Source organism: Actinoallomurus oryzae (genome assembly GCF_039541955.1).
Taxonomy (GTDB): Bacteria; Actinomycetota; Actinomycetes; order Streptosporangiales; family Streptosporangiaceae; genus Actinoallomurus; species Actinoallomurus oryzae.
The window spans coordinates 71,234-125,271 of sequence record NZ_BAABHF010000006.1 but is presented as its reverse complement, the minus strand read 5'-3'; the positions used below and the strand labels follow the sequence as shown (position 1 = coordinate 125,271).

46 protein-coding genes, 1 other RNA gene and 2 pseudogenes (1 of these 49 cut by a window edge) are annotated in these 54,038 nt (G+C 71.6%); 21 read left to right on the top strand and 28 right to left on the bottom strand.

Features of this window, described 5'->3' with window-relative positions:
• The 4 genes and pseudogenes from ABEA10_RS01075 to ABEA10_RS01060 all read left to right on the top strand — a co-directional run.
• A pseudogene (locus ABEA10_RS01075) lies at positions 1-402 on the top strand (septation protein SepH); the annotation flags it as partial.
• 235 nt (positions 403-637) lie between these two features.
• Positions 638-1,609: an ATP-binding cassette domain-containing protein gene (locus ABEA10_RS01070; RefSeq protein WP_345456045.1), complete on the top strand. Its 972-nt coding sequence runs from the start codon at positions 638-640 to the stop codon at positions 1,607-1,609.
• The gene (locus tag ABEA10_RS01065; protein WP_345456043.1) at positions 1,606-1,746 is read left to right on the top strand and encodes a hypothetical protein; all 141 of its coding nucleotides are present in this window, start codon (positions 1,606-1,608) and stop codon (positions 1,744-1,746) included. Before ABEA10_RS01070 ends, ABEA10_RS01065 begins: the two co-directional genes overlap by 4 nt.
• On the top strand, positions 1,743-2,555 hold the full coding sequence (locus ABEA10_RS01060) for an ABC transporter permease (RefSeq protein ID WP_345456041.1): 813 nt from the start codon (positions 1,743-1,745) through the stop codon (positions 2,553-2,555). The genes ABEA10_RS01065 and ABEA10_RS01060 overlap by 4 nt, the downstream gene beginning before the upstream one ends.
• A 155-nt stretch (positions 2,556-2,710) precedes the next feature.
• On the opposite strand, the gene ABEA10_RS01055 is transcribed toward ABEA10_RS01060, so the two are convergent.
• Entirely contained in the window at positions 2,711-5,941 is a 3,231-nt protein-coding gene (locus ABEA10_RS01055; RefSeq protein WP_345456039.1) for an AfsR/SARP family transcriptional regulator, read from the bottom strand.
• Between the two features lie 166 nt (positions 5,942-6,107).
• Between ABEA10_RS01055 and ABEA10_RS01050 the strand changes: the two genes are divergently transcribed.
• The 5 genes from ABEA10_RS01050 (at position 6,108) to ABEA10_RS01030 (ending at position 10,509) form a co-directional block, all read left to right on the top strand.
• On the top strand, positions 6,108-6,524 hold the full coding sequence (locus tag ABEA10_RS01050; protein WP_329240046.1) for a MarR family winged helix-turn-helix transcriptional regulator: 417 nt from the start codon (positions 6,108-6,110) through the stop codon (positions 6,522-6,524).
• A 119-nt stretch (positions 6,525-6,643) separates the two neighbouring features.
• Positions 6,644-7,063: a hypothetical protein gene (locus tag ABEA10_RS01045; protein WP_345456037.1), complete on the top strand. Its 420-nt coding sequence runs from the start codon at positions 6,644-6,646 to the stop codon at positions 7,061-7,063.
• Positions 7,064-7,274: 211 nt separating this feature from the next.
• Positions 7,275-7,841, top strand: coding sequence for a YbhB/YbcL family Raf kinase inhibitor-like protein (locus ABEA10_RS01040; protein WP_345456035.1), 567 nt, complete (start codon positions 7,275-7,277; stop codon positions 7,839-7,841).
• Positions 7,842-8,082: 241 nt separating this feature from the next.
• Positions 8,083-9,798, top strand: a complete 1,716-nt coding sequence (locus ABEA10_RS01035; protein ID WP_345456033.1) for a hypothetical protein — start codon at positions 8,083-8,085, stop codon at positions 9,796-9,798.
• 117 nt (positions 9,799-9,915) lie between these two features.
• On the top strand, positions 9,916-10,509 hold the full coding sequence (locus ABEA10_RS01030) for a hypothetical protein (RefSeq protein ID WP_345456031.1): 594 nt from the start codon (positions 9,916-9,918) through the stop codon (positions 10,507-10,509).
• Positions 10,510-10,545: 36 nt separating this feature from the next.
• On the opposite strand, the gene ABEA10_RS01025 is transcribed toward ABEA10_RS01030, so the two are convergent.
• The 4 genes and pseudogenes from ABEA10_RS01025 to ABEA10_RS01015 all read right to left on the bottom strand — a co-directional run bounded on the left by ABEA10_RS01025 (position 10,546) and on the right by ABEA10_RS01015 (position 12,691).
• Entirely contained in the window at positions 10,546-11,292 is a 747-nt protein-coding gene (locus ABEA10_RS01025) for a hypothetical protein (protein ID WP_345456029.1), read from the bottom strand.
• A gap of 162 nt (positions 11,293-11,454) precedes the next feature.
• Positions 11,455-11,580 (bottom strand): annotated as a pseudogene (locus tag ABEA10_RS50965) (DUF3885 domain-containing protein); the annotation flags it as partial.
• 34 nt (positions 11,581-11,614) lie between these two features.
• Complete coding sequence (locus ABEA10_RS01020; protein ID WP_345456027.1) at positions 11,615-12,157, bottom strand: hypothetical protein; 543 nt, start codon at positions 12,155-12,157, stop codon at positions 11,615-11,617.
• A 129-nt stretch (positions 12,158-12,286) separates the two neighbouring features.
• Positions 12,287-12,691, bottom strand: coding sequence for a hypothetical protein (locus ABEA10_RS01015; RefSeq protein WP_345456024.1), 405 nt, complete (start codon positions 12,689-12,691; stop codon positions 12,287-12,289).
• Between the two features lie 1,126 nt (positions 12,692-13,817).
• On the opposite strand from ABEA10_RS01015, the gene ABEA10_RS01010 reads away from it, so the two are divergent.
• Positions 13,818-14,897 (top strand): GAF domain-containing sensor histidine kinase, encoded by a 1,080-nt coding sequence (locus tag ABEA10_RS01010; protein ID WP_345456021.1) that lies wholly within the window; start codon positions 13,818-13,820, stop codon positions 14,895-14,897.
• A 639-nt stretch (positions 14,898-15,536) separates the two neighbouring features.
• On the opposite strand, the gene rnpB is transcribed toward ABEA10_RS01010, so the two are convergent.
• The 4 genes from rnpB to ABEA10_RS00990 all read right to left on the bottom strand — a co-directional run bounded on the left by rnpB (position 15,537) and on the right by ABEA10_RS00990 (position 18,647).
• Positions 15,537-15,931, bottom strand: an RNA gene (rnpB, locus tag ABEA10_RS01005) — RNase P RNA component class A.
• Between the two features lie 39 nt (positions 15,932-15,970).
• The gene (locus ABEA10_RS01000; RefSeq protein WP_425550847.1) at positions 15,971-17,077 is read right to left on the bottom strand and encodes a bifunctional RNase H/acid phosphatase; all 1,107 of its coding nucleotides are present in this window, start codon (positions 17,075-17,077) and stop codon (positions 15,971-15,973) included.
• 5 nt (positions 17,078-17,082) lie between these two features.
• On the bottom strand, positions 17,083-17,826 hold the full coding sequence (locus ABEA10_RS00995; RefSeq protein ID WP_345456018.1) for a zinc ribbon domain-containing protein: 744 nt from the start codon (positions 17,824-17,826) through the stop codon (positions 17,083-17,085).
• Entirely contained in the window at positions 17,823-18,647 is an 825-nt protein-coding gene (locus tag ABEA10_RS00990; RefSeq protein ID WP_425550846.1) for a Nif3-like dinuclear metal center hexameric protein, read from the bottom strand. The genes ABEA10_RS00995 and ABEA10_RS00990 overlap by 4 nt, the downstream gene beginning before the upstream one ends.
• A 145-nt stretch (positions 18,648-18,792) precedes the next feature.
• On the opposite strand from ABEA10_RS00990, the gene ABEA10_RS00985 reads away from it, so the two are divergent.
• Together ABEA10_RS00985 and ABEA10_RS00980 are read left to right on the top strand one after the other, a co-directional pair.
• Positions 18,793-19,161: a DUF6191 domain-containing protein gene (locus ABEA10_RS00985; protein WP_345456013.1), complete on the top strand. Its 369-nt coding sequence runs from the start codon at positions 18,793-18,795 to the stop codon at positions 19,159-19,161.
• 67 nt (positions 19,162-19,228) lie between these two features.
• The gene (locus tag ABEA10_RS00980; RefSeq protein ID WP_345456010.1) at positions 19,229-19,597 is read left to right on the top strand and encodes a hypothetical protein; all 369 of its coding nucleotides are present in this window, start codon (positions 19,229-19,231) and stop codon (positions 19,595-19,597) included.
• Here the strand turns inward: ABEA10_RS00980 and ABEA10_RS00975 are convergent.
• Positions 19,581-22,430, bottom strand: coding sequence for a helix-turn-helix transcriptional regulator (locus tag ABEA10_RS00975; protein WP_345456007.1), 2,850 nt, complete (start codon positions 22,428-22,430; stop codon positions 19,581-19,583). The genes ABEA10_RS00980 and ABEA10_RS00975 overlap by 17 nt on opposite strands.
• Before the next feature lie 131 nt (positions 22,431-22,561).
• Here ABEA10_RS00975 and ABEA10_RS00970 point away from each other — a divergent pair, with 131 nt between their 5' ends.
• Together ABEA10_RS00970 and ABEA10_RS00965 are read left to right on the top strand one after the other, a co-directional pair.
• Positions 22,562-23,329 carry a class I SAM-dependent methyltransferase gene (locus ABEA10_RS00970; RefSeq protein ID WP_345456004.1) on the top strand — a complete coding sequence of 256 codons (768 nt, stop codon included), beginning with the start codon at positions 22,562-22,564 and terminating at the stop codon, positions 23,327-23,329.
• 97 nt (positions 23,330-23,426) lie between these two features.
• On the top strand, positions 23,427-25,493 hold the full coding sequence (locus ABEA10_RS00965) for a serine/threonine-protein kinase (RefSeq protein WP_345456001.1): 2,067 nt from the start codon (positions 23,427-23,429) through the stop codon (positions 25,491-25,493).
• Between the two features lie 19 nt (positions 25,494-25,512).
• Here ABEA10_RS00965 and ABEA10_RS00960 read toward each other — a convergent pair whose 3' ends face one another.
• The 5 genes from ABEA10_RS00960 to ABEA10_RS00940 all read right to left on the bottom strand — a co-directional run bounded on the left by ABEA10_RS00960 (position 25,513) and on the right by ABEA10_RS00940 (position 29,979).
• On the bottom strand, positions 25,513-26,265 hold the full coding sequence (locus ABEA10_RS00960) for a class I SAM-dependent methyltransferase (protein ID WP_345455998.1): 753 nt from the start codon (positions 26,263-26,265) through the stop codon (positions 25,513-25,515).
• Between the two features lie 9 nt (positions 26,266-26,274).
• A complete protein-coding gene (locus ABEA10_RS00955) occupies positions 26,275-27,489 on the bottom strand; it encodes a CaiB/BaiF CoA transferase family protein (protein ID WP_345455995.1) in 1,215 nt (404 codons plus the stop codon).
• Between the two features lie 76 nt (positions 27,490-27,565).
• Positions 27,566-28,759 carry an acyl-CoA dehydrogenase family protein gene (locus ABEA10_RS00950; protein WP_345455992.1) on the bottom strand — a complete coding sequence of 398 codons (1,194 nt, stop codon included), beginning with the start codon at positions 28,757-28,759 and terminating at the stop codon, positions 27,566-27,568.
• Positions 28,756-29,400, bottom strand: a complete 645-nt coding sequence (locus tag ABEA10_RS00945; RefSeq protein ID WP_345455989.1) for a carboxymuconolactone decarboxylase family protein — start codon at positions 29,398-29,400, stop codon at positions 28,756-28,758. Before ABEA10_RS00945 ends, ABEA10_RS00950 begins: the two co-directional genes overlap by 4 nt.
• A gap of 12 nt (positions 29,401-29,412) precedes the next feature.
• Positions 29,413-29,979, bottom strand: a complete 567-nt coding sequence (locus ABEA10_RS00940; protein WP_345455986.1) for a VOC family protein — start codon at positions 29,977-29,979, stop codon at positions 29,413-29,415.
• A 149-nt stretch (positions 29,980-30,128) separates the two neighbouring features.
• On the opposite strand from ABEA10_RS00940, the gene ABEA10_RS00935 reads away from it, so the two are divergent.
• From ABEA10_RS00935 to ABEA10_RS00925, 3 genes are all read left to right on the top strand, one after another.
• The gene (locus tag ABEA10_RS00935) at positions 30,129-30,746 is read left to right on the top strand and encodes a TetR/AcrR family transcriptional regulator (protein ID WP_345455983.1); all 618 of its coding nucleotides are present in this window, start codon (positions 30,129-30,131) and stop codon (positions 30,744-30,746) included.
• A gap of 10 nt (positions 30,747-30,756) precedes the next feature.
• Positions 30,757-31,170 (top strand): nuclear transport factor 2 family protein, encoded by a 414-nt coding sequence (locus tag ABEA10_RS00930; RefSeq protein ID WP_345455980.1) that lies wholly within the window; start codon positions 30,757-30,759, stop codon positions 31,168-31,170.
• A 65-nt stretch (positions 31,171-31,235) separates the two neighbouring features.
• Positions 31,236-32,591, top strand: a complete 1,356-nt coding sequence (locus ABEA10_RS00925) for a phosphotransferase family protein (protein ID WP_345455977.1) — start codon at positions 31,236-31,238, stop codon at positions 32,589-32,591.
• A gap of 27 nt (positions 32,592-32,618) precedes the next feature.
• Here ABEA10_RS00925 and ABEA10_RS00920 read toward each other — a convergent pair whose 3' ends face one another.
• The gene (locus tag ABEA10_RS00920) at positions 32,619-33,110 is read right to left on the bottom strand and encodes a hypothetical protein (RefSeq protein ID WP_345455974.1); all 492 of its coding nucleotides are present in this window, start codon (positions 33,108-33,110) and stop codon (positions 32,619-32,621) included.
• 200 nt (positions 33,111-33,310) lie between these two features.
• On the bottom strand, positions 33,311-34,741 hold the full coding sequence (locus tag ABEA10_RS00915; RefSeq protein ID WP_345455971.1) for a DHA2 family efflux MFS transporter permease subunit: 1,431 nt from the start codon (positions 34,739-34,741) through the stop codon (positions 33,311-33,313).
• 121 nt (positions 34,742-34,862) lie between these two features.
• On the opposite strand from ABEA10_RS00915, the gene ABEA10_RS00910 reads away from it, so the two are divergent.
• Entirely contained in the window at positions 34,863-35,876 is a 1,014-nt protein-coding gene (locus tag ABEA10_RS00910) for a sigma-70 family RNA polymerase sigma factor (protein ID WP_345455968.1), read from the top strand.
• Positions 35,877-35,921: 45 nt separating this feature from the next.
• Here ABEA10_RS00910 and ABEA10_RS00905 read toward each other — a convergent pair whose 3' ends face one another.
• From ABEA10_RS00905 to ABEA10_RS00880, 6 genes are all read right to left on the bottom strand, one after another.
• Positions 35,922-37,559, bottom strand: coding sequence for a glycoside hydrolase family 13 protein (locus ABEA10_RS00905; protein ID WP_345455965.1), 1,638 nt, complete (start codon positions 37,557-37,559; stop codon positions 35,922-35,924).
• An 84-nt stretch (positions 37,560-37,643) separates the two neighbouring features.
• Positions 37,644-38,603, bottom strand: coding sequence for a carbohydrate ABC transporter permease (locus ABEA10_RS00900; protein WP_345455962.1), 960 nt, complete (start codon positions 38,601-38,603; stop codon positions 37,644-37,646).
• Between the two features lie 14 nt (positions 38,604-38,617).
• Positions 38,618-39,553 (bottom strand): carbohydrate ABC transporter permease, encoded by a 936-nt coding sequence (locus ABEA10_RS00895; protein WP_329240102.1) that lies wholly within the window; start codon positions 39,551-39,553, stop codon positions 38,618-38,620.
• A 125-nt stretch (positions 39,554-39,678) separates the two neighbouring features.
• On the bottom strand, positions 39,679-41,061 hold the full coding sequence (locus tag ABEA10_RS00890) for an ABC transporter substrate-binding protein (RefSeq protein WP_345455956.1): 1,383 nt from the start codon (positions 41,059-41,061) through the stop codon (positions 39,679-39,681).
• Between the two features lie 552 nt (positions 41,062-41,613).
• Positions 41,614-42,675, bottom strand: coding sequence for a LacI family DNA-binding transcriptional regulator (locus ABEA10_RS00885; protein ID WP_345455953.1), 1,062 nt, complete (start codon positions 42,673-42,675; stop codon positions 41,614-41,616).
• 147 nt (positions 42,676-42,822) lie between these two features.
• Positions 42,823-45,120, bottom strand: coding sequence for a discoidin domain-containing protein (locus ABEA10_RS00880; RefSeq protein ID WP_345455949.1), 2,298 nt, complete (start codon positions 45,118-45,120; stop codon positions 42,823-42,825).
• 324 nt (positions 45,121-45,444) lie between these two features.
• Between ABEA10_RS00880 and ABEA10_RS00875 the strand changes: the two genes are divergently transcribed.
• Positions 45,445-47,022, top strand: coding sequence for an alkaline phosphatase D family protein (locus ABEA10_RS00875; protein ID WP_345455946.1), 1,578 nt, complete (start codon positions 45,445-45,447; stop codon positions 47,020-47,022).
• 43 nt (positions 47,023-47,065) lie between these two features.
• On the opposite strand, the gene ABEA10_RS00870 is transcribed toward ABEA10_RS00875, so the two are convergent.
• Positions 47,066-47,674, bottom strand: a complete 609-nt coding sequence (locus ABEA10_RS00870; RefSeq protein WP_345455943.1) for a TetR/AcrR family transcriptional regulator — start codon at positions 47,672-47,674, stop codon at positions 47,066-47,068.
• Between the two features lie 92 nt (positions 47,675-47,766).
• Between ABEA10_RS00870 and ABEA10_RS00865 the strand changes: the two genes are divergently transcribed.
• Positions 47,767-48,516, top strand: a complete 750-nt coding sequence (locus ABEA10_RS00865; RefSeq protein ID WP_345455940.1) for an SDR family NAD(P)-dependent oxidoreductase — start codon at positions 47,767-47,769, stop codon at positions 48,514-48,516.
• Positions 48,517-48,573: 57 nt separating this feature from the next.
• Here ABEA10_RS00865 and ABEA10_RS00860 read toward each other — a convergent pair whose 3' ends face one another.
• The 3 genes from ABEA10_RS00860 to ABEA10_RS00850 all read right to left on the bottom strand — a co-directional run bounded on the left by ABEA10_RS00860 (position 48,574) and on the right by ABEA10_RS00850 (position 52,206).
• Complete coding sequence (locus tag ABEA10_RS00860; RefSeq protein ID WP_345455937.1) at positions 48,574-49,938, bottom strand: FG-GAP repeat protein; 1,365 nt, start codon at positions 49,936-49,938, stop codon at positions 48,574-48,576.
• Positions 49,939-50,018: 80 nt separating this feature from the next.
• The gene (locus tag ABEA10_RS00855) at positions 50,019-51,113 is read right to left on the bottom strand and encodes a L,D-transpeptidase (RefSeq protein WP_345455934.1); all 1,095 of its coding nucleotides are present in this window, start codon (positions 51,111-51,113) and stop codon (positions 50,019-50,021) included.
• Between the two features lie 328 nt (positions 51,114-51,441).
• Positions 51,442-52,206 carry an iron-containing redox enzyme family protein gene (locus tag ABEA10_RS00850; RefSeq protein ID WP_345455932.1) on the bottom strand — a complete coding sequence of 255 codons (765 nt, stop codon included), beginning with the start codon at positions 52,204-52,206 and terminating at the stop codon, positions 51,442-51,444.
• 126 nt (positions 52,207-52,332) lie between these two features.
• Here ABEA10_RS00850 and ABEA10_RS00845 point away from each other — a divergent pair, with 126 nt between their 5' ends.
• Positions 52,333-53,667 carry an FAD-dependent oxidoreductase gene (locus ABEA10_RS00845; protein ID WP_345455929.1) on the top strand — a complete coding sequence of 445 codons (1,335 nt, stop codon included), beginning with the start codon at positions 52,333-52,335 and terminating at the stop codon, positions 53,665-53,667.
• A 24-nt stretch (positions 53,668-53,691) separates the two neighbouring features.
• On the opposite strand, the gene ABEA10_RS00840 is transcribed toward ABEA10_RS00845, so the two are convergent.
• A protein-coding gene (locus ABEA10_RS00840) for a coiled-coil domain-containing protein (protein WP_345455926.1) crosses the window boundary here: on the bottom strand, positions 53,692-54,038 show its end. Its footprint extends 1,363 nt past the window's final position; 347 of the gene's 1,710 nt are visible here — the last part of the coding sequence; its start codon lies beyond the right edge, outside the window; it ends in the stop codon at positions 53,692-53,694.

Below are 54,038 nucleotides of genomic sequence, written 5' to 3'. Positions count from 1 at the left end.
GCGCCCGCGCCGCAGGCGCAGCCCGCCGTGGTCACGCCGGCCCCGCGCCCGTCGCGAGGCGCACCCGCGCGCCCGGCCGCCAAGCGCGAGCCGGCCGTCCGCAAGCCCGCGTCCAAGCCGGCCGAGCCGAAGGCCGTGCCGCAGAAGCCCGCCGCGCGGGGACCGGCCCAGCCGAAGCCCACCGCGCCGAAGCCCGCCCCGCCGAAGCAGCCGAAGCCCGCCGAGGCCCCGGCGGCGGAGACCACGACCGAGCAGCCGGCCGCCGCGGCGGCCGCGGGCGGCGGCAAGGCCACGCCTCCGCCCGCCCAGGAAAAGCGTCCGGCGCGCAAGAAGTCGCGGAGCAAGCGGGCCTCGGTCCCGTCCTGGGACGAGATCATGTTCGGCGCCCGCCGCCCCGAGTAACCGGGCCCCGCTCTTCACGGCCCCCTGACGCGAACGGTCGCGCCCCGGTCACCCGGGACCCGCCGCCCGCCGCCGTACGGGAACCGGAGGAGCGGCGTGGTGCCCGTACCCGCCCACCGGCGGGCATGAGCCGTCTCAGGCACGTATCAGCGGATGTCAGGCGAATGTGCGTGAGATGCCAGCTTCCCCGTGGACAGTGATGTCGAGAACACATCACAGTTCACGGGGAGAGCCCATGACTTATGCGATCCAGGCCGAGGGCCTGGTGAAGCGCTTCGGCGATACGGTCGCTCTCGACGGGGTGGACCTCGCGGCACGTAGCGGCAGCGTCCTGGGCGTGCTCGGCCCGAACGGGGCCGGCAAGACCACCGCGGTGCGGGTCCTGGCGACTCTGCTCCGGCCCGACGCGGGGCGGGCGACGGTCGGCGGGTACGACGTCGTGCGCGACGCGCACCGGGTCCGTCAGCTCATCGGGCTGACCGGCCAGTACGCGTCGGTCGACGAGATGCTCACCGGCACCGAGAACCTCGTCATGATCGGGCGGTTGCTGGAGATCCCGCGCCGGGAGGCCAAGGCGCGCGCCGCCGAGTTGCTCGAGCGGTTCGAGCTGTGGGACGCACGCGACCGCGCGGCCAAGACGTACTCCGGTGGCATGCGCCGCCGCCTCGACCTGGCCGCCAGCCTCGTCGGGCGGCCGTCGGTGCTGTTCCTGGACGAACCCACCACCGGCCTGGACCCGCACGCCCGCAGCGGGCTGTGGGACACCGTGCGCGGGCTCGTGGACGACGGCGTGACCGTGCTGCTCACCACGCAGTACCTGGAGGAGGCCGACCAGCTCGCCGACGACATCGCCGTCATCGACCACGGCAAGGTCATCGCCCAGGGCACACCGGACGAGCTGAAGAACCAGGTCGGCGGCCAGGTCCTCCAGGTGCGGCCGATCGACACGCGCGACCGCGAGACCGTCGCCGGGCTGGTCAGCATGGTCGTCGGCCAGGGCATCCAGATGGACGGCGACCTGATCACGGCGCCGGTCACCGACCCCGGCGTGCTGCCGAAGGTCGTCCGTCACCTCGACGACGCAGGCGTGCTCGTGGGCGAGCTGGCACTGCGCCGGTCCAGCCTCGACGAGGTCTTCCTCGTCCTGACCGGCCACCGCGCCGAGGAACCCGCACCCGAACTCGTCACCGAAGGGAGCCCCTCATGACCGAGCGAAGCGAGGGAATCAGAAAACGCGCCCCTGTGGTCACCCTCTCCGACGAAGGAGGACTCATGACCGAGCGAAGCGAGGGAATTGACAAGCACAGCACCCTGGTCATGAGGCCGACGAAGGAGGTCTCATGACCTCGGCGACCGTGACCGCCCCGCGGGCGCTGTCCTCGCGCGTCAGCCCGCTCGGCACCGTACGGCACTCGCTGACGCTCGCCTGGCGCACGCTCGTGCAGATCAAGCACAACCCGATGGAACTGATCGACCTCAGCATCCAGCCGATCATGTTCGTGCTGCTGTTCACGTACGTGTTCGGCGGACAGATGGCCGGCGGGCACCCGACCGCCTACCTGCAGTACGCGCTGCCCGGCATCATCGCCCAGAACGCGCTGTTCGCCACCCTGAACACCGGCGTCGGCCTGAACACCGACATCACCAAGGGCGTCTTCGACCGGCTGCGCGCCCTGCCGATCTCGCGCATGGCGCCGCTGGCGGGCCGGATCGCGGCGGACACGGTCAAGCAGGTGTGGTCGATGGGCATGCTGCTGCTGGTCGGCATCGTCATCGGCTTCCGGGTCAAGACCGACCTGGCCGGGGTGGCCGGCGCCCTGCTGCTGTTGGTCGTGATGTCCTTCGCGGTCTCCTGGGTGTCGGTGCTGATCGGCGTCCTGGTGAGCGCGCCGGAGAAGGTGCAGATCTTCGGCTTCGCCACGATCTTTCCGATGAGCTTCTCCAGCAGCGCGTTCGTGGACGTGCACACCATGCCGGGCTGGATGCAGGCCTGGGCCAAGATCAACCCGGTGTCCTTCCTCGCGGACGCCACCCGCGGGCTGATCAACGGCGGCGCGGTCGCGACTCCGGTGACCCAGAGCATCGTCTCGGCCCTCGTCGTCGCCGTCATCTTCGCCCCGCTCGCGGTGCGCGCCCTGCGCCGCCGCATCTGAAAGAGGCGGCGGTCCCGGGGTCTGCAAAGCCTCGTTGTGGGACGGACCCTCGGGCCCGCCCACAACGAGGTGTGGGGCAGAAGGGCTTCTCCGCCGTCGTCAGGCGGTGCCTCGCCGCGTCGTCCTCGGCCGGGAGCCGAACCGGCCGGGACGCGTCACGCCCGCGAGCCGGCCGCCTCCTCGTCCGCGTACGCGCACGCGGACGCGCGGTCCATCGCCCGGCCCCGGGCGTACGCCGCGGCGAACCGCGTGTCGCCGATCGCCTCGCGTACGGCCCGCTCGATGCGCGGCGGGTCGGCGAGCGACCGGTCCTCGATGCCGCGTACGGCGACGGCGGCGCCGAGCAACGTCGCCGCGCGCTCCGGCTCGCCCGTACGGGCGGCCAGGTCCGCGAAGCCGACGAGGGCCTGCCCGATGATCGGCGCGTCGTACGCCGCCGCGGCCAGCCGGAGCGCCTCGGCGTGCCGGGCGAGCGCGGCGTCCGTGTCGCCCTCCCGCGCGTGCAGGAGCCCGAGCTGGGAGTTGATCATGGCGCCGAACTGCGGTGGTCCGCCCTCCCGGTGGTGGTCGACGGCGGTCTTGAGGTGGTCGCGCGCGGTCGGCAGGTCGCCCTCGCGCAGCGCGAACTCGCCGAGCGTGAAGCGGACGAAGGCGAGATCCTCGGGCGTGCTGCGTCCCCGGGCGCCACGGATGGCCGCGTCCAGCTCGGCCCGCGCCCTGTCGTCATCGCCGGCCGCGCTGTAGGCCTGGGCGAGCCGGATCCGCAGGAAGCTCGCGCCGTCGTGGCTGCCGAGTTCGATGGTGTGGCGGAGGGCCTCCTCGACGTGATTCTTGGCCGCCACCGTCTCGCCCTTCCAGAGCGCGACCTCGGCGAGCCCGGTCAGCGCCATCGACAGGCCCCAGCGCTCGCCGAGGGCGCGGAACCCCTCCAGCGCGGTGAGGAACGTCGCCTCGACGTCGTCCACCTCACCCAGGTTGATCAGCCCGTGCCCGCGCATCATGTGGCCCGCCGCCCGCAGCCACGGGTCACGCGCCGTCAGCAGCACCTCCATCTCGGCCGTCGCGTCCTCTGAGCGGTCTTCGGCGAACCGCAGGATCGCCGGCGCGGCGCGCAGCACGGGGTGCAGACGGCCCGGGTCGAGGCGGCGGCTCGCCTCCACGACCGCCCTGAGCCGGTCGCGGAGGGCGGCCCGGTCGGACGCGTCGAGCTCGGTGTTGCCGAAGGCGCCGAGCAGCCAGTACACGGAGGCCAGCGCCCGCGCGTGGCTCGGCCCCTCACCGGGCAGGGCGACCGCCTCGGCGGCGAGTTCTTCTCCGTCGGTCCGCTGGCCGCGCAGGAACCAGTACCAGCCGAGCGCGGCGACATAGCGGACCGCGAGCGCCGTGTCGTGGACGTCGATGGCCCAGCGCAGCGCCGACTGCAGGTTGTCGTACTCGGCGTCGAGCCTCCGCAGCCACTCCAGCTGGTCGCGCGTGCGCAGGAAGGGCTCGGCGGTCTCGGCGAGTTCGAGGAAGTGGTGCGCGTGAGCCCGCCGTACGCGCCGGGCCTCACCCGCCTGGGACAGGCGGCCCGCGCTGTACGCGCGGATGGTCTCCAGCATGCGGTAGCGGCCGGCGCCGTCCACGATGACGAGCGACTTCTCCACCAGCCCGATGAGGGCGTCGAGGACGTCGTCGCCGCAGACCTCCTCGACGCTCTCCAAGGGGGCACCGCCGGCGAAGACCGACATCCGGCGCAGGAGCACCTGCTCGGGCTCGTCCAGCAGGTCCCAGCTCCAGTCGACCACCGCGCGCAGGGTCTGGTGGCGCGGCAGCGCCGTACGGCTGCCGCCGGTGAGCAGCCGGAACCGGTCGTCGAGGCGGCCGGCGATCTGCGTGAGGGTCATCGTGCGCAGGCGCGCGGCCGCCAGCTCGATCGCCAGCGGCATGCCGTCGAGGCGGCGGCAGACGGCGAGGGCCGCGTCGAGGTCGGCGTCGACGGTGAAGCCGGGGCGTACGGCGGCGCCGCGCTCGGCCAGCAGGCGTACGGCCGGGTAGTCGAGCACGTCGCCGGCGGCGGTGTCCGGGAAGGCCAGCGGCGGCACCGGGCACAGCGTCTCACCGGTGATGCCGAGCGCCTCGCGGCTGGTGGCGAGGACGCGCACCCCGGGGCAGTCGGCCAGGATGCGGTCGGCGAGCCGGGCGCACGCGTCGATGAGGTGCTCGCAGTTGTCCAGCACGATCAGCAACCGCTCGCCGGACAGCGCGGCGACGAGCCGCTCCACCGGGTCGGCCGGGGCCGGGGCCGTACCCCGCATGGTGCCGATCAGCGCGCGCTCGCGCACGCCCAGCGCGCCGAGCAGGGCGTGCGGCACCTCGGCCGCGTCGCCGACGGGGGCCAGCTCGACCAGCCAGACGCCGCCCGGCACGCGCTCGGCCAGGCGTTCGGCGGACTCGACCGCGAGCCGGGTCTTGCCGGCCCCGCCGGGCCCGGTCAGCGTGACGAGGCGGTTGTCCCCAAGGAGCGCCGCGACCCGGCCGATCTCCTTCTCACGGCCGATGAAGCTCGTGAGCCGGGCGCGCAGGTTGGTGCGGGCGGCCGGGCGCGGTCCGGCGGGCGCGCCGCGCAGCACGTCGAGATGTGCCTCCCGCAGCTCCTCCGACGGGTCGACGCCGAGCTCCTCGGCGAGCGTACGGCGCGCGTCCTCGAAGGTGGCCAGCGCGTCGGCCTGCCGCCCCGCGGCGCTCAGGGCGCGCATGTACCGCGCCCGCAGCCGCTCGCGGAGCGGATGAGCGGCGACCAGGGCCTCCAGTTCGGCGACGTCGGCGCGTCCGAGCCGGAGCCGCGCCTCGATGTGGTCCTCGACGACGCCCAGGTGCCGCTCGGTGAGACGGGAGACGTGCCCGCGGGCGAAGTCGGCGTCGGCGACGTCGGCGAGGGCAGGGCCGCGCCAGAGCCGTAGCGCCTCGGCGAACGCGTCGGCGGCGCCGGCCGGATCGTCGGCCAGCAACGCCTGGCCGCGGGCGGCGAGCCGGTCGAACTCGACGACGTCGACGGCGCCGTCCGCGACATCGGCGCCGTCCAGGACGAGCCGGTAGCCCGACGGATGCGACTCGATCACCAGCTCGGGCACCGTGCGCCGCAGGCGGGAGATCAGTGACTGCAGGGCGTTGGCCGCTCCGGAGGGAGGCGTGTCGCCCCAGATCCCGTCGACGAGCCGCTCCGCGGTCACCACCCGGCCGGCGTCGAGGGCCAGCAGGATGAGCAGGGTGCGCAGACGGGCTCCCCCGACCTCGACCGGCCGGCCGGCGGCGTCGGCCACCTCGAGGGGGCCCAGCAGCCCGATCCGCACGAGCCGTCCTCCCTTTGCCTGGCCCTCCGGGGCGTCACCTGTGGGCGAAACCACGATATATCTCGTTAAGCGCGGTGTCTCGCGTTCATGGTCAGGTCGGCCCACCCTCGTCCGGCAGGAGGCCCCGGGCCATCTTGCAGGAGGTTCCGAGCGGCCGTCACGCCGATATCCCGCCCCCGCCTCGCCGGTCGCGGCCGAGGCCGACGGTTACGCTGATCAGGTGGAACGTTCGCTGCTCGACAGCCCGTCCTACCGGCTGATCCGGGTGCTCGGGCGGTACAAGACCGTCCTCGCCGGGGGGCTGGAACGGCACGGGCTGCACCTGGGGCAGGAGTTCTACCTCGCCCAGCTCTGGCGGGAGGACGGCGTCACCTCCGCCGACCTCGCGACGCGCACGGGCGTGTCGGCCCCCGCGGTGACCAAGGTCGTGAGCGGTCTGGAGCGCTCCGGGCTCGTACGCCGCGAGCGCGACCCCTCCGACGCCCGTCTCGTCCGCGTGTGGCTGACCGACGCCGGACGCGCCCTGCGCGAGCCGGTGACCCGCATCTGGTACGACTCCGAGCGGGAGTTCTGGAGCGGCCTGGACGAGGACGAACGCGCGCGGGTCCGCGCGATCATCGGCGACCTGCTCGGCTGAACGCCGCGAAGTTCGAAGCCGGCGGGAGACCGTCGCGAGACCACGGCTCTCCGCCGCGAGTGGCGGCACCCGCGAAAACCGCGTTGTGGGCGCGGAGGCGCCATGGCAGCGTTCACATGATGGTGCGCCCGGCGCGAAGGAGCATCGATGCCCTCACGCGCCTCCCCGCAGCCGCTCACCGGGGGCCGACGTGCGGCCCGACCGACCGCCTCGATGAGATCGCCGTCACCGCCTGGCTGAACGCCCAGCTCCATGACGACGACGTCGCCGAGCGCCAGGGACTCCCCGACGCCACCGCCCGCGCCGGCCAGCTGCGCCTCTTCCTGGACGGCTACGGCCTGGCCGCCGGCGAGCGGCGCGGGCTCGTGACCACGATGATCGAGTACGCCATCCGCGACTGCGCCGCCGAGGCCGTCACGACGCGGATCACCCCCGGCACCACCGACGCGGCGCCGCTCTGGGCCCTGGCCTGGCGGGCTCGGTCGGCGGCGTGGATGCTCCGTCATCGCCCGCTCCTCGAACGCGCCGTCAGCGCCTGACCTCCCGGCCGCGCGACGGCGGGCCCGCTCCGGCGAAGTCCCGTACGCCCTGAAACGGCGGGCTCGCGCGAGAGGCCCTAAGGTGGGCCGGACGCCCCGCCGCCGCCTCGTGTGAGCGAGTCCGCATCCGGCACCGGCTCCGCGGATACCGCCGAATGCGAGGCCACCGGCCGGGCGCGGCGTACGATCGTCCCCCGGGAGCTATTGATCGATGATGACCACGTTTTGGCGGCCGGTCTGCCTGGCCGCCGTCGGACTGCTGTCGCTCAGTGGATGCGGCCTGGTCGGGCAGACCAAGATCGTACGCGGCAGCGTGCCGGACTCGATCACCGTGTCCAGCCCGGCGTTCCGCGAGGGCGCGTCCATTCCCGTCCGGTTCGCCTGCAAGGCGGCGGGCGGGCAGGGAAAGACGCCTCCGCTGCGGTGGTCGGTCGCCTCGACCGGCGTGGGCGCGCAGGCACTGGTGCTCGACGACCCGGACGCGCCCAGCGGCGCGTACGTCCACTGGGTGCTGTTCAACATGGACGCGACAGCGAACGACCTGCTCGAGGGCGTGGTGCCGCGCCATGCCGAGCAGGCGCTGAACACCGCGGGCGAGACGGGGTACTCCCCGCCGTGCCCGCCAAAGGGCGAGCAGCACCGCTACCGGTTCACCGTGTACGCCCTGAGCGCCAAGGTGCCGCTGTCGAACGGCGCGAAGCTCAACCAGGTGCTGTCGGAGATCGCCCAACGCACGGTCGCCCGCGGCCGGATGACGGTGCGCTTCGGTGGGGGGTGAGTCTGGTGTTCGCCCACGTGAACGGGGGAGGTCCGCGTGACGAAGGCCATGAGTTGACGGCCACTGACCCGAGTGGCCATTTGCGGCAAGTAGTGTGAGAGTAGATGTCCGCGAACCGTGTGACAAGGGTCATAGCGGTCGGCAACAATCGGTCTAGGTCCCTGGGGGCCCGGACGCCGGTGATCACAGAAACGGTCTCCGCGTCGGCGTCGACCGCTAGACCATGGCGTTGGGTGGTGCTATGTGGAGCCTGATCGTTGTCCTCGGACTCGTCGCGGTGGTCGTTCTCGTCGGGGTGCTCGTCGCGCTCGGCATGAGGGCGAGCCGGGCGGGTGACGACGACGACTGGATGGCCGAGGACGAGCAGCCCCGCGGCCGCCGTGGAAGACGATCCCGCGGCCGTCGCGGTGAGCCTGAGGAGTACGACGAGTACGAGTACGAGGAGGAGCCGTACGGCGACATGCGTGTCGCGGGCACGCCCCTCGGCGGTCCTCAGCAGCTCCCGGCCGGTCCCATGGCGGGGCCTCCCGGCCCCGGCGGCGGCCCGGTCGCGGGCCCGCCACCCGGTTCGCACGCCCCGCTGCCCGCGGCCCCGGGCCCGGCGCCCGCGCCGTCCGGCCGGTCGAACGAGGAGATGGACGACGACGAGTACTGGTCGACCATCACCTTCGACAAGCCCAAGTTCCCCTGGCGGCAGAACGGCGACCAGCCGGCCGAGCCGCGCGGCAACGACCCGCTCGGCCCCCCGCCCGGTGGCCCTGGCGGCGCCGGTGGCCCCGGCGGCCCGGCCGGACCACCGCCGCACGGCCCCGGACCGCTGCCGCAGGGCCCCGGCCAGCCGCCGATGGAGTCGCACCCGGTGGGCCCGATCGACACGCCGGCACCGCCGACCGCACCCCAGCCGGCCGTTCCGGCGGACCCGCTCGACGTCCCGGTCGGCCGCGCCGGCGAGACCGACCCGAACGCTCCCGTCCCGTCGTTCGGCTCGGCCGAGCAGAGCGGTGGCTTCGGCACGTACGGGTCCGAGCCGCAGAACAACGGCTTCGGCGACGACCCGCTGAACACCGGCGAGCGGCCGACGTACGGCGCCCGCGGCACCCGTCCCCCGGCGCCGCAGCCGCCGCCCGCGCCTCCGACGCCGTCGTCGGCACCGGCCACGGCCGTACAGCCGGCGGCGTCCGCCTCCGGCCCCGTCCCGTCGTCCGGCGGCGAGGACGAACACCGGTTGCCGAGCGTGGACGAGCTGCTGGCCAAGATCCAGTCGGACCGCAAGCGCAACGCGACCTCCACCCCGGAGAGCGACCCGGCACCGGCCGCGGGCTACGACCCGCTGAACGATCCCCTGAGCGACCCCCTGGGCACCGGTGAGCGCCCGACGTCCTACGGGTCCGGGCCGTCGTCCTCCTCGTCCTCGTACGGGTCGTCGTACGGCTCATCGCCGTCGACCGGGGGCGTGCCCTCGGCGGGCAGCGGCTGGTCGTCGTCGGACTACGGCTCCGACCCGCTCGGCACGGGCTACTCCGGGTCGTCCTCGTCGAGCGGCACGACGGGCGGGTACGGCTCGTCGTCCTCCTACGACAGCTCGTCCTCCTCGTACGACAGCGGGTACGGCTCGTCGTCGAACTACTCGTCGAGCGGCGACTCGTCACCGTACGGCTCGTCGGACGATCCGCTGGGCACCGGTTACTCGGGCTCGTCCTCCGACTCGTACGGGTCCTCGTCCACGGGGGGCTACTCCTCGTACGGCGGCTCGTCCTCGTCGTCCTCGTACGGGAACTACGGGTCGGGCTCCTCCGGCTACGACCCGGGCTCGTCGTCGACCCCGGGCCAGCCGACGGACGACCCCAACGCCACGCAGGCGTACCCGAGCAGCCCCTACGGCAACTCGTACGGCAGCAACAACGACAAGGACAAGCGCCCGGAGGACTGGAACTCCTACGGCGACTACCGCCGCTGACGGTCAACGCGCAAGGCCCCGCTCCCGCTTTCCGGGCAGGCGGGGCCTTGCGCGTTTTCTCTGTCGGTCCCCTGCCGTAGGTTCGCTCCGTCGATGGTGGTGACAGAGGGAGTTCTCGTGGGGGACTGGTTCCAGACGATCGTCGACGTGCAGGTGACATCGGAGGATGCGGGTGCCTTGGCGACGGAGGTACGAGACTGGCTGAGCTCCGCCGGGGTCGTGTCCTCCGAGCGCACCGACTGCGTCCTGGGAAGCGACCTCGGACATCCGCCCGGCCCGCGCGCCGACGAGGTGGTGGACGCATCCGGCTGGAGTGACCCCTGGCAAACCCTGTGGACCAACGGCATGGACATCACCACGGGCCGCACCGTCTTCGACGGAGGGCAAGGCGAACCCACGGCCGTCGCCTGCCCACATTGCGCGGCCGAGATCGAGCTGGTCGACGAAGCCTTCGAACTCGACGACAAGGCGTGGGCGCCCTTCCAGGACGTCGTACACGGATGGAGCGAAGGACGCGACGTCATCCTTCCCTGCCCGACCTGCTCACATCCGGTCGAACCCACCGCCTGGAAGTGGGCCGATGGCTACTTCGCCTTCGGCCGCCTGGGCTTCACCTTCTGGAACTGGCCCCCGCTTCGACCCGGATTCGTCGACGAATTCACCCGGCGTCTGAGGGGCCACCGCACTGTGCTGATCGCCGGCAAGCTGTGAGCCCGGCCCTCGCCGGATGGGGCCGGTGACGTACTCTCATCGCTCTACGACAGTGGGCGCAGAACCGTCCTGGAACGTCCATACCGGTCCCTCCCCCACCGTCAGTACCCGGCCGGAAGGCGTCCAAAGGAGCCAGTCGCCAAAACCGGCGTCGGCGGCCGCGTACATCGGGAACAGGCGCAGGCGGAGGTCTTCGAAGAGGAAGGTCGTCTCCAGGCTCGGAGCCTGCACACTGACTCCGACAAGTCTGAGACCGTTGAGAACCTGGATCGCCCGGCGGATGAACAGCCGTGGATACTCCGATGCGACGATCACATCGGTGTCGCTCTCCAACCGCCAGGCCGCCATCGCCACCCAAAGATGCCACTCACCGTGAGTGGTGCCCTCGGGCGTCGCCGGAGGTACCGCGTCCCCGAACTCCAGGGTGAGGAAACTGCCGATCCCCAGTGCGACTCCCCAAGCCGGGCTCCCCAAGAGCGGCTGCGCAATCGCCTGGATCCGCTCGGAGTCCAGATGCGTGATCTTCCGGCGGTCGTCCCGCCAGTGGTCATAGAAAACCCTCAGGGCAAGCCACGAGCGGTGAGAATCGCCGGCCCCTTGCCTCATCAGTTCGTCCAACCGGCTCACCGCTTCGGGATCACGGCGTCCGCTGTTCAGCACCTCCATCCATGCCTCGGCGCTTCGCCGTCCCGCAGTCCACGTGGGCTCGGAGGTGTCGGCCTCTCGCCGCCTGAAGTACTCGATCGCCTCGCCCGCGAACCGTACGTAATCATCGGCATCCACTCGTTCATGATCGAGGCAGAGCCGCCTGGACGGCCAACGTATTTGCGGATGCCGGCGGCCTGGCACGCCTGTGCCCGTCGTCTCGCAACCACCTCCGGACTTACTCGTCATAGCCGGTCGCGTGATCAGCGGAGCGGTTGGGTCCCCCTCGCCGGCGATCAAATAGGGGCCATCGTCCGCGCCGAGTTCGGTGAGCACGCAGTGATGCCGCGCCAGGATGATGCCGTACTCCTCCTCGGTCTCCGCATACCGCTCGGACCTCGGAAGGCTGTGAAACCGCACCCAGCGATCAGCATGCGCGGACGGGCCGACTCATCCGGCGTTAGGGCTCGATGTCGACGACCACGAGCATCTCCTCTTGATAGCGGTCAAGGTCGTCGACGAGCCAGGATTCCCCCTCCCTGAGCTGGTGGAGGCGGAAGGTCCCGTTGGTTGATCCCGCCCCGATGATGCACCGGACTGGAACGGGGTTGGGCAGCGAGCGAACGAGCCGATCAACGCCGTGGGCCATCCTCAGGCCGAGTTCGAGCATCAGCACCTGGTCTTCCCGGCTGATGTGGGGCTCGTCGTCGACGACGTCGACGGTGACCGGAGCGTGGTCTTCCAGATGGAAGCTGCTGGCCCGGCATTCGTACTGCGTCGTGTTCCAGCCCATGCGGGCCATGGCATCGCGTGAGCCGGCCGTGAGTTCGGTTCCACCCCGATCATTGATCACGAAGACGAGGGCGTCGTCGTTGCGGGTAAGCCCCCGGCTGAGCATCTCGCGAAGTTGGTCATCCAACTCCGGGTACACGTCCGAGGTCGCGGTGCCGACGAGAAGCCCAAGGGCGTCGGCCGCATCGTCGTTCATGCGGATTGTGATCACCGGCGGATCGTCCTCGACTCGGCGTCACGCCGTCAACCGACATCTGTACCGCCGTCCGGTCGTAGCCACGAACTCGCCCGACGCCGCAGTGTGCCGATAGCCGGCAAGCCGTAGCCGGTCGCCCACTTGTCAGCGGTCGCGGCATTCGTATGAGCCATCTACTTGCCGTGCGACAGCGTTGTGGCCGCACTTCAGCATCGGGATCAGCGTGTACGACCGATAGGCCGCCACCGCGAGCAGCAGCCCGCAAACAGTCGTTCCGGCAACGGTACGAGCGATATGCGACCTTCGAAAGGCCACCACGAGAATTCCGAGAGCCACGGTGACCAGGACGGCAAGGACGAGGAAGATCAAGGCGATGTCGCTGTTGTTGTCCCGCAGTCCAGGAAAGTCCTCCGGCGACTCAGCCTCGACGGTGACCAGCGAACTGAACAAGAGCATCAGCCCGGCGAACAGCGCGGAAGATAGGAACAGACCAACGATCAAACATCCCATCAACGGCCGTTTTCGCTCCGCTGCCGCTCCGCTGTCCACGCCGATCCCTCAATGAACCATGTCCCCGTGACCGGCTCCATCCAACCACGGGGGTGGTGGCAGGCGGGGCCTTGTGTGTTTTCTCTGTCGGTCCCCTGCCGTAGGTTCGCTCCGTTGATGGTGGTGACAGAGGGAGTTCTCGTGGAGGACTGGTTCCAGACGATCGTCGACGTGCGGGTGAGTTCGCAGGATGCGGGTCCCTTGGCGACGGAGGTGGTTCGACTCGGAGGCGGCTACCTCATCTGGCAGTAGACGTTCAGGGTGGGTGTGCCGCCGTTACTGACCTGGGCTGGGTTCGGCGCTGAGCACGGCACCGCTCCGTCGTTGAAATCAGGGCTGTGCCCGGTCGCTACGTAGCGGCCAGGGGGAATCGTCATGGAATAGCCGCCATCGGAGTCGACCTTGGCCTCCCGTTTGGTCCCGTTCCCGCTGACGGTGATGCTTCCGGGAAGGGCCCATCGGTGGCCGGGCGCGGGTCCGCCGACCGCATACAGGTGACCGCGCAGGGTGCCGGAGCGCGGGCGTGTACCACCCGCCGTACTCGCAGGAGAACTACGCGCGCTGACGCCGGACCCGGAGCACGCGGCGGTCAAGGCCAGCGAGAGCAGGGCCACGTACAGGAAACGGCTGATATAGCGTTCGGGACGTAAAAGTCCCGTCCGCTCTTCGGTCCGGTCGGCCGTCATTAAGTGCCGCATTTCGACTCACAGGTGTCACTAGTATCGATTGTAACCCAGGCCACGTCAGTAGAGGCGGCCCTGCACGCCCCCGCCACCCATCGATCATCTTGACAAGCCCAGATAGGCGAGGCAACGTGGACCAAATCATCCATTTGACGCTTGTCCGAACGGGCGTCCGGGTGTCACGCGCCAGGCATGAGCTGGAGACGGTGGCACGGTGTCAGAGAACGACTTGCACGTGTGTGCACCTGGGGGCTCTGACGCGAGTTCATCAACATCGGAGGGATCAGACCTCGCAGCCTCACTGCGAGATCGTCCCGGCTAACGCAGGAAGCATCGGCACCACAAGCCTCGCCGATCACGCATTCACCGCCCAGGCGTTAATGGTCCGGACTGCGAGCTGTGATTCCTCAGAGAAAGGGGGAACTGTCGTGTCCGATCTACGCTTGGCGACACTCGTCGCACACCGTGCTCCCCCGGACGAGATCTTCGCCGCAGTAGCACGCGAGGTGGGGCAGACCCTGGAAATACGAAACACGGTGGTGATGCGCTACGAGCCCGATGCCACCGCGACCACGGTCGGCGTCTGGAACAGCGAGACAATGCCCGTCGGCTCGCGCTGGCCGCTCGAGAAGGGGACAGTCACGGAGCTGGTGGCACGGACGAAGGCAGCGGGGCGCATTGACGACGCCTACGCCATGGGCGCCGGTGAGCTCGGCACCGCGCTGCGCGACATGGGTCTCAACTCTGCCGTCGGCTGCCCCGTCACGGTCGGCGGGCACCTGTGGGGGACGGTGGCCGCCGGGTCGACGGCCGAGCCGCTGCCCGATGACACCGAGAAGCGCATGCTCGACTTCACCGACCTGGTGGCCGCCGCCATTGCGAACGCCGACTGCCACGCGAAGCTGCAAGCCTCCCGGGCCCGGGTCCTCGCCGCCGCCGACGCGACCCGCCGTCTCATCGAACGCGATCTGCACGACGGGACTCAGCAGCGTCTGGTCGCGGTGATGCTCGAATTGCGTGCCATGGAGACCATGCCGCCGACCGATCCCGAAGAATTCAAAAGACTGCTGTCCGGCACGACGCATGCTCTGGATGAGGCACTCGAAGACCTGCGGGGAATTGCGCGGGGCCTCCACCCGGCGCTCCTGTCTCGGCGGGGCCTCGTGCCCGCGATCAAGGCGCTCGCACGCTGCTCTGCCGTCCCGGTCGAGCTCAACATGTGCGCCGACCGGCAACTGGCGGAGCGGAGCGAAGTAACCGCATACCACGCCGTGTCGGAGGCGCTGACCAACGCGGCCAAACACGCCGACGCGTCTGTCGTGCACGTCGACCTCAGCGTCAAAGACGCCACCATCTGGCTCTCGATCCGCGACGACGGGAAGGGAGGCGCCGACCCCGGCCACGGATCAGGACTCCTCAGCATCACAGACCGTGTCGAGGCACTCGGCGGCAGCCTCCAGATCACGAGCCCGATCGGAGGCGGCACCTCACTACTCGCCGAAATCCCCATCACCGACATGTGATGACACCAGCGGCTCGGCGCCCTGACGTTGCACCGGCATCCGTGGGATGCAGACATCGGAACAGCGGTACGAGGCTCGCATGGCGCTTCGTGACGGGACCCGCTCCCCCCGGAGGGCATGCCTGCACGGTCAGCGGGCCGTCCACTGGTTCAGTCGGCGACTGTCTTGCTTGTACCCCCAGTTCGGAAGACTTCGGGCCGCGTCTGCACAAAGTCGGATGGGTGCTGGTGAGATCCCTCCAGGACTCGGACGCCGCCGTGCTGGCGCACCGCTGTGCGGCCGTAGTGCAGTGCACCGAGCACGCGGACGGCGAAGGCTTCGTCGGCCATCGAGATGACCTCTTCCGGGCTCGCCCCGGTTAACTTTGAACCCAGGAGCCGGCAGAGTGGTTCCAGCAAGCTCATGGCGAAGGCCGGGTCCGACCCGGCCGTCGGCGCTGCTCTCGCCGGCCGCCTCGCCGATCTCACCAGTCTGGTGCCGGCTCCGCCACCGCCTGATCACAACGATCTCAAAGGCCACTTCAAACCTCAGGCGAGCGGTCACCGTCAAAGCCTCTCCCGGCCCTCAGCCCGCGGGGGGTGTGGGGGGCGGAGCCCCTCACAGCGGGGGTTCCGGGGGTCGCCCCCCGGGCCGGCACAGTGGACGAGTCGGCCTGTAGGCCGGGTTCTGTCGCTCCGCTTCGGCGGAGCGGGCGGCCATCCATCTAGGGCCGTCGTTGCCGGCGGCCTCAAGCGGTCTACCCGCAGGCTCGGGCCGGCTGCCCTCGAACGCCTGCGCGGGTCCGCCGTGGCGGGCCCTTCTTGACCTTGCTCCGGGTGGGGTTTACCGAGCCGCCCCAGTCGCCTGGGGCGCTGGTGGTCTCTTACACCACCGTTTCACCCTTACCTCCGCTGACGCGGAGGCGGTCTGTTTTCTGTGGCACTGTCCCGCGGATCACTCCGGGTCGGTGTTACCGACCACCCTGCCTTGTGGAGCCCGGACCTTCCTCGTCGGAGCCCCCTGCGGGGCCCCGCCGCGGCCGCCCGGCCGACTCGTCCACCAGCCCGACATTTTACCGTGTGACCGTCCCGCCCCTAGCCGAGATGGTGAGTGTCGTTGAAGCGTTTGAGCACCGCGGGGCCGTCGGCGTACCAGTCGATCTCTGAGAGGGACGACACGTCCAGGAACATGCGGTACAGGGACGACGGCGGCGCCTCCAGCGCGGAGCGTACGAGGAGCTTGATCGGGGTCACGTGCGAAACGATCAGGACGGTCTGCTGCCGGAAGCGTACGAGGAGCTTGTCGCGGGCGGTGTTCACGCGGCGGGCGACGTCGGTGAAGCTCTCGCCGTGCGGCGGGGCCACCGACGGGTCGGCCAGCCAGGTGTCGAGTTCGGCCGGCCAGCGTTCGCGGACCTCGGCGAACGTGTAGCCCTCCCAGTCGCCGAAGTCGGTCTCCCGGAAGCCGTCCTCGGTGCGGACCGGCAGGTCGAGCACGTCGGCGACCTCCTGCGCGGTCTGGCGTGCCCGGCCCAGCGGTGAGGAGACGATCGCGTCGATGGAGCGGCCGGCCAGGGCCTTCGCCGCGGCCTTCGCCTGCAGCACGCCCGTCTCGGTCAGCGGGATCTCGCCGACGCCCGCGAAGCGCTTCTCCGCCGACAGGGACGTCTCGCCGTGCCGGAGCAGCAGCGTACGGGTCGGTGCGCCGGTCGGGGCGGCCCAGCCCGCGGTGGTCGGTCGGTGAGGTTCCTCATCGTCGGACGCGGCAGGGGCGGAGGACGACGAGGCGGACCACTCCCGCCCCTGGGCGGCGGCGTCCATCGCCTCGTTCGCGAGCCGGTCGGCGTGCTTGTTGCGCTCGCGCGGTATCCAGGTGAAGCGGACCGAGGAGAAGCCGGAGGCGAGCTTGCGCGCCTCCATGGCCAGCGGCTTCATGTCGGGGTGCTTGATGCGCCAGCGGCCGGACATCTGCTCGACGACGAGCTTGGAGTCCATGCGGGCCTCGACGTCGGCGTCCGGGGCGAGCTCGGCGGCCTTCGTCAGCGCGGCGATCAGGCCGCGGTACTCCGCGACGTTGTTGGTGGTCACCCCGAGCGACTCGGCGGCCTCGGCGAGCACCTCACCGGAGACGGCGTCGCGTACGACCGCGCCGTAGCCGGCCGGCCCGGGGTTGCCCCGGGAGCCGCCGTCCGCCTCGATGATCAGTCTCACAGGCCGGATTCCTTGGTGCGGACGAGGATCCGGCGGCACTCCTCGCAGCGGATGACGTCGTCCGGGGCGGCGGCGCGGATGTCGTTCAGCTCGACGGTGTTGAGCTGCAGGTGACAGCCCTGGCACTGGCCGCGCAGCAGGGCCGCGGCGGCGACGCCCCGCTGCTGGTCGCGCAGCTTGTCGTACAGCTTGAGCAGGTCGCCCGGGATGTCGGTGACCACGCCCGCGCGGGCCTGCTTGGTCAGCTCGGCCTCGCCGTCGATCTCGCGGTACGCGGCGTCGCGCCGGGCGGTCAGCTCGGCCAGGGCCTTCTCCCCCGTCTCCCGGTCGGCCTCGATCTCGCGGAGGCGGTTCTCGGCCTCCTCGCGGCGTTCCATGACCTCCAGGACGATCTCCTCGAGGTCGGACTGACGGCGCTGCAGCGAGGTGATCTCGGACTGGAGGTTCTCCAGGTCGCGGGCGGAGGAGACCTGGCCGGAGTCGAGGCGCTTCTGGTCGCGCTCGGCGCGGGCGCGGACCTGGTCGACGTCCTGTTCGGCCTTCTTCTGCTCCCGGTCGATGTCGCTGATCTCGGTCTGCGCGGCGACGAGCGCGTCGCCGAACTCGCGCAGGCGCTGTTCGGCGTGCTCGATCTCCGCCAGCTCGGGCAGCGTGCGCCGGCGATGGTCGAGCCGGTCGAGCGCGGTGTCGAGCTCCTGCAGGTCGAGGAGCCGCAACTGGGCTTCAGGTGCTGCTTTCACGTACTTCCTTCACAGGATCGAAAGGTCCAGGCGTCGGTGACGGCCGCGGAGATCCGGGTCTCAACGTTAGTCTCCCCCAACAGCCCGGCCGCGTCGCGAAGCCATGGCCATTCGGTGGCCCAGTGCGCGGCGTCGACCAGCGCCGTCGTGCCCGCCTCGCGGAACTCCGAGGCCGGATGGTGGCGCAGGTCGGCGGTGAGGTAGACGTCCGCGCCCGCCGCGCGCGCGGCGCCCAGCAGCGAGTCGCCGGCCCCGCCGCAGACCGCCACCGTACGGATGAGGGCGTCCGGGTCGCCGGCGACGCGCAGGCCGCCCGCGGTGACCGGCAGCCCCTCGGCCGCGCCGGCCGCGAACTCCCGCAGGGTCAGGGGCTCCGGCAGCTCGCCGACCCGGCCGAGGCCGCGCCGGGGATCGTCCGGCGACGGGCTGAGCGGCCGCAGGTCGCCGGTCAGGCCCACGGCGCGCGCCAGGGCGTCGGAGACCCCCGGGTCGGCGACGTCGGCGTTGGTGTGCGCGGTGAACAGCGCCGTACCGCCCCGGATCAGCCGGTGGACGAGGCGTCCCTTGGGGGTGGTGGCGGGGACGCCGTGTACGGGGCGCAGCAGTAGGGGGTGATGGGTGACGATCAGGTCGGCGCCCCAGCCGAGCGCCTCGTCCGCGACCTCGGCGACCGGGTCGACCGCGAACAGCACCCGGCGGACCTGCGCGCCCGGGTCGCCGCAGACCAGGCCGACGGCGTCCCAGGACTCCGCCCAGGCCGGATCGTAACGGTCTTCGAAGATCCCGACGATGTCGGCCAGAGTGAGGGACACGCTCCGCAGGTTACCGTCCGAGATCACCGCGAGGGCGCATACCATTCGGGCGGGTCCCTCATAAGAGACCGCGCGAGGCTTCGCGGGCGGTCTCTTCGAGTCTGCCCTCGCAGTCTCAAGGAATCCTGGGGATCGGCCGAACGTTGGAGGATGCGTGAGATCACCGTTCCGGCGGCGCCGTAGGCGCCCGCGCAAACGTACGGCCTCGCCACCGACGCCGGAGGTCATCGACTGGCCGAAGGACGGCACGGGCGGCGGCGGGCTGATGTCGGCGATCCGCGGTGACTCCGAGTCAGGGGCCGGCTTCGGTCCGGGAATGTTCGCCGACCTCCAGGCCGCGTTCGGCGGCTCGGGAAAGCAGATCCAGCTCGAGGAGCAGGAGAAGGAGAAGACCCGCCGCCACGAGCTGCACACCGAGGCCGGCGGCCACAGCCGTGACGACCTCGACTCGGGCACCATCCGGATCACCCGGCGGCGCGAGTCCGACGAGCCGGACGCACCGGACGAGCCGGAGACAGACTGAGTCCGCTCCGGCGCATTCAGGCCACCTTCATCGAACGAACGTTCGAATTCATCGTAGTCTGATCCCTGTGAACGCGTACGTTCCGCCCGGCTGGCCTGCCGGCGTGCACCCGCCGGGCACCGAGAGGTTCGAGGAGACCGCGATGGCGTGGCTCCTGGAGTTCGTGCCGCCCGAATACCGCCGCTACGGCGTGCTGCGCCGCTACCCGGTGGCGCTCGCCCGGATGGCGCGCCAGCACGTGTCCGCCGGTGTCGAGGCGGCCCGGCTGGGGTTCCGCACGGCCCGTACGGAGCTGTCCGGCGTCATCCCGCCACACGGCGTCGAGGCCGTGCTCGACATCTACCGGCGTGAGGGCGCCCGGCTCGTGGCGATCGCCGAGGGCGTCGACCTCGTCGACCGCGCCCTGCGTGGCGAGACGTTCACTCGGCCGCTCTGAACAGGTGCGCGGCGGCACCGCGGTTGGGCACGCCGAGCTTGTGCAGGATGCGCGAGACGTGGACGCCGACCGTGCGCTCGCTGATGAACAGCGCCTCGGCGATCTGCCGGTTGGTCCGGCCGTCGCTCAGCAGGGCGAGGATCTCGCCCTCGCGGGCGGTCAGCCCGGGCACCGTCTCCCCCGCGCGCACCAGCTCCAGGCGTCCCCGCCGGGACAGGTCCTCGATCTTCCTCCGCAGGCTGTCCGCGCCCAGCGCCACGACCGTCTCGTGGGCCGCGCGCAGCAGTGTCGCGGCCTCCTCGCGCGAGCCCTTGGTCGCGAGGAGCGCCTCCGCTCCACGGAACCGGCAGTACGCCGCGTTGTACGGCTCGCCGAGGTCGTCCCACGCGGCCTGCGCGTCCGCCCACGCGACCGGATCGGGCTTCGTGAGACGCGTCGACTCCGCCTCGGCGGTGCGCCCGTACGCCTCCGGCTCCGGGCACGCGGTCATGCCGCTGAGGAACTCCCGGCACTCCTTGAGGAACTCACCGGCCTCTCCGCCGATCGCCGCCTCGGCGGCCAGGCCGATGGAGCAGAGCTCGGGCCCGAACCGCAGATACTCCGAGCCGCGGATCAGGTCCAGGCCGATCCGTACGCGCTCGCGGCAGGCCTCGTGGTCGTCCTCGGCGATCGCCAGCCAGGCGGCGCACACGTGGAACGAGGTGACCATCTCCCGGTTCTGGGACCGCTCGGCGGTCTCCTCGACCGACGACAGCAGCACGCGGGCACCCTTGACGTCGCCGCGCCGCAGCGCCAGCTCGGTCATGGCCAGGGTGACGCCCCACCGTTGCCCGGGCGGCGCGTCGATGTCATCGACCTCGTCGGCCAGCCGGTCCGCGTCCGGCCAGCGGCCGAGCCGCACCATCGCGGCCAGCGTGTTGCCCGCCGCGCACATGCAGGTCGTACGGCCGTAGCCGAGGCCGCGGCAGACGTGCACACCCTCCATGCCGACCTCGGCGGCCTCCGCCCAGCGGCCCGCCCACAGCAGCGCGTCGGAGAAGTTGACGTAGGTGCGGCCCAGCTCCCAGGTGTCGCCGCGCGACTTGGCGAGCCGCAGCGCGGCGGCGAGCTCGTCCAAGCCTCGTGACGCATCGCCGAGCATGGCGAGCGCGACGCCCAGGGTGTTGCGCGCGTGCACCTCCAGGTCGGGGGCGCCCACGGCGACGGCCACGGCGATGGCCTCCCGGCAGCAGGCGGCGGCGTCCGTGTAGCGGTTCTGGAGCATGAAGGCGTGCCCCTGGAGGGCACGCACCTGGGCGCGCTCGCGCGTGGAGGCCTCGGCGGGCAGCAGCGCGACCGCCTCGTCGTAGGAGCGGCAGGCGGCGGCGACGTCGCCGGCCACCCAGTGGATCCGGCCGGCGAGGATGCGCAGGGCGGACGCGCGCAGCGGTTCGGCTCCCGCGTCGAGGCCGGCGATCGACGCCTCGGTGAGCTGGAGGGCGCGGTCGGTCTCGCCCTCGGCCATCGCGACCTCGGCGGCGCGCCGCCGCAGTTCGGCGTGATCGAGTCCGCAGCGGCTCTCCGCGTCGGCCACTTCCGGCCACAGCCGCAGCGCCCGCTCGTAGTGCGCGAGCGCGACGGCCCAGGCGTTCGCCGCCTGGGCGGCGGCCGCCGCGGCGACGAAGCCGGCGAGGGCCTCGGGGTGGTGTCCCGCCGCGTACCAGTGGCGCGCCGACTCGGCCGGGACGTTCTTGTCCTCCAGGGCCTCGGCGACCGCCAGGTGCAGCCGGTTGCGCCGGCCGGGCAGCAGGTCGGCGTGGAGCGCCTCGCGCAGCAGCGCGTGGCGGACGTCGTAGCCGTCGCCCGTGACGATCAGCAGCCGGTGTGAGACGGCTTCGTGCAGCGCGGCCTCCAGCTCGCCCGCGGACAGCCCGGTGACGGTGCCGATCAGCTCTTCGTCCCCGCCCCGGCCGATGATCGCGACGGCGCGCAGGACCCGTCCCGTCGCCGGTGCGAGGCGTTCGACGCGGGTCAGCAGGACGTCGCGCAGGCTGGCGGTCAGCTCCGTACCGGTCGGCCCGGCGGCCAGCAGTTCCTCGACGAAGAAGGGGTTGCCCTCCGACCGGTCGAACAGCGACCTGGTCTGCCGCGTCGCCGGTTCGGTGCCGAGGATGCCGGTGACCTGGGCGGTCACCTCCTCGACGGACAGGCCGGTCAGCTCGATGCGCTCGGCACGGCCGGAGCGTTCCAGCTCCAGCACGATGTTGTGCAGCGGGTGGTCACGCGGCACCTCGTCGCTCCGGTAGGTGCCGACGATCACCAGTCCCGCGTGCCGGAGGTTACCGCCGATCATCGCCAGCAGGTCGGCCGAGGCCGGGTCGATCCAGTGCAGATCCTCCAGGACGAGGACGGCCGGGCGCAGCGCGGCCATGCGCCGGAACAGCCCGAGCGCCAGCTCGTACAGGCGTCCGCGCTCGGTCTGGTCGTGCCGGCTCGTCGGGCTTCCGCACAGCCCGGGCAGCAGCGCGCCGAGCTCCTGGCGCGCCTCGCCGAGGACGTGGGCGAGTTCGTCGCCGCTCAGCTCGTCGGCCAGCGGCCGGAGGGCGGCGACGAAGGGGGCGTACGGCGCGGCGCCCTCGGCCAGGTCGAGACAGGCGCCGGAGAAGACGAGCGCGTCGTTCTCCCTGGCCCGCGCGGTGAACGTCTCCACCAGCCGCGACTTGCCGATGCCGGCGTCGCCGGAGACGAAGAGCAGCACGGAAGAGCCGCCCCGCGCCTGAGCCAGGGCGGCGTCCAGCCGCGCCAGCTCCGCGGTGCGGCCGATGAGAGTAGGGCACGAGACTCGCCGGGCCACACCAAGGAGTATGGATCACGTACGACGAGTACGGCGAACAAAGTCAGCAAATAGGTAAATATGCGGATGCAAGTCTCCCGAGCGCGAAGTGATCATGTAATCGATCAGTCGACTACCCGGAGGACGCGACGGTGGGTCCGACCCAGGTTCATCCGCAGAACGGTATGGCCTTCACCAACGTGTGCGAGGAACAGCTCCGCCCGCTCTATATCGCCGCGCTCGGTGCACTTGACCCGCGTCCGGGGACACGCCTGCTGCACGTCGGCTGCGGTACCGGGACGGCCCTGCGTCTCGCGGCGCGAAGCGGCGCCGAGGTGGCCGGTCTGGACGCCTCGGTCGACCTGCTCAAGGTCGCGCGGGAACGCCTGCCCGACGCCGACCTGCGCGTGGCCGACGCCGCCGAACTGCCCTACGACCGCGGCTGCTTCGACCAGGTCATGGCCTTCGACGCGATCCAGTACACCGAGCCCCCGGCGGTCGCCGTGGCCGAGCTGGCGCGCGTCACCCGGCCCGGCGGCTCGGTCGTGATCGGGCTGTGGCACAACTGGTCCGGACGCGAGGCGAGCGCGTTCCTCAACGCCGTACGCGGGCTCGTACCGGCCGGCGCCCCCGGCTCCCAGCCGGTCCGCGACCTGTACCACCTGCGCGAGGTCATGGTGGAGGCCGGTCTGGACGTGTACGCCTACGCCGAGGTGACCCGCAGGTACGACTTCCCCTCGCTCGACGCCGCGTGGGAGTCGATGCGGTTCTCGCCCAACGTGGCCCGCGCGATCGAGGTCATCGGCATGGACGCCGCGCACGAGGTCTTCCTGGCCAACTTCGGCAACCAGCGGCGCGCCGACGGGACCATCCAGCAGGACAACCTGTTCCAGTACGCCGTGGGCCGCGCCACCAGCTGAACTCCGGCGAGGCCGGACGATGCCGGTATCGGCGCTCCGATCCGGCGCTATCGTTTGACGCGCTGTGGACGATGGCTTGACCGGAAGGACACCTCCCATGGCCGACGGCCTTCCGCTGCGCCCGGGCGACCCGCCCGAGCTCGGCGGCCACCGGCTTGTGCGCCGGCTCGGCGAGGGCAACCAGGGGGTCGTCTTCCTGGGGCGGAGCCCCTCGGGCGAGCAGGTGGCGATCAAACTGCTGCACGCCCGGATGGCGGCGGACCCGAACGCCCGCGACCGCTTCGTACGCGAGCTGTCCGCGGCCAAGAAGGTCGCGCGCTTCTGCACCGCGCAGGTGCTCGACGCCGACCTCGCGGGCGACCACCCGTACATCGTCAGCGAGTACGTCGAAGGACGCTCGCTGCGGTCCCACATCCTCGCCGACGGTCCCCGCACCGGCGGCGCGCTCGAACGCCTGGCCATCGGCACGCTGACCGCGCTCGCCGCGATCCACAAGGCCGGCATCGTCCACCGCGACTTCACGCCGCACAACGTCCTGCTGGGCCCGGACGGCCCGCGGGTCATCGACTTCGGCATCGCCCGCGCGCTCGGCGCGACGGGCAACAACGAGTCCGCCCGCGCCGGCACGCCCTCGTACATGGCGCCCGAGCAGGTCACCGGCGACGAGATCGGCCCGCCCGCGGACATGTTCGCGTGGGGCTCGACGATCCTGTTCGCCGCGACCGGGCACCCGCCGTTCGGCAACGAGTCCGTGCACGCCGTGATGGAACGCATCGTGCACGACGAGCCGGACGTCTCCGCCCTGCCGGAGCCGCTGCGGTCGGTCGTGGCCGCCTGCCTCTCCAAGGACCCGGCGCGCCGGCCGACCGCGCAGCAGGCCCAGGCCGGCCTGCTCGGCCACGAGGCCCCCGTCGACGAGCCGCTGATGCCGCCGCCGGCCTTCGGCGCCACCGCGCCGCCGGAGCAGCAGCCGGACGCACCGGCCCCCGAAACCCGGCCTCCCACCGCCGAACCGGCCGCGCCCGCCGCCACCGAGGCCGCCGTTCCCGCTGACACCGCCCCCCGGCCCGCCGTCGCGGCGGCATCACCGCCCCCGGCGTTCCCCGCGTTCCCCCCACCGGCCGCCGCCGACGAGACGGCCGCCGAGACCTCCGGCCCGACACCGCCCATCACCGGAACCCCGAACACGACCGGGCCCTCCGGCACGACACCACCGGCCACCGGGACGTCCGACGTGGCACCGGCGCCACCGGCGCCGGTGCAGGTGCCGAGCCCGTGGGCGGCGGCCGTACAGCTGCCGGCAGCACCCGCACCCGCGCCACCGGCCTCCACGGCGGCACCGGCGTCGGCCGTACCGCCGTCTCCCTCCGCGCCGCCGTCCAGCCCGCGCGAGCTGCCGCGCTCCCCCGCGCCGCCGACGGCTCCGGTGGCCGTGTCCCCGGTCTCCGGCCCGGCCCGTACGTCGCCGGTCTCCGGCGCTTTCGCACCGTCCGGACCCTCGCCGGCGCGGTCGGCGCTGACCCCCGCCTCCACGCCCACCACGGCGCCCGCGTCCGGCCGGCGGCGGACGGTCGGCTGGGCGCTCCTGGCCGGGGCGGCCGTGGTCGTGGCCGGCGCCGCCGTGGCGGTGCCGCTGTGGCCGGGCGGCGGCGACGCCGCCACCGCTCCCCCGGTCCGTACGGCTGTCACCGCGCCGAGCACGCCCACACCGACACCGGCGCCGACCACGCACCGGCCCCAGCTCAACGGCGTCCGGTCCGGTGCCCCCATCGCCAAGCCGAAGAAGAAACCGGCCAAGGGCTGCCACGACTACCAGCGGGCGTACACCGTGACCCACGCCGGGTCCGTGCTGCTCAAGGTGTCGGTCTGCCGCGGCGCGTACACCGGTACCGCCGTCCTGGCCGACACCGCCGCCAAGGACGGCTGGAACATCTGCGTCCAGCTCCGCGGCCACGTCACCGGCTCCCCGGAGACCTACGTCAGCACGGTCCTGTCCTCCCGCGACGGCCGCGTACGCGCCTTCGACAACGGCCCCAAGGCGCGTTTCGGCGCGAAGACCACCCGTACGGAGGACTCCGTCGCCGTGAACGTCGGCCGGTGCCGGGGATCCGGGGCGGCGCTCCAGACCTCCTGGCAGACGCAGGACAAGCTCGCCGCCGGTTGACGGTGCCGGTGGGCCGGGGTCAAACCTTGGTGAGCCGGAGGAGGCGGTAGACGGGGTCCGGACGTGGCCGGTCCTGGTCCGGAAGCGCCTGGAGCCGCTCGCACAGGGCGGTCAGGTCGTCACCGGCGGCCTTGGCCCAGGTGAAGGCTCCGGCCAGGAGATGTTCGCGCCACCGGCGCGGGGATCGGCCCTGTCCGGTTCCGGGGAACGCGTTCTCCCCGGTCACGGTCAGCCCGAGTGGAGCGCCCAGGTCGGTCACGCGGCCGGTGGCGTCCGTCTGGGGTGCCGCGTACGCCGCGCGGACGGGCTTGATCAGCGCGGTGGTGTCGTCGTCCGTGGCGAAGACCGCGTCGTTCTTGTCCACCGTGGTGAGCAGTGTCCCGCCGGGCCGCAGGACGCGTGCGACCTCGGTCAGGGCCGCCGCGCCGGCCGGCGCGTTCATCAGGTGGAGAAGCCAGATCATCACCACGGCGTCCATCGACGCGTCGGCCAGCGGGAGCCTGGTCACATCGCCGATCGTGATCCGGCCGGGCAGTCGTGTCGCGGCGATGCGGGTCATCCCGGAGGAGAGGTCGATGCCGATGACCTGCCGGCCCGGTCGCGTGAGGCGGACGGTGACGATCCCGGTGCCGCAGGCGAGGTCGGCCAGTCTCGTGGTGTCCGGGGGCAACAGGGCGCGTACCGCGGCGGCCGCCGATGCGGCTCTGGCGTCGCCGCCACGGGTCACGTCGTAGTGGTCGGCCTCGCGGTCGTAATCCAGCATGCCGGTCATCCAACACCGTTAGATCACGCCGCGTGCGGCCAGGGCGGCGCGCTCCTCCTCGCCGATGCCCAGCAGGTCGCCGTAGACCTCGGCGTTGTGCTCGCCGAGCGCCGGGCCGAGCCGGCGTACGGAGCCGGGCGTCTCGCCGAGCCGGGGGAAGACGCCCTGCATCGGGAGCTCACCCAGCTCCGGGTGGACGAGACGGACGATGGCCTCACGGGCGGCGAAGTGCGGGTCGGCGAACATGTCACGCGCGGTGTAGATGCGGCCCGTCGGCACTCCTCCGTCGTGCAGCCGGCCGAGGAGCTCTTCCACGCCGAACCGCGCGGTCCAGGCGGAGATCAGCGCGTCCAGCTCCGCCATGTTGCGTCCACGCGCGGCGTGCGTGGCGTAGCGGTCGTCGGCGGCCAGGTCCGGGCGTTCCATCGCGGCGGCCAGCCGCCGGAAGACCGTGTCCTGGTTGGCCGCGATGAGCACCATCTCACCGTCCTTGGTGGGATAGACGTTGCTGGGCGCGACGTTCCCCAGCACCGGCCCGGTGCGCTCGCGCTGGTAGCCGGCGACCGTCCACTCGGGCAGGAGCGACTCCATCATCGCCAGCACGGCCTCGTAGATGGCCGAGTCGACGACCTGCCCCCGGCCGGTCCGCCGGCGGCCGTGCACGGCGGCGAGCGCGCCGAGGGCGGCGAACAGCCCGGCGAGCGAGTCGCCGAGGGAGATCCCGGTCCGCGAGGGCGGGCCGCCGGGGTCGCCGGTGACGTGCCGCAGACCGCCCATCGCCTCGCCGATCGAGCCGTACCCGGCGCGCGGCGCGTACGGGCCGGTCTGCCCGAACCCCGTCACCCGCACCATGACCAGCCCGGGGTTGGTCTCGCGCAGCCGGTCGAAGCCGAGGCCCCAGCGTTCGAGCGTGCCGGGCCGGAGGTTCTCCACGACGATGTCGGCCCGGTCGATGAGGCGCCGGGCCAGGTCCTGTCCCTCGGCGGTCCGCAGGTCGCAGGTCGCCGACTTTTTGTTGCGCGCGATGATCGGCCACCACAGGGAGCGGCCGTGCGGCTTCTCCCGGCCCCACTGGCGCATCGGGTCGCCCGCGCCCGGCGGCTCCAGCTTGATCACCTCGGCGCCGAAGTCGCCGAGGAGCTGCCCGCAGAACGGACCCGCGATGAGCTGGGCCATCTCGACGACGCGCAGGTCGGCGAGCGGCCCCGGAGAGGCGGGTGAGTCGGTCGGCATGCGTTCTCGTCCCCTGTCTTGCCATGGACCTGTTCTTCCGGAGACCTGTTCCGGCGGACCGGCTCCCAAGCCGGCCTCAGCGGAGGCCGAACTCCCAGTTGCCGCCGTTGCGGTACTCGCGCAGGACGCGGCGTGCCGCGCTCTGCGTGTGCACCTCGTCCGGGCCGTCGTACAGGCGGGCCTCCCGTGCGTGCCGGTACATCCGCGACAGCGGCAGGTCGTCGGTGAGCCCCGCCGCGCCGTACACCTGGATGGCCCGGTCGATGACGTTGTGCAGCATCCGCGCGCCGACGACCTTGATCACGGAGATCTCGACGCGCGCCTCGTCGCCGGCGTCGATCCGGTGCGCGGCCTGGAGCGTGAGCAGCCGCGCGGACTGGATCTCGGCGTAGGACTCGAACACGTGCCGCTGCATGAGCTGCTTGTCGGCCAGCGGGCCGCCGAAGGCGGTGCGGGAGTTCAGCCGTTCGCACATCAGGTCGAAGGCGCGCTGCGCCTGCCCGAGCCAGCGCATGCAGTGGAAGATGCGGCCGGGGCCGAGCCTCCGTTGCGCGATGCGGAAACCCTCCCCGCGCGGGCCGAGCAGGTTGCTCGCCGGCACGCGCACGTCCTCATAGGCGACCTCGTAGTGACCGCCGGCCAGGCCGAGCACGGGCAGGTCGCGCACGATCCGGTACCCAGGGGTGTCGGTCGGCACGATGATCATGCTGAACGCCCGGTGCGGCGGCGTGCCCTCCGGCTCCGTACGGCACATGACCGTCGTGTACGCGGCGGCCGCGGCCCCGGTGGTGAACCACTTGCGGCCCCGGATGACCCACTCGTCGCCGTCCAGCTCGGCGGTGGTGCGCAGGCCGGTCGGGTCGGAGCCTGCGGCATCCGGCTCGGTCATCGCGAAGCTCGGCGACACCTCCCCCGCCACCATCGGCGCCAGGTACCGCTCGCGCCAGCGCGCGCCGGCGTACTCGTGCAGCATGAGGGAGTCCTGGAGGGTGAACGTGCCGAGAGCGAGCTGGCCCCACTCGCTGCGACCCTGCACCTCGTTGACGAACACGTAGTCCAGGAACGGCAGGCCGCCGCCGCCCAGCTCGGCCGGGTGGCCGAGCGCCCACAGCCCGGCGTCCTTGGCCTCGCGCCGCAGCTCGCGGAGCTTGGCGGCGGCGGCCTCACCACCGGCGGTCAGGACCGGCTCGGCGGGTTCGACCCGCTCGGTCATGAACGCGTACACGGCGTCGCGCACCGGCCGGACGTGCTCGGGCACCTCGAACGTCATCGGCGGCCCCCCGCGATGTCGTCGGCGATGTCCCGCGCGCCGTACCCCTCGGGCGCGGCCACCTCGACGACGGGCTCCTCCCGGTCGTCGAACTCCAGCCGCAGCGCCTTGGCCATCGTCGCATGCATCTCGTACAGGCAGGTGATGTAGGTGAGCAGGAGGATCTCCTCGTCACCGAGGTGCCGCTTCAGCACCGCGAAGATCTCGTCGTGCACCCGGCCGCCGTCGAGCACGAGGCCGTCGGTGTAGGCGAGCACCGCGCGTTCCAGCTCGGAGAAGCAGTCCGCGGTCTGCCAGTACGCGACGGCCTGGACCTTCTCCTCCGGTACGCCCAGCGCGCGCAGCTGCTTGCAGTGCTGGGAGAAGACGAACCGGCTGCCGCGCGCCCAGCCGGCCCGCGACTGGCCGAGCTCGCGCAGCAGCGGGTCGAGCTTCGCGTCGCGGTACAGCGCGAAGCCGCGTACGGCGTGCCGGAAGACCTCCGGGGACTGGGCGAAGACGGTCCACCAGTCACCGGGTGAGCCGGTCGCGGTGCCGTGCTCGACGGCGGGGTCGCGGTCGGGGCCGAACAGGCGGTCGTAGAAGAACAGGATCCGCTCGTCGGTGACCTCGGCGCGGGGCACCTCTCGCAGGCGGGGCATCGGCTCCTCCGGTCAGGCGTGCGTGGGGGTACGGCGGTCCGCCGCCGTCCTCGGCGTGTGAGAGACGTCGGCGTCGGTGAACTCCCGGGTCCAGCAGGCGAACTCCAGGAGGATGCCGTCGGGGTCCTGGAAGTAGAAGGAGCGGACGAACACGCCGTCGTACATCTCGCGGGCGATCCCGGACGGGCTGTCGTCGTGGTTGAGGATCGGGCTGACCGTCACGCCCTTGGCCTTGAGCCGGCGGCGGTACTCCTCGAAGCGCTCGGGCGGCACGGTGAAGGCGACGTGGTTCATCGAGCCGACCGCGCTCAGCAGGTCGCCCTGTTCGGGACGGCCGGGCGGCGCGGAGATCCCCGGTACGCCGTCGGGAGCGTCCGGGAACCAGAAGAACGCCACGCAGTCACCGCCCCCGCAGTCGAAGAAGAAGTGCTGGCCCATGCCGCCCGGCAGCTCGATCGTCTTGATCAGCGGCATGCCGAGGACGCCGGAGTAGAAGTCGATGGTCTGCCGCATGTCCGAGCAGACCAGGGCGAGGTGGTTGATCCCGCCCAGCTCGAACTCGGGGTTCTTCCCGGCCATGCTCACTCACTCCTCAGGGGCGCCCAGCAGTTGACTTGACAGTCAGGTCAACTTCTCCGCATCATTTGTCCGCTGCGGATGGACTGTCAAGACCTTCATGCCTGGGGCCCTGCGGCCGGGCGGGATGCCGGGGCGAAAGGGCGGAGACGATGGCGGACGAGGGCACGACGGCGCTGACCGAGCGCGGCGTGCGCACGCGGGAGCGCCTGATCCAGGCCGCCCGCGAGGTCTTCGAGGACAGGGGCTTCCTCGACACGCGGGTCCGCCACATCACCGAACGCGCCGGCGCCGCGTACGGCACCTTCTACACCTACTTCGACTCCAAGGAGGCCGTCCTCCGGGAGATCGCCGACCGGATCTTCGCCGACATGACCGGGCGCGACCGGCTGCCGCTCGGCCCGGACGCCGCCCCGGGCGACCGCGTACGCCGCGCCAACCGCTCCTACTCCACGGCCTACCTGCGCAACGCCCGGATGATGGCGATCATCGAGCAGGTCGCCACGTTCAACGAGGAGTTCCGCGAGATGCGGCGGCGGCACCGCGCCCTCGCGACCGGCCGCTCGGCCCGCGCGATCCGCCGCTGGCAGAGCGAGGGACTCGTCGATCCCGGACTGGACGCCGACCTGGCCGCACGCGCGCTCGCCGCGATGGTCGACCACTCCCTCTACCTGCGGCTCGTCCAGGGCGAGGGCGACGACACCGAACGCCTCCTGGACACCCTCGACGCGCTCACCGTCCGCGCGCTGGGACTGGACCGCCTCACCTGAAGGAGCCGCCGTGCACCCGGACCACGAGGAGATCGCGACCGGATTCGTCACCGCGATCACGACCGGCGACACCGAGGCACTGCGCCGGCTGTACGCCCCGGACGCGCGGATCTGGCACAACGGCGACGGGACCGAGCAGACCGTCGAGGACAACCTGCGCACCCTGCGCTGGCTGGCCCGCAACCTGCACGACTTCCGCTACGAGGAGATCCGGCGCGACCCGGCCGCGTACGGCTACGTGCAGCGGCACGTGCTGCGCGGCCGGCTCCCCGACGGCACGGCGGTCGAGGTGCCCGCCTGCCTGTTCGTCACGGTCGACGGCGGGCGCATCACCCGGATCGAGGAGTACGCCGACTCACGCGCCACCGACGCGCTCCGCGCCCACGCCGCCGCCCGCCGCGCGGCGCGAGAGGCCCAGCGGTGAGCGAGCGGAGCGAACGAACCAATGAAACACGCGCGCCTGGTCGCCGCTCCGACGAAGGAGGGCCCGTGACCGAGGGCCTTGCCGGGCGACTCGCCGCCCGCCTCACGCAGGTCCGCGGCCGGCCGGTGACCGTGACCGAGCCGCGGCGGCTGTCGGGCGGGGCCAGCCGGGAGACGTGGGCGTTCGAGGCGGACGGCGACCCGCTGGTGCTGCGCCGCGACCCGCCGGCCTCCCCGCAGCCGCGGGAGATGGCGCGCGAGGCCGCCGCGCTGCTCGTCGCGGCGCGCGGCGGCGTCCCGGTGGCGAGGCTGGTCGACCACGGCGACGGCGCGGGCACGGTCGGCTCGCCGTACCTCATCATGGAACGCCTCGACGGCGAGACGATCCCGCGCCGCCTCCTGCGCGACGAGCGGTTCGCCGCCGTACGGCCCGGCCTGGCGCGCGAGCTCGGCCGGATCCTCGCCCGCGTCCACGCGCTCCCGCCCGGCGAGATCGCCGACCTGCCCGGCGGCGACCCGCTGGAACAGCTCGTCGAGATGTACGAGGCCTTCGGCGAGCCGCGCCCGGCGATCGAACTCGCGTTGCGCCGGCTCGGCCGCGACCGCCCGCCGCCCGGCGGCGACACCGTGGTGCACGGCGACTTCCGCACCGGCAACCTCATGGTCACGCCCGAGGGCGTCCGCGGCGTCCTGGACTGGGAGCTGACGCACCGCGGCGACCCGGTGGAGGACCTCGGCTGGCTGTGCGTGAAGGCGTGGCGGTTCGGCTCGCCGCTGCCGGCGGGCGGGTTCGGGTCCCGCGCCGAGCTTCTGGCCGGGTACGCCGAGGGCGGCGGCACCGTTCCCTCGGCGGAGGCACTGCGCTGGTGGGAGACGTACGGCACGCTGCGCTGGGCGGTGCTGTGCCGGGTCCAGGCGGAGCGCTACCTGTCCGGCGCCGAGCGCTCGGTCGAGCTGGCCGCCCTGGGGCGCCGGGTCTGCGAGCAGGAGCACGACCTGCTGCTCGCCCTCGGCCTGACCGAGCCGAGCGAGGTCCCCGACCCGCTCACCGGCCGCCCGCCCGGCCCCGGCGCGCCACCGCACGACCGGCCCGGCGCGCTGGACCTGATCGAGGCGGTACGGGCGTTCCTCACCGACGAGGTGATCGCCGACGGCGACGAGCGCCTGCGCTTCCACGCCCTGGTGGCCAGGTCGGCGCTGGGCATCGCCCAGCGGGAACTCCTGCTCGGCGACGCCCATCGCGCCGAGCACGACCGCCGCCTGGCGGCACTCGGCTGCCGCGACGACGCGGAGTTGGCCCGCGCGATCCGGTCCGACGACCTCGACGACCGGATGGACGAGGTGGTCGCCGTGGTCCGTGCGACGGTGACCGACAAGCTCACCGTCGCCAACCCCCGCCACCTGTCCGTCCCGGACGCCTGACCCGCACCGCCGTACGGCCGGCGGGCCTCAGGAGACGAGCATGCGGACCGCGGGGCAGGCGGTTGAGGACGTGGGGCCGCACAGGAGCCGGGCTTTGGCGCTCGCGCCGCAGTAGTCCTTGCGCTGGGGCTTCTCGGCGCCGAACCCGGTGGGGGTGGTGCCCGCGAGCAGCTGGCCGGCCGGGCCGCCGACCAGGGTCAGCCGGGCCACCCCGTCCGTCCGCGTGGGTTGGGTACCGACGTAGACGCCGGCCCCGGCCGGCTGCCCCGGACCTTTGTCGTAGAGCCAGAAGTTGATCTGCTGGCCCGCGACGGGCTTGCCGTGCGCCGTGAGCCTGGCGGTCAGCAGCAGGTCGTCGGTGATCCGCCCGACGCGCGTGTCCTGCACGGACAGGGCGACGTCCGTACAGCCGTAGACCAGCGACCGCGAGCACCCCGCGACCACTACGCAGGCCACGGCCACCGTCCCACCCGCGGCGAGCGCGACGGAGCCGGTGAGCCGATGCGTCAGGTCGAGCATCCGCCGACGCTCCATTCGTTGAAATACCTGATCCGCGTCGAGGAACGAGGCGCTGATAATGATCACGGTATCTGACCTGCGCGGCTGTCCGCGGCGAACAGACGATGCCGCGCGAGCCGAATGGAAGTGGGCTGAAGCCCCCCGGGCGGGAGGGGCTCCTTCCACCGCCTGCCTCCCGCGCCGGGGCCGAGGTGACCGGTTCAGATCCGCTGTGCGGTCCGTGTCGGTGCGGGGCGTGGCGGTGCGGGCCGGGCCGGCGTCGGCAGCAGCAGGCCCGCGAGCATGCCGGCGAATGCCAGGGCGGCGGCCACGGCGATCGCCCACGCGAAGCCGTGGCTGAACGCGGAGGCGGTGGCGTACCCGCCGGTCGCGGCGAACACGGCCGCCGGGATCGCGACGCCGAACGCGCCGCCGAGCTGGCGCATCGTGCTGTACGCCCCGGAGGCCCTGCCGATGTCGGCCGGTGCGCTGGTGCTGACCGCCGCCTTGGTGACGGCCGGGATTCCCAGCGCGAACCCGATGCCCGCGACGCTCATCGGCGTGACCAGCGCCCCGTACGACAGGTGGGGGCTGGCGATCAGCGCGGTCCACGCCATCCCGGCGGCCTGCAGGGTGAGGCCGGTGACGACCAGCGGGCGCGCGCCCAGCCGGTCGGTGAGGGTGCCGGCGACCGGGGCGATCAGGAACGGCGCGACGCCCCACGGCAGCATGCGCAGGCCGGTGCTCAGTGGGCCCTGGCCAAGGGCGACCTGCTGGTACTGGGTCATGAAGAAGATCGCGCCCATCATCGACCCGTTGAGCAGGAAGATCAGCGCGTTGCCCGTGGAGAACGCGCGCGACCGGAACAGTCGCAGCGGCAGCATCGGCGCGCGGGCGCGTGACTGCCACCCGACGAACGCCATGGTCAGCACCGCGCCCCCGGCGAGCGGTGCGATCACCGTGGCGCTGCCCCATCCGGCGGAGTTCGCCCGGACCAGGCCCCACACCAGCCCGAGCGCGGCCAGCGTGAACAGGACGAGGCCGGGCAGGTCGATCGCGACGCCCTGGCCGAAGCCCTCCTTGACGCGGACCCGCACGAACGGGATCGCGGCCAGGCCGATCGGCACGTTCAGCCAGAAGATCCACTGCCACGCGAGGCCCTGGGTGATCACGCCGCCCAGCACCGGTCCGAGCAGCGCGGCCAGACCGGTGACGCTGCCGTAGACGCCGAGCGCCCAGCCGCGCCGTTCCAGCGGGAACGCCGCGTTCAGCAGGCTCAGCGCGAGCGGCATGACGGTCGCCGCGCCGACGCCTTGTACGACGCGCGCCGCGATCAGGGCGCCGGCGCCGTCCGCCAGTGCGCACGCGGCCGACGCCGCGGCGAACAGCGCCAGTCCCACGATGTACAACCGCCTGCGCCCGAACCGGTCCCCCAGCGACGCGCCGGTCATCAGCAGCACCGCGAAACTCAGGGTGTAGGCGTTGACCGTCCACTCGAGGTCTTCGATCGACGCGTGCAGATCGCGCTGGATCGCGGTCAGCGCCGTGGCCACGATCAGCGCGTCGAGCACCACCATGAACGATCCGACCGACGCGAGGACCAGCGCCCATCGCTGTTCCGCCGTCGCCCGGACCCGATTTCCACCACTCACGATTTCCTCCCGTTCGTCGGTGGTAGGGACACCGGGCGACGGGGAGACTGGGCGGTGACCACTTTCGTACGCGGCCGGTGTCAGTACAGATATGGACCACTGGACGGGGAGAGGTGCCGGGATGCGGGGCACGCTGGAGCGGGCGCGGGCGGGCGACGGGGAGGCGTTCGGTGAGCTCACCGAGCCGTACCGGCGTGAGCTGCAGGTGCACTGCTATCGCATGCTCGGCTCGGTGCAGGACGCCGAGGACGTGCTCCAGGAGACCCTCTTGGCGGCCTGGCGCGGGCTGGACGGGTTCGAGGGGCGTTCGTCGCTGCGCTCCTGGCTGTACCGCATCGCGACGAACCGCTGTCTGAACGCCCTGCGCGACGGTGCGCGCCGGCCCCGCGAGCGACCGGCGTACGTTCCGGAGGTGCCGCTGCCCGAGCCCACGCATCACGGCGATCCGAGCTGGCTGGAGCCCTATCCCGACGTCCTGCTCGACGAGTTGCCGGAGGGTTCGCTCGGGCCGGAGGCCCGCTATGAGACCAAGGAGTCGGTCTCTCTGGCGTTTCTCGTCGCCCTCCAGCGGTTGCCGCCCCGGCAGCGGGCGGTCCTGGTGCTGCGGGACGTGCTCGGCTTCCGCGCCGCCGAGGTCGCCCGCATGCTCGACAGCGGCGAGAACTCGGTCAACAGCGCGCTGAAGCGGGCCCGCGCGACGCTCGCCGCTCGCCTGCCCGGCCCGGGCCGCGACGACGCGCCGCTGCCGCACTCCCCGCGCGAGCGGAGGATCATCGACGACTTCTCCCGCGCGTTCGAACGCGGTGACGTCGACGCGGTCCTCGCCCTGCTCACCGACGACGTGCGGCTGACCATGCCGCCACTGCCGATGGAGTACGAGGGTCTCGCGGCCATGCGACACTTCCTGTCGACGGTGGCGATGCGCCAGGGCCGCCGGTACCGGCTGATCCCCACGCACGCCAACGGCCAGCCCGCGTTCGGCGGCTACGTGATCGATCCGGGGACGCCGATCGCGCACGCTCACGGCCTGCTCGTGCTCACGCTGTCGGGCGACCGGATCCGCGGGCTGACCCGGTTCGTCGACAACGGCCTGCTGCCGTCCTTCGGCCTGCCCCGCACCCTGCGGTCGTGGTGAACGCGCCTGCCGGGCGACAGTCCCGGCAGGCGCGTGAGGGCGGTGTCAGAGCAGCCAGACCGCGGTGTCCGCGGGGAGCAGGTCGCCGTCGACCTCACCGCTGGCGAGGCGGATCCGCTGGTGTTCCGGCAGGCGTACGGGCTCCCGGCCCAGGTTGACCACGCAGGTCAGGCCGGAGTCACGGGTGAAGGCGAGCACCTCCTCGCCCAGCGGAAGCCACGTCAGCGTGCCGTCGCCGAGGCTCTCGCGGCGGATCCGCAGCGCCGTCCGGTAGAGGTTGAGCATCGAGGAGGGGTCCGCCTCCTGCGCCTCGACCGTCAGCGGTCCCCAGTCCGCGGGCTGCGGCAGCCAGGGCTCGCCGCCGTAGCCGTACGGCGGAGCGTCGCCGGACCAGGGCAGCGGCACGCGGCAGCCGTCGCGGCCGCGGTCGGTGTGGCCCGAGCGGGCCCAGATGGGGTCCTGCAACAGCGCGTCGGGGATGTCCTCGACCTCGGGCAGGCCCAGCTCCTCGCCCTGGTAGACGTAGACGCCGCCGGGCAGCGCCATGGCCAGCAGGGCCGCCGCGCGCGCCCGCCGCACGCCGAGCTCTCGGTCGGAGGTCATGCCGTGCTTGCGGTCGCCGTGGTCGAAGGAGGTGTCCGGCCGGCCGTACCGGGTGACGGGCCGGGTCACGTCGTGGTTGGACAGCACCCAGGTGGGCGGCGCGCCGATCGGCATGTGCGTGGCGAGCGTGTCGTCGATCACCCGGCGCAGCGCGGCCGGGTCCCACGGGCACGACAGGAAGTCGAAGTTGAAGGCCGTGTGCAGTTCGTCCGGGCGCAGGTAGCGGGCGAACCGCTCCTGGTCCGGCAGCCAGACCTCGCCGATCAGGAACCGGCCGGGGTAGGTGTCGGATACCCGCCGCCACTCGCGGTAGATCTCGTGCACGCCGTCCCGGTCGGTGTAGGGGTCCAGGCCGTCCGGCTCCGCGTCGGGGTCCTTGATGAGGACGGCCGCGGAGTCGATGCGCACGCCGTCCACGCCCCGGTCGAGCCAGAACCGGAGCACGTCGAGGAACTCCTCCCGTACGGCCGGGCTGTTCCAGTTGAAGTCGGGCTGTTCCGGGGCGAACAGGTGGAGGTACCACTCGCCGTCCGGCACCTGCGTCCAGGCGGGGCCGCCGAAGATGGACTGCCAGTCGTTGGGCGGGCCGCCTTTCGCGTTGTCGGTCGCGCTCACCTCCTCACTCGCTCCGCGGACGGCTCGTTCCTCACCGGCCGCTCCACTCGCTCGTCGGCTCGCCGCTCGGCCGGGCCGGAACCAGAACCGTTCCCGCGCCGGTGAGCCGGGGCCGGCCGCGAGCGCCTCCTGGAACCACGCGCTCTGGTCCGAGGAGTGGTTCGGCACGACGTCGATAATGATCTTGATGTCGCGCTCGTGCGCCTCCTGGATCAGTTTCTCGGCCTCGGCGAGCGTGCCGAAGATGGGCTCGATGCTGCGGTAGTCCGCGACGTCGTACCCGCCGTCGGACATCGGTGAGGGGTACCACGGGTTGAGCCAGATGGCGTCGATGCCGAGCTTGGACAGGTAGTCCAGGCGGCCGCGCAGCCCGGCGAGGTCGCCGAGCCCGTCGCCGTTGCCGTCGGCGAAGCTCCGCAGGTAGACCTGGTAGATCGCGGCTCCCCGCCACCACGCTTCTTGCATGCTGCGCTACTCCTTTGAGACGAACGTGTTCGTGGTTCGATCCGTGGTTCGGCCGAGGGACGCACACCGGCCCGCCAGGGCGGATCAGCCCTTGAGGCCGCCGGCCGTGAGGCCGGCCATGATGTTGCGCTGGAAGACGAAGAAGACGACGACCGCGGGAATGCTCGCGATCACCAGCGCGGCGATGAGGACGTTCTGCGGCATCTCCTGGGAGAGCTGGGAGATCGCGACGCTGACCGGCATCCGGTTGGTGTCGGGCATCACCAGCAGCGGCCAGACGAAGTCCTTCCACACGTTGACCACGGCGAAGATCGACACGACGCCGAGGATCGGCCGGGAGACCGGCAGGATGATCGACCACAGCATGCGCGGAGCGGAGGCCCCGTCGATCGCCGCGGCCTCGAGCAGCTCCGATGGGATGGAGTCGAAGAACCGTTTGAGCAGGAAGATGTTGAACCCGTTGGCGGCGGCCGGCAGCCAGATCGCCCACGGTGTGTTGAGCAGGTTGAGGTGCAGGATCGGCAGGTCGCGTACGGTCAGGTACGCGGGCAGCAGCAGCACGGTCGGCGGGATCATCAGCGTCAGCAGCATTCCGCCGAGCACGACGTTCCCGAAGATCGGCCGCAGCTTGGACAGCGCGAACGCCGCGCACACGTCCACGGCGATCTGGATCAGCCAGGCGCCCAGGGCGTAGATGAAGGTGTTGAGCAGGTAGCGGCCCAGGTCCATCTGTTGCCAGGCCTTCTTGTACACCTCCGGGTGCGGGTGCTCGGGAAAGACGCTCGGCGGCATCCGGACGAGCTCGCCGGAGGACTTCATCGCCCCGGTGACCATCCAGTACAGCGGGAAGACGAAGACCATCGTGAACACGACGACGGTGAGGGTGAGCACGGTCCAGTAGATCACCCGCCCACGGCGTGTCCGCAGGCTGTGCGGCGAGACGAGCGTTCGCGGGCCCGCCTCCCTCCGCCGCGGCGGACGTGCCCGCCGTACGGCGGGGCGAGCGTGCGTCGTACGAACCGGGCGGTCCAGGACGTTCGACATCGAGGCTCCCAACCTCAGACCCGGGCGGGCCGGCTGCCCCGGTCATCGCGGGAGAGCCGGAGGTAGACGGCGGAGAAGACGATGAGGACGAGCATCAGCATGAGGCCGAGTGCCCCGCCGCTGCCGTAGTTGTTGAAGTTGAAGGCGTACTGGTACATGAGGTAGACGACGCTCACGGTCGCGTTGTCCGGGCCGCCGCCGGTGAGCAGGAACGGTTCGATGAACACCTGCATCGTCGCGATGATCTGCAGCAACAGCATGACCAGGAGGATCAGCTTGGTCTGCGGGATCGTGATGTGCCGGATCCGGCGCAGCAGCCCGGCGCCGTCGAGTTCCGCCGCCTCGTACAGCTCGGCCGGCACGGTCTGCAGCGCGGCGAGGTAGATCAGCGTGCCGCTGCCCATGTTCGTCCAGGTCGCGACGATGACCAGCGAGATCAGCGCGGTCTTGCTCGAGTCGAGCCAGGCGAGCGTGGGCAGGTGGGCGAACCGCAGGATCTCGTTGAACAGGCCGGGCCCCGGGTTGTAGAACCACTTGAACAGCAGCACCGACACGGCCGGCGGCAGCATGACCGGCAGGTACACCACGAACCGCAGGTAGCCGCGCGCGTGCCGCAGCTCGTTCAGCAGCAGGGCGGTCACGAACGGCACGACGTACCCGCACAGGAGCGCGAGCAGCGTGAAGACGGCGGTGTTCTTCCACGCGGCGCTGAACGACGGGTCCTGGAAGACGCGATGGAAGTTCTTCAGGCCGACCCACTTGGTCTCGCCGATGAAGTTGGTCTTCTGGAAGCTGAGGATGACCTCGCGCACGATCGGATACCAGGAGAACAGCGCGAAGCACACGAGAGCGGCGCACAGGAACCCGTACGCGGTCAGGTTGCGCCGTACGCCACGTCCGCGGCGGGCTCTCGGGCCCCACCGCCTGCCTCTCGACAGCGAGATGTCCATGTGTCTCCGTTTCTCCCGCTCGTACGGGCCGGTCCGTCGTGGTCAGGGCCTGGGTGCGGGGGGCCGGTCCGCACGGTGACCGGTCCCCCGCGGCTCCGCGGTGACTCTCTGGAGGACTGACCGGGTCAGTCGGCGTTGGCGAGGATGCCGTTGACCTTGGTCTCCGCTTTGGAGAGCAGGCTGTTGATATCGGCGTTCCGGTTCGTCAGCACCGACGAGACGACGCCGTCCAGCACCGCGTAGATCTGCTGGGCCTGCGGTGGTTCGAGGCGGTACTTCACCTTCGGGTCGCCGTCGGCGAAGGCCTTGTAGTTCTGCACCGGCAGGTTGGCGTTCTGGGTGCGGACCTGCAGCTCCTCGGCCGCGGGTGGGCCGGTGAAGATGTTGGGCTGCGGCAGGCCGACCGGCTGTTTGTCGATCGCCTTCTGGGCCCAGTCGAACTGGCCCTTGCCGGGCGTGAGGTTCTCGAACTCCAGCCAGAGGATGCCGGCCTTGATCTGGTCCGGGGTGTCCTTGCGGTTGAACATGTAGCCGTCGCCGCCGATCAGGGTGCCCTGGGCCCCGGGCATCGGCGCCAGCCCGTAGTCCTCGAACTTGCCCTGGAACTGGTCCTTGATGGTGGGGATGTTGTCCGGCGCGGACAGGTACATGCCGAGCTTGCCGGAGGCCATCATCGGCTGGACGTCGGAGATCTGCAGGAGCTGCTTGCTGCCCATGCTGTTGTCGGTCCAGCGCATCTGCTGGAGGTTCTGCAGCACCGCGCGGCCCTGCGGGCTGTTGAACGCCGCCTTCTTGCCGTCCGGCGTCACGATGTCACCGCCCTGGGAGTACATCTCCGCGGTGAAGTGCCAGCCGCCCTGGTTGTTGGCGCTGTAGTCGGCGTAGCCGACGATGCCGTTGCCGAGGGCCGCGATCTTCTTGGCGTCCGCGCGTACCTCGTCCCAGGTGGTGGGCGGCTGGTCGGGGTTGAGCCCGGCCTGCTGGAAGAGCTTGCGGTTGTAGAGCAGGCCCATCGAGTAGTTCGTCTTGGGCAGCCCCCAGAGCCGGCCGCCGCCCTTGAAGACGTTGAGCAGCTGCGGCTGCAGGTACTTGTAGTTCTTGACGCCGGAGACGTAGTTGGTGATGTCGGCCGCCTGGCCGTTCTCGATGATGTTCTTGGCGTCGGTGAGGTAGACGTAGTAGACGTTCTCCATCTGGCCGCCGGCCAGCTTGGCGGTGAACGTCTTGGGATCCTCGCAGGGGAACGCGTCCTTGCTGACGATCGTGATGTTCGGATGCAGCTTCTCGAACGCGGCGACGTCGTTGTTCCACTCCTGGCGCAGCGCCTTGGAGCTCTTCGGCGGCTGACAGCCGACGGTGATCGACACCTTGGTGTTCGGGTCGAGCGGTCCGGCGTTGGCGGCGGATCGGCCCTTGTCGTCGTTGCTGCTGCTACTGGCGCACGCGGCGACGCCGGCCAGCGTGGTCACTCCGGCCACCACGACCGCGAGACGACGTGCTCTCTTCAATGGACTTCCCTCCTGGAGTGGCATCCCCGAAGACCGACGAATCGCGCTTCGTGCGCCTCGGTTGCCAGGAAGATACAGAGATGAGCAGTAGCGAGCAAGTCTCAGTCATATGACTGCAAAAAACTAACAGCGTGCTCGCCGTGGTTACCCGGCAGCATTCGACGATGAGGAGATAAGTCCCGCCACCAGCGCATATCGCAGTGGCGCGCGTCACACCCCGACACGCGATCACTAGAGACGGAGACCATGGCGCGATCGCCGTGTGACCGGATCGTGACAACAAAAAGTCGAGATGATACGTGGAATCGTCTGATCGTTACAGGATCCGCAGGCCGTATCCGGCCAGAGCGCTTCGAGTGATGGGGCAGAGGCCCTTGTCCGGTTCCTGCCGGCCGCCGGGCCCGTGGAGGAGTGCCGGGGGCGGGCAGTCTGCCGGTTGTCCACAACCGCCCCGAATGCTGTCTTAGGCCACGCCGCAGGCTGGACAATAGAAGTGGGATCGGCCCCCTGGGCGGGTGGGCCTCGCCCGCGTGGGCCTCGCCCGCGATCCGGTCAGGCGGTGGTGGCCCGAGCGGAGGCGGTGGTGGCGCGGGCGGGGGCGGTGGAGCCGCGGACGACGAGTTCCGGCTCGTACAGGAGCTCCTCCGCCGTGAAGGCGGTGCGGTCGATCTGGTTCACGAGCATCTGCACCGCGGCGCGGCCCATGGACTCGATCGGCTGGCGGACCGTGGTCAGGGGCGGGTGGGTGCAGTTGATGAACGCCGAGTCGTCGAACCCCACCACCGACACGTCGTCCGGCACCGACAGGCCGGCGCGGCGGACGGCGCGGATGGCGCCCAGGGCCTGGGGGTCGCTCGCGCAGATGATCGCGGTGAAGCCGTTCGCGATCAGGCGGCGGGTGACCGCCTGGCCGCCCTCCAGCGAGAACAGCGCGTGCTCCACGGCCGTGTCGGGCAGGTCGAGGCCGGCCGCCTCGGCCGCGGCGGTGAACGCGGCCAGCTTGCGCCTCGACGGCATGTGGTCCTCCGGGCCGAGCACCAGGCCGATGCGCTCGTGGCCGAGCGAGAGCAGGTGCCCGAACGCCTGGTCCACCGCGACCATGTCGTCGGTCGAGACGCGCGGGAAGGTCAGCTCCTCGACGGCGGCGTTGACGAGCACGACCGGCAGCCGCAGTTCGTACAGCCGGTGGTAGTGCTCGTGCGGGGAGTTCGCCTCGGCGTAGTGGCCGCCCGCGAAGACCACGCCCGACACCTGCTGGTCGATCAGCATCTCGATGTAGTCGGCCTCGGACAGCCCGCCGGCGGTGCGGGTGCACAGGACGGGGGTGAAGCCCTGCTGGGCGAGCGCTCCCCCGATCACCTCGGCCAGCGCCGGGAAGATCGGGTTGCCGAGCTCGGGCAGGACGAGGCCGACGAGCCGGGCGCGTTCGCCGCGGAGCTGGGTCGGCCGTTCGTACCCGAGGACGTCGAGGGCGGTGAGCACCGCCGCGCGCGTCGCGTCGGAGACGCCGGGTTTGCCGTTGAGGACGCGGCTGACCGTCGCCTCGCTGACGCCGACCTTCTTGGCCACCTCGGCGAGCCGGCGCGTCTTCGTTTCCCCGGGTGCACGTGTCACGCCGCAAGCATACGGCCAATGAACGCAAGCCGCTTGCACGAACGAGCCCCGCGAGCGCAAGGCTCTCGTCCCCCGTGAAAACCTTGCGCTCGCGGGTGCCGGACGTCCGAGGGGAGGATGCGTCCAGTCCTCCCCCCGGACGCGTCTTCAGGAGGCGTACACCTCGAACTCGGACAGCTGCCCCGCGGGCCAGCCGGTGTTGGCGGTGATCTCCACGCGCACGTACCGCGTCTTGGTGGCCGGGAAGGAGACCGTGGCGGTGTTACCGCTGGACGGGTCGAACGTGACGCCGCGCGACCCGGCGAGCGTCGTGTACGAGGAGCCGTCCGTCGAGCCGAGGATCGACAGCGTCTGCGTACGCGTCGCCCAGGCCGAGGAGGGCGGCAGTTTCAGCACGACCCGGCCGACGTCGGTCGAGGCGCACAGGTCGACCGTGATCCGCTGGGGGAAGGTGTTGTTCGCGCTCTCCCAGTAGCTGTTGGCGTCGCCGTCGACCGCGTTCGTCTCCACGTAGTTCTGCGTGTGGCTGCTCGCCGTGACCGCCTTGCCGCGTGCCAGGTTGCCGCTGCCCGGCTGGCAGGTGGGCGGCGGGTCGGTCGGCGGCGGGGTGCTGCCGCCGCCGCCCGGGTAGATGTAGTTCGGGTCGGGCCACTGGCCCGTGCAGACGGTCGAGCTCAGGCTCCAGCCGGAGTTGCCGCTGCCGTACGTCGGGGCGAACGAGCCGCCGACGCAGTTGTGGATGTCGACGCCCGCGCCGATGTAGGACGCCTTGACGTTCGTGAACGTCGCGGTCGCTCCCGCCTGTGCCTGGATCATGTACGTCCCGGTGCCGGCGACGTTCACGTTGTCGAAGTTGACGGTGTGCGTCGCGCCGCCCTCGATGAACTGGATCGCCTCGTACGAGCTGTCGATGATGTCGGAGTCGGTGACGTTGATCGTGGCGTTGATCGCCTCGTTCAGCCCGTCGAACCACAGGGCGCCGACGCCGAAGTGCCAGTTGTAGTCGGAGTTGCCGGCCCGCAGGAGGGCGTTGCGCGCCACGGTGATCGTGCCCGCCACCGCGGTGCCGCTGCCGGAGTTGACCCCCGGGTAGCGGTTGGCGACGTGGATGCCGCCGCCGTTGGTGACGGTGTCGGAGACGACGTTGTCGGAGATGGTGAAGTCCCGTCCGCCGTACGTCACGATGTTGTTGGCCAGCACGGGCGCGACCACCGTGTTGTGCGTGAACGCGTCGTTCACGTTCGGCTTGTTCTCGGGCCAGCTCGCCAGGCCGTCGTCGCCGGTGTTCCGTACGAAGGTGTTGGTGACGGTCGAGTCGGTCACGCCGATGTGGAAGTTGACCCCGTCGGCGGTCTGGTCGAGGATCCGGCTGTTCTTGATCGTGAAGTGGTCCATCGGCCCGTCCATCCAGGCCCCGACCTTGGTGTGCTGGATCCACAGGTCATCGACGGTGGAGTTGCTCATCGCGCCGCCGATGCCGTTGACCTGGTCGGCGTCGACCCGCTCGGTGATCTCGCCGATGATGGCGAAGTCCTTCAAGGTGACGTTCTGGCTGGGGCCGCCGTCGGCGACGTACTTGCCGTAGATGCCGGCGGCGCGGCTGCGGTTGTTCGGGTCGCGGCCGGTGAGCACGCTGTACCACGGACCGGCGCCGGCGAGCGTGACCCCGTCGACGATCACGTGGCCGTACAGGGTGTAGGTGCCCTGCGGGATGTAGACGACCTTGTTCTGCGCCTTGCCCGCGTCCACGGCGGCCTGGAAGGCGGCGGTGGAGTCGGTGGAGCTGTTCCTGGCGGCGCCGAAGGAGTCCACCGAGAGCGACCCGGCGGGCTGCGCGATCGGCGCGGGCACCGCCTCGAAGTCGGCCAGGTCCACCGTCACCGCGGCGGTCGTGCCGCCGGAGGTCTGGATCCGCACCTTGGTGCCGGCGGCGAGCGTCGAGCCGAACATCGTCCGGGTCTCGTCGTAGAAGTGGTGCGGGTTCCCGTCCCCGGGGTTGTTGCTGAACGGGTAGCCGCCGTAGTACCAGGAGTACTTCGAGGTCAGGGACAGGTCCTTGAGCTTGGTGCCGTTCACGACGAGGTCGACGGGAGTGGTGATCCCGGCGCCGTTCGCACCGTCGGGCACGCTGTAGCGCACCGACATCGCGTTGGCCGCCTTCGGGAGGGTGAACTCCACGTACTTGCCGGACCCGCTGAGGGTGACCGCGCGGCGGCCGGACGCCTCCGAGGGCAGGTGGGTGTAGACGCGGTCGGAGCCGATGACCGTGCCGTTGGTGGCCGCGTTCTCGGCCTCCACCTCGGTGAACGGCACGGTCGCGCCGCGCCCGGGGAAGGACCACGGCGTCTCGGCCGTGGTCGCGGCGGACGCGCTCGGCGCGGACAGGGCGGGGACCACGAGCACGCCGCCGGCGAGACCGAGGGCGGAGGTCACGGCCAGCGCCATCGCCGTGAGTCTCGGGCGGGCCACGGGACGGCGTGGGGTGGGGGGATGACCTGACGTCACCATCGCTTAACCCTTCTGGCGAAGAGCCGGAGTCATCCAGGGACGCGCTGACGACGAACCCCGGCGGGGGGATGGGGTCGGCCGCCGCACGGGGCGGCGTTGGGCTGAGCACACAGTAGGACGGCAGATGTTTTCGCGCAATAACCAGACGTAATATTGCAAAAATCTTTCTAACAATCGCTGTCATGAGGCGTCCACACGAAGTTGTCCGCCCCGTCAGGGGCCCGTTCCGTGACCGGCAGAAACGGCGTCTGAACTGGTGACGTGCAGCTATCGCGACGGAACCTGCTGATCGGGGCCGCGGGAATGGCCGTGGCCCCCCGGATCCCCCGCCGTCACGGCGATCCGTTCACGCTGGGCGTCGCCTCGGGCGACCCCGTCCCGGACGGCGTGGTCCTGTGGACGCGCCTCGCCCCGCGTCCTCTCGCCGAGGACGGGCACGGCGGCATGCCGGCCCGCGACACCGAGGTGGAGTGGCAGCTCGCCGAGGACGAGCGCTTCACCCGCGTCGTACGGTCGGGCACGGTCACCGCCCGGCGCTCGTGGGCGCACAGCGTCCACGTCGAACCGGCCGGCCTCCAGCCGGGACGCGAGTACTTCTACCGCTTCCGCACCGCCGGGTACCTCTCCCCCACCGGACGGACCCGTACGGCCCCGGCGCCGGGGACCGCCCCGGACCTGACGTTCGCGACCGTGTCGTGCTCCAACTACGAGCAGGGCTACTTCACCGGCTACCGCAGGCTGGCCGAGCAGCAGCCGGGCCTGGTCGTGCATTTGGGCGACTACATCTACGAGTACGCGCCGGGCGGGTACAAGGCCGCCTCGGGAAAGATCGTCCGGTCGCACACCGAGGGCCACTGCCAGACGCTGACCGACTACCGGCGGCGGCACGCGCAGTACAAGACCGACGCCGACCTGCGGGCCCTGCACGCCCTCGCGCCGTGGATCGCGGTCAATGACGACCACGAGGTCGAGAACAACTGGGCGGGCTCCCACCCGGGCACCTCGGACCGGCCCGGGTTCGCCGAGCGCAGGCGGGCCGGGTACCGGGCGTACTACGAGCACATGCCGCTGCGCCGCGCCGCGATGCCGCGCGGGTCGCGCATCCGGCTCTACCGGCGGCTGGGGTGGGGGTCCCTGGCGACCTTCCACGTGCTGGACACCCGGCAGTACCGCGACGGCCAGCCGTGCGACGACGGCATCCGGCTCAACTGCGACGAGCGCCTCGCGACGGGCCGCGTCCTGGCCGGGCCGGACCAACGGCGCTGGCTCGCCGAGGGCCTGCGCTCCTCGACCGCCCGCTGGAACCTGCTGGCCCAGCAGATCTTCATGGCGCAGCACGACTACCACCTCGGGCCCGGCAAGGAGGTGCTGGTCGACACGTGGGACGGATACGCCGCCGAACGCGACCGGGTGCTCGGCGACGTCGTCGCCTCGGGCGCCCGCAACCCGGTCGTGCTCACCGGCGACATCCACGCCCACTACGCGAGCGACCTGCTGACGGACTTCGACGACCCGGACTCGCGACGCGCCGGCGTCGAGCTGGTCACCACCTCGATCACCAGCGACGGCGACGGCTATGACGACCCGGCGGGACGCGCGGTGGAGCTGGCGGAGAACCCGCACATCGCCTACGCCGACCAGCGGCGCGGCTACGTCGTGTGCCGGCTGTCGGCGGGGCGGATGCAGGCCGACTTCCACACGCTGCCGTACGTGTCGAGGCGGAACGCGCCGAGCACGGTCGCGGCCGGCTTCACGGTCGAGGACGGCGCCCACCGCCTCACCCGGTCCGCCACCGTGCCGCGCGGGCAGCAGGCCGCCGCCGTCGCGGCCCCTCGCTGAGAGAAGCGGCGTCCTGCTCCCGCCGGAAGATGCCCCTGGGCCGTCAGGAAGGCGGCCAGTTCCGCAGGGCCATGTCGGCCACCTTCTGCAGATCGTCACGCGTGGCACCGCCGGCGGCCTGGACGGCGATACCGTTCGCCACGGTCATGACGTAGCGCGCGAGCAGTCCGGCATCGGTGCCGGGAGGCAGGTCGCCTTCGTCGACGGCTCGCTGGAACCGGTCGCGGAGAAGGGACGTGGCCTCCTCGCGCCAGGTGATGAGGGCGTCGCGGGCGCCGCGTCCCGGCTCGCCGGCGGCGAGGGAGCCCTGGACGCCCAGGCACCCGGCAGGGCAGCCGGGATGCGTGGTGGCACGGACGGAGCCGTTCAGGAACGCGGTGGCCACCTGCCGGGCGGTCGGCTCCCGCACGGCCCGGGCCCCGTATGAGGCGGGGCCTTCCGTGTAACGCTCCAGGGCCTTGCGGAACAGGTCCTCTTTGTTGCCGAAGGCCGCGTACATGCTGGTGCGGGTGATGCCCATGGCCTTGGTCAAGTCGGTGAGGCTGGCGCCTTCGTAGCCCTGTTCCCAGAAGACCCGCATGGCGCGTTCGAGCGCCTCGCCGGCGTCGAAACCTCTGGGTCGGCCGATTTGCGCCTTCTGCCGCGTCTCCATGCCGTCGATCATATCCCTTCCGTACCGTTCGGTACAGATGTGCTACGGTCTTTTAGTGCCGATCGGTACGGAAGTTCATGGAGGTCAGACGCATGGGACAGCTCGAAGGCAAGACCGCCGTCATCACCGGCGGCAGCACCGGGATCGGCCTGGCGACCGCCATCCGGCTGGCGGCGGAGGGCGCGCACGTGTTCATCACCGGCCGGCGCAAGGCCGCACTGGATGCGGCCGTGGAGACCATCGGCACGGCGGGCGCCACCGCGGTGGTGGGTGACATCTCCGACCTGACCGACCTGGATCGCCTGTACGACGCGGTCCGGGCCCGGGGCCGGGGCCTGGACGTGGTCTTCGCGAACGCGGCGAGCGCCTCGTTCGCGACACTGGAGCAGATCACCGAGCAGCACTTCGACCAGACCTTCGGTGTCAACGTGCGCGGCACGCTGTTCACCGTGCAGAAGGCGCTGCCCCTGCTCAACGACGGCGCCTCGGTGATCCTGAACTCCTCGGTCCGTGCCGGTGACGGTGTCGCGGCGTTCGGCACGTATGCGGCCTCCAAGGCGGCGATCCGGTCCTTCGCCCGGACCTGGGCCAACGAGCTCAAGGGCCGGAACGTCCGGGTCAACGCGATCTCCCCGGGCACCATCGACACTCCTGGACTCGACGCCGTCGTCAGTACGGAGGACACACCTGTCACCAAGTCGGATTTCGCGGCGGGCGTCCCTCTCGGCCGGATCGGGCACCCGGATGAGGTCGCCAGCGTGGTGGCCTTCCTCGCTTCCGGGCAGAGCAGCTTCATCCTCGGAGCCAACCTGTACGTCGACGGCGGCGAGACCCAGCTCTGACCCGCGGGCGGCACACCGCGGAGGACCAGAGACGGCAGCGCCGCACCGCCGGGCCGGTCACACCACGGCGTAGCCGAGGAGCTCCCCGTCCGAGCCGCTCTGGACCGGCGTGCGGGTCCGGCCGTGCACGCGGTAGACCGTGCCGCCGAAGCCACCGGCGCCCGGGGCGCCGACGTACAGGTCACGGCCGCGGGCCGCCAGCGTCCAGCCGAACTGCGACGTACGGCCCGCCGGTGAGGTGATCAGGGGGCCGCGCGACAGGCCGCGGCCGCGGTGGCCGGTCAGCACCTGGACGGCGGCCCGGCCGGTCGCGCTCGCCACCAGGTCGTCCGTGCCGTCGCCGTTCAGGTCGGCGGCGGCGAGCGTGGTGCCGAAGCGGTCGTAGCCACCCGCCCTGCGCAGCGTCCACAGGTCGTCCCGGCCGGAGGCGTGCAGGACGTGGACCGCCCCGGCGGCGTAGTTCTCCGGGATCCTGGTCTGGTCCTCGCCGGGCGCGCCGACCGCGAGCTCGTCGACGCCGTCGTGGTCGGCGTCCACCGCGGCGACGGCCGTGCCGAACCTGTCGTACCGCTCGGGGACCCCGCGTACGCCGGCGCTGTCCTGGGTGATCCGCCGGGACCGGTGCGCGGCCGGGTCGAGGACGGTGACCGCGCCCGAGGCCTCGTCGCCGTCGCCGGGCGCGCCCACGGCCAGCTCGCGGTCGTGGCCGCCGTCGAAGTCGCCGATCGCCAGCGCCGAGCCGAAACCGTCCGTCTCGCTCGTCCTCTGGCCGACCCACGAGGTGTGCTGGGTGATCAGGCGCGCGGTTCGCAGGCCGCGTGTGTAGACGGCGACGCCACCGCCGCCGGAGAGCCCGGGCGCGCCCACGACCAGGTCGTCGCGCCCGTCGCCGTCCAGGTCGCCGGCCTCCAGCGCGGTGCCGAACCGGTCGCCGCGCGGCGTACGGCGCAGGTCGCGCACGCCGAGGACGCGGCCGGGGCGGAGTCCTCGCGGCGAGCCGTAGTACAGGGACACCACGCCGGTACCGTCGGCGCCCGGGCGCGGCGGATCCTGGTCGGGGACGCCGACGGCGAGGTCGTCACAGTGGTCGCCGTTGAAGTCGCCGGTGACGAGGGTCGCCCCGAACCCGGCATCGCGCCCGGGGGCCGGCATGGACAGCCAGCCGACGTGACCGCCGTAGCTCACGGCGACGGCCCCGGCGCGGACCCGCCCGGCCACCGTGGCGTACGGCGCGCCGATCGCGTGGTCGCTCCGGCCGTCGCCGTCGAAGTCCGCGGCGGCGTGGCCGTGGCAGGGCCGTTCCGGAGTGAACGCGGTGCTTGTGACGCGCCTCGGCCCGTCGGCGGGACGGCCGAGCGGGCCGGCGGCGGACAGAGAGGTCAACAGGATCACCACGGCGCCGGCGCGTGCAGCGGTCTTCACAGAGACCAGGCTGCACGCGCCGGAAGAAGCCCGTCTTCACGGACGGTGTCCGTCAGCTGACTTCTCGGTCGACAACTCCGTCAGTGATGATGTAGGGCACTGCCCTTCAGCCACTTGGCCCAGGACATCTGGTAGTAGGACCAGCCGTTGTCCGGCTCCACCTGACGGTCGGTGCCGGTGATGTCGACCGGGTCGCCGGGCTGGGACTGCTTGTAGTACCAGATGGCGTCGGCGGCGGGCTGGCGGATGCACCCGTGGCTGCAGTTGCTGACGCCGAGGCAGCCCTCGTCGCCGGGCGTCTGGTGGAGGTACTCACCGGCGCTGGAGACGCGGACCGCGTAGTGGATCAGCTCGCTGTAGTAGCCCGGGTCACCGGGGCCGCGGCCGGGCGAGGTCATGGTGACGTCCTCGTCCTTCTCCATGTTCATGTGGATGCCGCTCGTCGTCGTGTACTCCGTGGAGCCGCCCATGCCCGCGCTGATCGGCACCCGCCGTACGACCTTGCCGTCGTGCTCGACGCGCATGTGGTGGTTGGCGATGTCGAGGTAGGAGATGTGCGAGCCGCCGATCCGGTAGGTGCGGACCAGGTCCTTGCCGCCGTACAGGTCCTTGCCGCCCTTCACCCCGCCGAGGTGGGCGATCAGCTTGACCGTCTGGTAGGCGGGCCAGTAGCTCTTCGCCCGGTAGACGACCTGTTTGTCGTCGAACCAGTGCCACGAGCCGAGGACCGGCTTCTCGGCGATCACCTGGAGCGATCGTTCGACCGCGGCGCGGTCGTGCACGGGCTTGTCGAAGTTGAGGATGATGGGCAGGCCCACCCCGTACGTGTCGCCCCGGCGGCTCTCCAGGACCTCGTCCTGGGAGGCGGTGAACGTGTTGCCGGTGACCTTCTCGGTGGCGAAGCTGCTCTGCGCCGTGGACACCAGGCCGTTGGCGTTCTCCGCGCTGGCCCGTACGTTGACCGTGCTGCCCGGCTGGAGCGTCCACCGGGACTGCCACCGCGTGTGGTCCCGGTTGTACTCACCGGAGATCCTTCTGCCGCCGCTGTCCAGGACGACGTCGGCGAGGCGTCCGCCCGTCGCGCGGACGACGACCGGGGCGTCGGGCCGTACGCCGGCGGTGCCGCTGGCGGGAGTGATCACCACCCGCGCCGCCGCGGCCTCCCCTTTCTTCACGGCACTCTGACCCGCGGAACTACCACCGCCGCCGCAACCCGCACTGGTGATGATCGCGGCGCCGGTGGTCGTGGAGATGAACCATTTCAGACCACTGGCAGTGACATGCATTCGCAACCCTTCCTGCGGCTTGGACCGTTAGGCGCAAAGCGTGATCGACCATGAGATACCCACGCTGAGCAGCAGAGATGCCACCGAAGGGAGCGTTATGAAAGGCCGCGAGCAAGAGCACTCGCGACATATCGCCGCAGGCCAGTCCGGACTATTCTGTTATCCGGCGTGAACCGGATCAAAGTCCGTTCGATTTGATGGAGAATTCACCGTCACATTACCCAACCGCGTGGAAACCCGCGTCGAAGCCACGCCGGAAGAGTTCGAGCGAACGCCGGGTGACCGCCTCGACCTTCTCCCGGTCGGCCTCGTCCCGCACGGTGATCTTTATCAGCTCGAACGCCTCGCGCGGGTGCGCGTCGTCGTACTCGGCGTGCTCGACGAGCCACCGCAGCGCGTGCGGGTCGTCGGCGTACCGCTTGCGGAAGGCCGGCAGGACCCGTTGCGTCCACTCCCCCGTCGTGCCCTCGATCGCGTAGTTCACCGCGCCGAAGGCCTCGGCGAGCGAGCCTCGGTAGCAGACCGACCAGAGGTACTCGTAGAGCGCGCCGACCTCGGGGCCGGGACGGTGGGAGACGAGCTCGTCGAAGCCGATGCCGTGGGCGGCGGCCCAGTCGGCGTACCACTGGGCGTGCAGGGCCTCGGTCCGGATGTTGCCGATCAGCCAGTCGCGCGCGAGGTGGTCGCCGGGCGTCTGGCCGAATGTGGTCTTGGCCAGGTACACGCCCATGTACTTCGGGAAGGCCTCGACGACGCAGAAGAAGTCGAGCAGGATCCGCCGCCAGGCCGCCTCGGGGAACTCCCCGTCCGCCGTCGCGGTGAACAGCGGCGACTCCAGCACCGCCGACCACTCCGGCCTGAGCGCGTCGACCATGGCCAGCGCCCATTCCGGGTGGGACGTTTCGGTCAGCTCCCGCTTGACCATCCGGTGGTGCTGCGTACGGGACGGCGGCCTCGTCGCATGATCGCTGCTGGTGGTCATGGCATGACTCCTCGCTCCGGGCCTTTCAGTATCCGCGCCCTATACAGAGCGTCAATATGCCGGTTTCATAGAACGGACTCGCAGTATGGAGCTTTTGTCCGCCCCCGCCCGTCCGGGAGGCCGCACATGAACCGTGACCACGCCGTCGTCATCGGCGGCAGCCTCACCGGGCTCCTCGCAGCCCGCGTCCTCTCCGGCCATTTCGACCGCGTCACCCTGGTCGAGCGCGACCGTTACCCGGCCGGGGCGGCGTTCCGGCCGGGCGTCCCCCAGTCGCGTCACCTGCATGTGCTGTGGACCCGGGGGCTGTTCCTGCTGGAGGAGTTGTTCCCCGGGCTGGAGAAGACGCTCCTGACCGCGGGCGCCGTGGAGATCGGGGTGCCCGCAGATGTCTTATGGCTGACCGCGGCCGGCTGGCGCACGCGGTTCGAGGTGACGCGGCTGCTGACGTTCAGCCGTCCGCTGCTGGACTGGGCCGTACGGTCGCGGCTCACCGGCGACGTGCCCTCCCTGGACGTGCTGGAGGGGCACGAGGTGGTGGATCTGGTGCCCCGGGGCCGCGACGTCGCCGGGGTGGTGCTGCGGTCGGGCGAGACCGTGGCGGCCGACCTCGTCCTCGACGCCACCGGGCGGGGATCGCGGGCGCCCGCGTGGCTGGAGTCTCTCGGCTACCCCGCGCCGCCCGAGACGCTGGTGGACCCGCTGCTGGGGTACGCGAGCCGCTTCTATGCCATCCCGGACGGCTTCGACCCGGGCTGGAAGGCGCTCTACCTGCAGGCGGACCCGCCGGAGACGCGGCGGACGGGAGGACTGTTCCCGCAGGAGGGTGGCCGGTGGATCTGCAGCCTGTCCGGCGCGGGCGGCGACTACGGCCCGACGGGCGAGGAGGAGTTCCTGGACTTCGCCAAGGGCCTGCGCGATCCGGTGCTGTACGAGGCGATCCGCGACGCGGAGCCGCTCAGCCCGATCCGCGGCTTCCGCCGTACGGCCAACCACCGGCGCCACTACGAGCGGCTGCCCGCCTGGCCGCGCGGCTTCGTGGTCATGGGCGACGCGGCGTGCGCGTTCAACCCGATCTACGGGCAGGGCATGAGCGTGGCGGCGATCTCCGCCGTCGCCCTGGACCGCTGCCTGCGCGAGGACCGTGACGACCTCGAACGCCGCTTCCAGAAGAGAGCGAGCCGCAGCGCGGCGGGCGCCTGGCTGGTGGCCACCGGCGAGGACCTGCGGTACCGGGAGACCGAGGCCGCCCCGACCGGGCTGAGCACGCGGCTGATCAACGCGTACGTGGACCGGGTGGTGGCGGCGGCGAACGTGGACCGCCGCGTGTGCGCGAGCCTGCTGGACGTGCTGGCCCTGACATCCGCGCCCGCGTCGCTGTTCTCTCCGGGCGTCCTGGCCAGGGTCACGGCCAACACCGTACGTCCCACCGCACCGCCCACCGGCCCGCCCGCGCGATGAGCCGGCGTGCGGCCGGTGCGGGGGTCAGGGGGCCTGCTCCTCCGGCGGGAGGAACCGATGGCGGCGGAAGGACTCCGGTGGGCCGGTCACGCCGCCCAGGTCGTGGCCCGGGGGCAGGTCCTGGCCGGGCTCCGGCGGCAGGGCCTGGCCGGGGCCCGGGGCGGGCGGCGGCGCGGCGAACTGGCCCGGCGGCGTGGAGTACTGGCCGGACGCCGAGGCGGGGTACGCGCCCGGCGGCTGCGTGGCGTCGGCCGGTGCGGACGGCAGGCCCGACGGCGGGGCGGAGGGCGGAACCGACGGCGGGGCGGAGGGCGGGGCCGGCGGTGGGGCGCCGAACTCCGCAGGGCGCGCGTGACGGGAGCGGGACGGAC

Excerpts from the sequence above, each read along its gene's own strand:
- ABEA10_RS00955 (WP_345455995.1), bottom strand. The coding sequence starts at position 27,489 with ATGCCGACCGACTCACCCGCCTCTCCGGGGCCGCTCGCCGACCTGCGC.
- ABEA10_RS00935 (WP_345455983.1), top strand. The coding sequence starts at position 30,129 with ATGGCGGACGAGGGCACGACGGCGCTGACCGAGCGCGGCGTGCGCACG.
- ABEA10_RS00945 (WP_345455989.1), bottom strand. The coding sequence starts at position 29,400 with ATGCCCCGCCTGCGAGAGGTGCCCCGCGCCGAGGTCACCGACGAGCGG.
- ABEA10_RS00900 (WP_345455962.1), bottom strand. The coding sequence starts at position 38,603 with ATGTCGAACGTCCTGGACCGCCCGGTTCGTACGACGCACGCTCGCCCC.
- ABEA10_RS00920 (WP_345455974.1), bottom strand. The coding sequence starts at position 33,110 with ATGCTCGACCTGACGCATCGGCTCACCGGCTCCGTCGCGCTCGCCGCG.
- ABEA10_RS00845 (WP_345455929.1), top strand. The coding sequence starts at position 52,333 with ATGAACCGTGACCACGCCGTCGTCATCGGCGGCAGCCTCACCGGGCTC.
- ABEA10_RS00850 (WP_345455932.1), bottom strand. The coding sequence starts at position 52,206 with ATGACCACCAGCAGCGATCATGCGACGAGGCCGCCGTCCCGTACGCAG.
- ABEA10_RS01035 (WP_345456033.1), top strand. The coding sequence starts at position 8,083 with ATGTGGAGCCTGATCGTTGTCCTCGGACTCGTCGCGGTGGTCGTTCTC.
- ABEA10_RS00950 (WP_345455992.1), bottom strand. The coding sequence starts at position 28,759 with ATGACGTTCGAGGTGCCCGAGCACGTCCGGCCGGTGCGCGACGCCGTG.
- ABEA10_RS01070 (WP_345456045.1), top strand. The coding sequence starts at position 638 with ATGACTTATGCGATCCAGGCCGAGGGCCTGGTGAAGCGCTTCGGCGAT.
- ABEA10_RS00905 (WP_345455965.1), bottom strand. The coding sequence starts at position 37,559 with ATGCAAGAAGCGTGGTGGCGGGGAGCCGCGATCTACCAGGTCTACCTG.
- ABEA10_RS01040 (WP_345456035.1), top strand. The coding sequence starts at position 7,275 with ATGATGACCACGTTTTGGCGGCCGGTCTGCCTGGCCGCCGTCGGACTG.
- ABEA10_RS00940 (WP_345455986.1), bottom strand. The coding sequence starts at position 29,979 with ATGGCCGGGAAGAACCCCGAGTTCGAGCTGGGCGGGATCAACCACCTC.
- ABEA10_RS00880 (WP_345455949.1), bottom strand. The coding sequence starts at position 45,120 with ATGGCGCTGGCCGTGACCTCCGCCCTCGGTCTCGCCGGCGGCGTGCTC.
- ABEA10_RS01065 (WP_345456043.1), top strand. The coding sequence starts at position 1,606 with ATGACCGAGCGAAGCGAGGGAATCAGAAAACGCGCCCCTGTGGTCACC.
- ABEA10_RS00865 (WP_345455940.1), top strand. The coding sequence starts at position 47,767 with ATGGGACAGCTCGAAGGCAAGACCGCCGTCATCACCGGCGGCAGCACC.
- ABEA10_RS00960 (WP_345455998.1), bottom strand. The coding sequence starts at position 26,265 with ATGACCGGCATGCTGGATTACGACCGCGAGGCCGACCACTACGACGTG.
- ABEA10_RS01045 (WP_345456037.1), top strand. The coding sequence starts at position 6,644 with ATGGTGCGCCCGGCGCGAAGGAGCATCGATGCCCTCACGCGCCTCCCC.
- ABEA10_RS00910 (WP_345455968.1), top strand. The coding sequence starts at position 34,863 with ATGCGGGGCACGCTGGAGCGGGCGCGGGCGGGCGACGGGGAGGCGTTC.
- ABEA10_RS00870 (WP_345455943.1), bottom strand. The coding sequence starts at position 47,674 with ATGGAGACGCGGCAGAAGGCGCAAATCGGCCGACCCAGAGGTTTCGAC.
- ABEA10_RS01060 (WP_345456041.1), top strand. The coding sequence starts at position 1,743 with ATGACCTCGGCGACCGTGACCGCCCCGCGGGCGCTGTCCTCGCGCGTC.
- ABEA10_RS00965 (WP_345456001.1), top strand. The coding sequence starts at position 23,427 with ATGGCCGACGGCCTTCCGCTGCGCCCGGGCGACCCGCCCGAGCTCGGC.
- ABEA10_RS00895 (WP_329240102.1), bottom strand. The coding sequence starts at position 39,553 with ATGGACATCTCGCTGTCGAGAGGCAGGCGGTGGGGCCCGAGAGCCCGC.